Annotated in this window: 50 protein-coding genes and 3 pseudogenes (1 of these 53 only partly in view); 28 read left to right on the top strand and 25 right to left on the bottom strand. The window is 71.8% G+C overall.

Features of this window, described 5'->3' with window-relative positions; genetic code table 11:
* The 12 genes and pseudogenes from IA22_RS36425 to IA22_RS0111230 form a co-directional block, all read left to right on the top strand.
* A pseudogene (locus IA22_RS36425) lies at positions 1 to 106 on the top strand (ectoine hydroxylase); the annotation flags it as partial.
* 291 nt (positions 107 to 397) lie between these two features.
* Positions 398 to 1,138, top strand: coding sequence for a DUF1684 domain-containing protein (locus IA22_RS0111280; protein ID WP_030123531.1), 741 nt, complete (start codon positions 398 to 400; stop codon positions 1,136 to 1,138).
* A gap of 38 nt (positions 1,139 to 1,176) precedes the next feature.
* Positions 1,177 to 2,694 carry an ABC transporter substrate-binding protein gene (locus IA22_RS0111275; protein ID WP_030123530.1) on the top strand — a complete coding sequence of 506 codons (1,518 nt, stop codon included), beginning with the start codon at positions 1,177 to 1,179 and terminating at the stop codon, positions 2,692 to 2,694.
* Positions 2,694 to 3,659: an ABC transporter permease gene (locus tag IA22_RS0111270; protein WP_015576141.1), complete on the top strand. Its 966-nt coding sequence runs from the start codon at positions 2,694 to 2,696 to the stop codon at positions 3,657 to 3,659. The genes IA22_RS0111275 and IA22_RS0111270 overlap by 1 nt, the downstream gene beginning before the upstream one ends.
* Entirely contained in the window at positions 3,656 to 4,510 is an 855-nt protein-coding gene (locus IA22_RS0111265; protein ID WP_015576140.1) for an ABC transporter permease, read from the top strand. Before IA22_RS0111270 ends, IA22_RS0111265 begins: the two co-directional genes overlap by 4 nt.
* Positions 4,507 to 5,307, top strand: coding sequence for an ATP-binding cassette domain-containing protein (locus tag IA22_RS0111260; protein WP_015576139.1), 801 nt, complete (start codon positions 4,507 to 4,509; stop codon positions 5,305 to 5,307). The genes IA22_RS0111265 and IA22_RS0111260 overlap by 4 nt, the downstream gene beginning before the upstream one ends.
* The gene (locus IA22_RS0111255; RefSeq protein WP_014157674.1) at positions 5,304 to 6,068 is read left to right on the top strand and encodes an ABC transporter ATP-binding protein; all 765 of its coding nucleotides are present in this window, start codon (positions 5,304 to 5,306) and stop codon (positions 6,066 to 6,068) included. The genes IA22_RS0111260 and IA22_RS0111255 overlap by 4 nt, the downstream gene beginning before the upstream one ends.
* 432 nt (positions 6,069 to 6,500) lie before the next feature.
* Complete coding sequence (locus tag IA22_RS0111250) at positions 6,501 to 7,034, top strand: transglycosylase SLT domain-containing protein (RefSeq protein WP_030123529.1); 534 nt, start codon at positions 6,501 to 6,503, stop codon at positions 7,032 to 7,034.
* Between the two features lie 209 nt (positions 7,035 to 7,243).
* The gene (gene dgoD, locus IA22_RS0111245; protein ID WP_030123528.1) at positions 7,244 to 8,389 is read left to right on the top strand and encodes a galactonate dehydratase; all 1,146 of its coding nucleotides are present in this window, start codon (positions 7,244 to 7,246) and stop codon (positions 8,387 to 8,389) included.
* A 68-nt stretch (positions 8,390 to 8,457) separates the two neighbouring features.
* Complete coding sequence (locus IA22_RS0111240; protein WP_014157675.1) at positions 8,458 to 9,123, top strand: bifunctional 4-hydroxy-2-oxoglutarate aldolase/2-dehydro-3-deoxy-phosphogluconate aldolase; 666 nt, start codon at positions 8,458 to 8,460, stop codon at positions 9,121 to 9,123.
* A complete protein-coding gene (locus tag IA22_RS0111235; RefSeq protein ID WP_030123526.1) occupies positions 9,120 to 10,109 on the top strand; it encodes a sugar kinase in 990 nt (329 codons plus the stop codon). Before IA22_RS0111240 ends, IA22_RS0111235 begins: the two co-directional genes overlap by 4 nt.
* Before the next feature lie 207 nt (positions 10,110 to 10,316).
* Positions 10,317 to 11,048: a FadR/GntR family transcriptional regulator gene (locus IA22_RS0111230; protein WP_030123525.1), complete on the top strand. Its 732-nt coding sequence runs from the start codon at positions 10,317 to 10,319 to the stop codon at positions 11,046 to 11,048.
* Positions 11,049 to 11,204: 156 nt separating this feature from the next.
* On the opposite strand, the gene IA22_RS0111225 is transcribed toward IA22_RS0111230, so the two are convergent.
* Positions 11,205 to 11,696 carry an ATP-binding protein gene (locus IA22_RS0111225; protein ID WP_030123524.1) on the bottom strand — a complete coding sequence of 164 codons (492 nt, stop codon included), beginning with the start codon at positions 11,694 to 11,696 and terminating at the stop codon, positions 11,205 to 11,207.
* Between the two features lie 325 nt (positions 11,697 to 12,021).
* On the opposite strand from IA22_RS0111225, the gene IA22_RS0111220 reads away from it, so the two are divergent.
* Positions 12,022 to 12,540, top strand: a complete 519-nt coding sequence (locus IA22_RS0111220) for a hypothetical protein (protein WP_014157679.1) — start codon at positions 12,022 to 12,024, stop codon at positions 12,538 to 12,540.
* Positions 12,541 to 12,630: 90 nt separating this feature from the next.
* On the opposite strand, the gene IA22_RS0111215 is transcribed toward IA22_RS0111220, so the two are convergent.
* Together IA22_RS0111215 and malX are read right to left on the bottom strand one after the other, a co-directional pair.
* Positions 12,631 to 13,815, bottom strand: coding sequence for a MalY/PatB family protein (locus IA22_RS0111215; RefSeq protein ID WP_015576133.1), 1,185 nt, complete (start codon positions 13,813 to 13,815; stop codon positions 12,631 to 12,633).
* Positions 13,816 to 13,817: 2 nt separating this feature from the next.
* Positions 13,818 to 15,425, bottom strand: coding sequence for a maltose/glucose-specific PTS transporter subunit IIBC (gene malX / locus IA22_RS0111210; protein ID WP_030123523.1), 1,608 nt, complete (start codon positions 15,423 to 15,425; stop codon positions 13,818 to 13,820).
* A gap of 403 nt (positions 15,426 to 15,828) precedes the next feature.
* On the opposite strand from malX, the gene IA22_RS38235 reads away from it, so the two are divergent.
* Positions 15,829 to 15,906, top strand: a complete 78-nt coding sequence (locus IA22_RS38235; RefSeq protein WP_370443954.1) for a 50S ribosomal protein bL37 — start codon at positions 15,829 to 15,831, stop codon at positions 15,904 to 15,906.
* 158 nt (positions 15,907 to 16,064) lie between these two features.
* On the opposite strand, the gene IA22_RS0111205 is transcribed toward IA22_RS38235, so the two are convergent.
* The 5 genes from IA22_RS0111205 to rpmG all read right to left on the bottom strand — a co-directional run bounded on the left by IA22_RS0111205 (position 16,065) and on the right by rpmG (position 18,886).
* Positions 16,065 to 16,772, bottom strand: a complete 708-nt coding sequence (locus IA22_RS0111205; protein WP_030123522.1) for a DUF2470 domain-containing protein — start codon at positions 16,770 to 16,772, stop codon at positions 16,065 to 16,067.
* 231 nt (positions 16,773 to 17,003) lie between these two features.
* The gene (gene rpsR, locus IA22_RS0111200; RefSeq protein ID WP_030123521.1) at positions 17,004 to 17,237 is read right to left on the bottom strand and encodes a 30S ribosomal protein S18; all 234 of its coding nucleotides are present in this window, start codon (positions 17,235 to 17,237) and stop codon (positions 17,004 to 17,006) included.
* Between the two features lie 32 nt (positions 17,238 to 17,269).
* Positions 17,270 to 18,424, bottom strand: a complete 1,155-nt coding sequence (locus tag IA22_RS0111195) for a CobW family GTP-binding protein (RefSeq protein ID WP_015576128.1) — start codon at positions 18,422 to 18,424, stop codon at positions 17,270 to 17,272.
* Positions 18,424 to 18,678 carry a type B 50S ribosomal protein L31 gene (locus tag IA22_RS0111190; protein ID WP_030123520.1) on the bottom strand — a complete coding sequence of 85 codons (255 nt, stop codon included), beginning with the start codon at positions 18,676 to 18,678 and terminating at the stop codon, positions 18,424 to 18,426. The genes IA22_RS0111195 and IA22_RS0111190 overlap by 1 nt, the downstream gene beginning before the upstream one ends.
* Positions 18,679 to 18,721: 43 nt before the next feature.
* The gene (gene rpmG, locus IA22_RS0111185; RefSeq protein ID WP_015576127.1) at positions 18,722 to 18,886 is read right to left on the bottom strand and encodes a 50S ribosomal protein L33; all 165 of its coding nucleotides are present in this window, start codon (positions 18,884 to 18,886) and stop codon (positions 18,722 to 18,724) included.
* A gap of 71 nt (positions 18,887 to 18,957) precedes the next feature.
* Between rpmG and rpmB the strand changes: the two genes are divergently transcribed.
* Positions 18,958 to 19,194 carry a 50S ribosomal protein L28 gene (gene rpmB / locus IA22_RS0111180; RefSeq protein ID WP_014157687.1) on the top strand — a complete coding sequence of 79 codons (237 nt, stop codon included), beginning with the start codon at positions 18,958 to 18,960 and terminating at the stop codon, positions 19,192 to 19,194.
* A complete protein-coding gene (gene rpsN, locus IA22_RS0111175) occupies positions 19,194 to 19,499 on the top strand; it encodes a 30S ribosomal protein S14 (RefSeq protein ID WP_030123519.1) in 306 nt (101 codons plus the stop codon). The genes rpmB and rpsN overlap by 1 nt, the downstream gene beginning before the upstream one ends.
* 164 nt (positions 19,500 to 19,663) lie before the next feature.
* Here the strand turns inward: rpsN and IA22_RS0111170 are convergent, their stop codons facing one another.
* Positions 19,664 to 20,596 (bottom strand): hypothetical protein, encoded by a 933-nt coding sequence (locus IA22_RS0111170; protein ID WP_051694787.1) that lies wholly within the window; start codon positions 20,594 to 20,596, stop codon positions 19,664 to 19,666.
* Here IA22_RS0111170 and IA22_RS0111165 point away from each other — a divergent pair.
* The gene (locus tag IA22_RS0111165) at positions 20,583 to 21,134 is read left to right on the top strand and encodes a TetR/AcrR family transcriptional regulator (protein WP_030123517.1); all 552 of its coding nucleotides are present in this window, start codon (positions 20,583 to 20,585) and stop codon (positions 21,132 to 21,134) included. The genes IA22_RS0111170 and IA22_RS0111165 overlap by 14 nt on opposite strands.
* Positions 21,135 to 21,201: 67 nt before the next feature.
* Positions 21,202 to 21,420: pseudogene (locus tag IA22_RS0111160) on the top strand (hypothetical protein); the annotation flags it as partial.
* 102 nt (positions 21,421 to 21,522) lie between these two features.
* On the opposite strand, the gene IA22_RS0111155 reads toward IA22_RS0111160, so the two are convergent.
* The 5 genes from IA22_RS0111155 to IA22_RS0111135 all read right to left on the bottom strand — a co-directional run bounded on the left by IA22_RS0111155 (position 21,523) and on the right by IA22_RS0111135 (position 28,621).
* Positions 21,523 to 22,284: a DeoR/GlpR family DNA-binding transcription regulator gene (locus tag IA22_RS0111155; RefSeq protein ID WP_030123516.1), complete on the bottom strand. Its 762-nt coding sequence runs from the start codon at positions 22,282 to 22,284 to the stop codon at positions 21,523 to 21,525.
* 409 nt (positions 22,285 to 22,693) lie between these two features.
* The gene (locus IA22_RS0111150) at positions 22,694 to 24,511 is read right to left on the bottom strand and encodes a SpoIIE family protein phosphatase (protein ID WP_030123515.1); all 1,818 of its coding nucleotides are present in this window, start codon (positions 24,509 to 24,511) and stop codon (positions 22,694 to 22,696) included.
* 417 nt (positions 24,512 to 24,928) lie between these two features.
* Positions 24,929 to 26,074, bottom strand: coding sequence for an FAD-dependent oxidoreductase (locus IA22_RS0111145; protein ID WP_030123514.1), 1,146 nt, complete (start codon positions 26,072 to 26,074; stop codon positions 24,929 to 24,931).
* A gap of 64 nt (positions 26,075 to 26,138) precedes the next feature.
* The gene (locus tag IA22_RS0111140; protein WP_030123513.1) at positions 26,139 to 26,831 is read right to left on the bottom strand and encodes a TetR/AcrR family transcriptional regulator; all 693 of its coding nucleotides are present in this window, start codon (positions 26,829 to 26,831) and stop codon (positions 26,139 to 26,141) included.
* An 83-nt stretch (positions 26,832 to 26,914) separates the two neighbouring features.
* Positions 26,915 to 28,621 (bottom strand): serine/threonine-protein kinase, encoded by a 1,707-nt coding sequence (locus tag IA22_RS0111135; protein ID WP_030123512.1) that lies wholly within the window; start codon positions 28,619 to 28,621, stop codon positions 26,915 to 26,917.
* A 330-nt stretch (positions 28,622 to 28,951) separates the two neighbouring features.
* Between IA22_RS0111135 and tkt the strand changes: the two genes are divergently transcribed.
* On the top strand, positions 28,952 to 31,132 hold the full coding sequence (gene tkt / locus IA22_RS0111130) for a transketolase (protein ID WP_030123511.1): 2,181 nt from the start codon (positions 28,952 to 28,954) through the stop codon (positions 31,130 to 31,132).
* 37 nt (positions 31,133 to 31,169) lie between these two features.
* On the opposite strand, the gene IA22_RS0111125 is transcribed toward tkt, so the two are convergent.
* The 4 genes from IA22_RS0111125 to IA22_RS0111110 all read right to left on the bottom strand — a co-directional run bounded on the left by IA22_RS0111125 (position 31,170) and on the right by IA22_RS0111110 (position 37,416).
* Positions 31,170 to 34,028 carry an NHLP bacteriocin export ABC transporter permease/ATPase subunit gene (locus IA22_RS0111125; protein WP_030123510.1) on the bottom strand — a complete coding sequence of 953 codons (2,859 nt, stop codon included), beginning with the start codon at positions 34,026 to 34,028 and terminating at the stop codon, positions 31,170 to 31,172.
* A 1-nt stretch (position 34,029) separates the two neighbouring features.
* A complete protein-coding gene (locus IA22_RS0111120; protein ID WP_030123509.1) occupies positions 34,030 to 36,303 on the bottom strand; it encodes an NHLP family bacteriocin export ABC transporter peptidase/permease/ATPase subunit in 2,274 nt (757 codons plus the stop codon).
* On the bottom strand, positions 36,300 to 37,106 hold the full coding sequence (locus tag IA22_RS0111115) for an HlyD family efflux transporter periplasmic adaptor subunit (protein ID WP_015576113.1): 807 nt from the start codon (positions 37,104 to 37,106) through the stop codon (positions 36,300 to 36,302). The genes IA22_RS0111120 and IA22_RS0111115 overlap by 4 nt, the downstream gene beginning before the upstream one ends.
* An 82-nt stretch (positions 37,107 to 37,188) precedes the next feature.
* Positions 37,189 to 37,416 (bottom strand): hypothetical protein, encoded by a 228-nt coding sequence (locus tag IA22_RS0111110; protein ID WP_014157700.1) that lies wholly within the window; start codon positions 37,414 to 37,416, stop codon positions 37,189 to 37,191.
* A 777-nt stretch (positions 37,417 to 38,193) separates the two neighbouring features.
* Here IA22_RS0111110 and IA22_RS0111105 point away from each other — a divergent pair.
* The 3 genes from IA22_RS0111105 (at position 38,194) to IA22_RS38110 (ending at position 43,156) form a co-directional block, all read left to right on the top strand.
* The gene (locus IA22_RS0111105) at positions 38,194 to 40,893 is read left to right on the top strand and encodes a cellulose binding domain-containing protein (protein ID WP_363102848.1); all 2,700 of its coding nucleotides are present in this window, start codon (positions 38,194 to 38,196) and stop codon (positions 40,891 to 40,893) included.
* 119 nt (positions 40,894 to 41,012) lie between these two features.
* Positions 41,013 to 42,650 (top strand): FAD-dependent monooxygenase, encoded by a 1,638-nt coding sequence (locus tag IA22_RS0111100; RefSeq protein WP_030123507.1) that lies wholly within the window; start codon positions 41,013 to 41,015, stop codon positions 42,648 to 42,650.
* 293 nt (positions 42,651 to 42,943) lie between these two features.
* Positions 42,944 to 43,156, top strand: coding sequence for a hypothetical protein (locus IA22_RS38110; protein ID WP_014157703.1), 213 nt, complete (start codon positions 42,944 to 42,946; stop codon positions 43,154 to 43,156).
* Between the two features lie 218 nt (positions 43,157 to 43,374).
* Here IA22_RS38110 and IA22_RS34045 read toward each other — a convergent pair.
* Together IA22_RS34045 and IA22_RS38230 are read right to left on the bottom strand one after the other, a co-directional pair.
* Positions 43,375 to 45,371, bottom strand: a pseudogene (locus IA22_RS34045) (discoidin domain-containing protein).
* 242 nt (positions 45,372 to 45,613) lie between these two features.
* Positions 45,614 to 45,949, bottom strand: coding sequence for an SUMF1/EgtB/PvdO family nonheme iron enzyme (locus IA22_RS38230; RefSeq protein ID WP_030123506.1), 336 nt, complete (start codon positions 45,947 to 45,949; stop codon positions 45,614 to 45,616).
* Positions 45,950 to 46,382: 433 nt separating this feature from the next.
* Here IA22_RS38230 and IA22_RS0111080 point away from each other — a divergent pair, with 433 nt between their 5' ends.
* Both IA22_RS0111080 and IA22_RS0111075 read left to right on the top strand, forming a co-directional pair.
* Positions 46,383 to 46,982 (top strand): hypothetical protein, encoded by a 600-nt coding sequence (locus IA22_RS0111080; RefSeq protein ID WP_030123505.1) that lies wholly within the window; start codon positions 46,383 to 46,385, stop codon positions 46,980 to 46,982.
* Between the two features lie 144 nt (positions 46,983 to 47,126).
* Positions 47,127 to 47,816, top strand: a complete 690-nt coding sequence (locus IA22_RS0111075) for a class F sortase (RefSeq protein WP_014157706.1) — start codon at positions 47,127 to 47,129, stop codon at positions 47,814 to 47,816.
* 133 nt (positions 47,817 to 47,949) lie between these two features.
* Here IA22_RS0111075 and IA22_RS0111070 read toward each other — a convergent pair whose 3' ends face one another.
* Positions 47,950 to 48,564, bottom strand: coding sequence for a DNA polymerase ligase N-terminal domain-containing protein (locus IA22_RS0111070; protein ID WP_081889792.1), 615 nt, complete (start codon positions 48,562 to 48,564; stop codon positions 47,950 to 47,952).
* A gap of 405 nt (positions 48,565 to 48,969) precedes the next feature.
* Here IA22_RS0111070 and IA22_RS0111060 point away from each other — a divergent pair, with 405 nt between their 5' ends.
* Together IA22_RS0111060 and IA22_RS0111055 are read left to right on the top strand one after the other, a co-directional pair.
* The gene (locus IA22_RS0111060) at positions 48,970 to 49,890 is read left to right on the top strand and encodes a glycoside hydrolase family 16 protein (RefSeq protein ID WP_030123503.1); all 921 of its coding nucleotides are present in this window, start codon (positions 48,970 to 48,972) and stop codon (positions 49,888 to 49,890) included.
* A 54-nt stretch (positions 49,891 to 49,944) separates the two neighbouring features.
* The gene (locus IA22_RS0111055) at positions 49,945 to 50,937 is read left to right on the top strand and encodes an aldo/keto reductase (protein ID WP_014157709.1); all 993 of its coding nucleotides are present in this window, start codon (positions 49,945 to 49,947) and stop codon (positions 50,935 to 50,937) included.
* A gap of 8 nt (positions 50,938 to 50,945) precedes the next feature.
* Here the strand turns inward: IA22_RS0111055 and IA22_RS0111050 are convergent, their stop codons facing one another.
* From IA22_RS0111050 to IA22_RS0111035, 4 genes are all read right to left on the bottom strand, one after another.
* Positions 50,946 to 52,181 carry a serine/threonine-protein kinase gene (locus IA22_RS0111050; RefSeq protein ID WP_267882382.1) on the bottom strand — a complete coding sequence of 412 codons (1,236 nt, stop codon included), beginning with the start codon at positions 52,179 to 52,181 and terminating at the stop codon, positions 50,946 to 50,948.
* Positions 52,182 to 52,371: 190 nt separating this feature from the next.
* Positions 52,372 to 53,061 (bottom strand): HAD family hydrolase, encoded by a 690-nt coding sequence (locus IA22_RS0111045; protein ID WP_030123502.1) that lies wholly within the window; start codon positions 53,059 to 53,061, stop codon positions 52,372 to 52,374.
* Positions 53,062 to 53,084: 23 nt separating this feature from the next.
* Positions 53,085 to 53,564: an Lrp/AsnC family transcriptional regulator gene (locus IA22_RS0111040; protein ID WP_015576099.1), complete on the bottom strand. Its 480-nt coding sequence runs from the start codon at positions 53,562 to 53,564 to the stop codon at positions 53,085 to 53,087.
* A gap of 151 nt (positions 53,565 to 53,715) precedes the next feature.
* Positions 53,716 to 54,483 carry an SDR family NAD(P)-dependent oxidoreductase gene (locus tag IA22_RS0111035; protein WP_030123501.1) on the bottom strand — a complete coding sequence of 256 codons (768 nt, stop codon included), beginning with the start codon at positions 54,481 to 54,483 and terminating at the stop codon, positions 53,716 to 53,718.
* Positions 54,484 to 54,615: 132 nt separating this feature from the next.
* Between IA22_RS0111035 and IA22_RS0111030 the strand changes: the two genes are divergently transcribed.
* Both IA22_RS0111030 and IA22_RS0111025 read left to right on the top strand, forming a co-directional pair.
* Entirely contained in the window at positions 54,616 to 55,293 is a 678-nt protein-coding gene (locus IA22_RS0111030) for a TetR/AcrR family transcriptional regulator (RefSeq protein WP_106973248.1), read from the top strand.
* Between the two features lie 43 nt (positions 55,294 to 55,336).
* Positions 55,337 to 55,589 carry the 5' portion of a hypothetical protein gene (locus IA22_RS0111025; protein WP_234318549.1) on the top strand. It continues 239 nt past the right edge of the window, so 253 of the gene's 492 nt are visible here — the first part of the coding sequence; the start codon lies at positions 55,337 to 55,339; the stop codon falls past the right edge of the window.

Below are 55,589 nucleotides of genomic sequence, written 5' to 3'. Positions count from 1 at the left end.
CTTCATCGTCTTCAACAGCGTCGACAACACCGCCCAGGAGCCCTTCGCGGCCCCCGTCCGCAGGCCCGACTTCATCGGCGCCCGCGACTTCACCCCGGTCAGGTAGGCCCACCGGCGACGACGCCCGGGCGCCCGACAGGGATGGCACCCCTCCGAGGGAGCACCCGCTCCTCGCACCCGCGAGGAGCGGGTGCTCCCTTCCGTCCGCCCCGGTGCCGCGATGTCCGGCCCGAGTCGCTCCAGGCCCGGGCGGCACCGCGTCCTTCCGAGAAGTGCGTCTCACCATGTGATACGTACGTTTGACATTAGATGTGCTTATGGTCAATAAAGGTGATGCTTTGGCCACTTATTCACGCCCTGCGTACGCGGGCTGTGAAGGCCGCCCTCGCCGAGACGAATGAGTACTGCCGTGTCCCACACGTCCCCCGACCGCGCACCCGTAGACCCGGCGGAGGAGTGGGACGCCTGGCGTGCCGAGCGTCACCGCGCGCTCACGTCACCGACCGGCAACCTCGCCCTGGTCGAGACCCGCTGGGCGCCGGCGGGTGAGGAGCCGGACGTGGAGGAAGCGCGCGCCGGCCGACCCGGCACCGTGACGGTGACCACGCTCCGGCGCACCGACCTGGTCACCGGCGAGCCCGAGCACGGCCTGCGCCTCTGGGACGCCGACGCGCCCGCCATCCGCCATTTCGACCGGGTGGACGCCTTCCCGTACGACCCCGCCTGGGTCCTGGAAGCCTCCTACACCCCCGTTCCCGGCGCCCGGCGTATCGCCTTCGAGCACATCCGGGACAACGGCGGCAGCCGCGACCTGGTCGTCCCGGGCGACATCACGCTCACCGTCGACGGCCGCGCGTACACGCTCAGCGCCTTCGACGACGACGGCACCCTGCTGCTCGTCTTCGGGGACCCCACCAACGGTGACACCACGTACGGGGCCGGCCGCTTCCTCTTCGTGCGGCGCACGGACGACGAGAGCCGGGTCGTCCTCGACTTCAACCGGGCCTTCGTGCCGCCCTGCGGATTCTCCGATCAGTACAACTGTCCGATGCCGCCGCGGCAGAACCGTTTCCACCTGCCCGTCGAGGCAGGCGAGAAGCTCCCCGTCTTCCGCGACGGCTTCGACGCCCAGCACTGATCACCCCGCAGCTCCCCGCACCGAAAGAGCCCTGATCCATGAGCACCAAGAAGAACGTCCTGTTCGGCACCGCCACCGTCGCCGCTCTCGCCGTGGCCCTGACCGCCTGCGGCGGCTCCGGCGGCACCAGCGCCTCGGGCGGCACCTGGGACAAGGACGCGGTCGTCAACATCGGCTCCCTCTACGAGCCGCAGAACCTCGACAACACCGCGGGTGGCGGGCAGGGCGTCACCGAGGCCCTCAACGGCAACGTCTACGAAGGCCTGTTCAGACTCACCGACGACGGTGAGGTCGAGAAGCTCCTCGCCCAGGACTACGAGACCGGCGCCGACGGCCTGACCTACACCTTCACCCTGCGCGACGGCGTGAAGTTCCACAGCGGCAAGGAACTCACCAGCGAGGACGTCAAGTACAGCCTGGAGAAGGTCCTCGCCGACGACTCCCAGTCCGCCCGCAAGGGCAACCTCGAAGTCGTCAAGGACATCGCCACCCCCGACAAGCGGACCGTGAAGATCACGCTGTCCAAGAAGTCGATCTCCTTCGTCTACAACCTCTCCTACGTCTGGATCATCAACTCCCAGGCCAAGGACCTGAAGACGACCGAGGACGGCACCGGCCCGTACACCCTGAACAAGTGGACCCGCGGTTCCGCCCTGAGCCTGAACCGTTTCGCGGACTACTGGGGGGACGCCGCCGCCAACAAGCAGGTCGTCTTCCACTACTACAAGGACGCGTCGGCGCTCAACAACGCCCTGCTCACCAACGCCGTGGACGTCGTCACCAGCGAGCAGTCGCCCGACGCGCTGGAGCAGTTCAAGAGCAACGGCGCGTACAAGGTCAACGACGGCAACTCCACGACCAAGCTGCTGCTGGCGTTCAACGACAAGGCCAAGCCCTTCACCGACGTCAAGGTGCGCCAGGCCGTGTCCGCCGCCATCGACGACAAGAAGCTCCTGGAGTCCGTCTGGGGCGGCTACGGCAAGCAGATCGGCTCGATGGTCCCGCCCACCGACCCCTGGTACGAGGACCTGACCGACGTCAACGCCTACGACGTGACGAAGGCCAAGAAGCTGCTGTCCGAGGCCGGTTACGCCAAGGGCTTCAGCTTCACGCTCGACACCCCCAACTACGACCCGCACCCGACGGCCGCGACCTTCATCAAGTCCCAGCTCGCCAAGGTCGGGATCACCGTCAAGATCAACACCATCACCCCTGACGAGTGGTACACGAAGGTCTACAAGAACCACGACTTCTCGGCCACGCTCCAGGAGCACGTCAACGACCGCGACCTGGTCTGGTACGGCAACCCCGACTTCTACTGGGGCTACGACAACCCGCAGGTCACCCGGTGGGTCGAGCAGGCGGAGGAAGCCTCCAGCACCGCCGGCCAGACGGAGCTGCTGAAGAAGGTCAACCGGCAGACCGCCGAGGACGCGGCGAGTGACTGGCTGTACCTCTACCCGCAGATCGTCGTCGCGAACGACAAGCTCTCCGGCTACCCCCTCAACGGGCTGAACTCGCAGTTCTTCGCCTACGACATCAAGAAGAAGGGCTGATGGCGCGCTACCTGGTGCGCCGCCTGGCCTTCCTCGCCGTGTCGCTGGCGCTGGCGAGCGTGGTGCTGTTCGTGCTGCTGCGCATGCTGCCGGGCGACCCGGCCAACGCGCTCACCTCGGTCGGTGCCAGTCCCGAGCAGATAGCCGCGGCCCGGCACGCCATCGGCTCCGACCGCCCGCTGCCCGAACAGTTCACCCACTGGATCGGGCAGCTGGCGAGCGGCGACCTCGGAACCTCGTTCGTCAGCTCGCTGCCGGTGGGCCCCGAGGTCGCCGCCCGGCTGGACGTCACCGTGCCGCTCACCCTGGCCGCCTTCGTGCTGGCCGTCCTGATCGCGGTCCCCGCCGGGTTCACAGCCGCCCACAAGCGGCACACCTGGTACGGCACGCTGCTCAGTGGGGTGTCCCAACTGGGCATCGCGATACCCGTGTTCTGGCTCGGCATGATCCTCATCGCGGTGTTCGCGCTGAACGCCGGCTGGCTGCCCTCCGGCGGCTTCCCGCAGGACGGCTGGGACGACCCGGCCGAGGCGGTCCGGTCCCTCGTCCTGCCGGTCGTGACCATCGCCCTCGTGATGAGCGCGTCCCTGATCCGTTACGTCCGCTCCGCCACGCTCGACGTCCTCGGCAGCGACTACCTGCGGACCGCGCGCGCCCTCGGCTCGTCCTTCGGCGGCGCCATGCGGCGGCACGGGCTGCGCAACGCCTCCGTGCCGGTGATCTCCGTCCTCGGCATCGAACTCGCCTCCACACTGCTCGGTGCCGTCGTCGTGGAGTCGGTCTACGCGCTGCCGGGCCTCGGCTCGATGCTCGCCACCGGCATCGCGCAGCACGACTACCCGGTCATCCAGGGGGTGCTGTTCGTGTCCACCCTCGCGGTGCTGGTGATCGGCTTCGTCGCCGACCTGGTCCAGCGGATCATCGACCCGCGGCTGCGCGGCCGGCTCTCGGGAGGTTCCCGATGACCGGGACGGACCTGTTCACCCCGACGAAGCGACGCTCGCGACGCTCCGTCACCCTCGTCGTCGGCTGCGTCCTCGCCGGGCTCATCGCGCTGCTGGCCGCGGTGTCGCTCTTCTGGCTGCCCTACGACGCCGACGACACCTCCGGCGGACGGCTCGCCGGGCCCGGCGACGGCCACCTCCTCGGCACCGACAAGCTCGGACGCGACCTGTTCACCCAGGTGATGACGGGCTCCCGCATCGCCGTCGAGGCGGGGCTCGGGTCGGTACTCATCGCCGCCGCCGTCGGGATCACCCTGGGCGTTCTCGCCGCTTACGCCCAGGGCTGGATCGACGACACGCTCTCGGCGTTCCTCGACATCCTGATCGCCTTCCCGACCCTGCTGCTCGCCATGCTCATCGTCGCCGCACGCTCGGCGACCCTCGGCTCTGCGGTCCTGGCCATCGGCCTGGCGCAGAGCGCGGTCGTGGCCCGCCTGGTGCGCATCCTGGTCAAGCGGGTCCTGGCGCAGGACTACATCACGGCCGCCCGTACCTCCGGCACCTCCTGGCCGCGCACGGTCCTCTCCCACGTCCTGCCCAACATCTGGCCCACGCTGGTGGTCAACCTCGCGCTGCAGTTCGGCCTCGCCGTGCTCGCCGAGGCCGGGCTGTCCTACCTCGGCCTCGGCGCACCGCCGCCCAACGCCTCCTGGGGCCGCATGCTCCAGGAGGCCCAGGCGACCTTCACCACGGCGCCGGCCGGTGCGCTCGCGCCCGGCATCCTGCTCGTACTGCTCGTCATCGGCGTGAACCTCATCGCCGACGGCCTGCGTGACACCCTCGACCCGGCCACCCGGCGGAGGCGCGCGTGACTCTCCTCGACGTACGCGGACTGACCGTAAGGACCGACGACGGGCGGATCCTGGTCGACGACCTGTCCTTCACGGTCGCCGGCGGTGAACGGCTCGGCCTCATCGGCGAGTCCGGCTCCGGCAAGTCCCTGACGACCCTCGCGGTCCTCGGGCTGCTGCCCGACGGCATGACCTCGTCCGGCAGCGTCGAACTCGCCGGTACCCAGATGGTGGGAGCCGCCGAGAGGAGCCTGACCGGCGTCCGCGGACGGGACGCGGCGGTCGTCTTCCAGGAGCCGCTGACCGCGCTGGACCCGCTGATGCGGCTCGGCCGGCAGATCGCCGAGCCCCTCGCCCGCCGCACGGGCCTCACGGGCAAGCACCTTCGCGGGGCCGTCCACCAGGCCCTCGAACAGGTACGGCTGCCCGAGCCCGACCGCATCGCCCGGGCCTTCGCCCACGAGGTCTCCGGCGGACAGCGCCAGCGGGTCGCGCTCGCGATGGCGCTGGCCTGCGAGCCGAAGCTGCTCATCGCCGACGAGCCCACCACCGCACTCGACGTGTCGGTGCAGGCCGAGATGCTGGAGCTGATCGACGGCCTGGTCAGGGAGCGGGAGATGGCCGTGCTGTTCGTCAGCCACGACCTTGCCGTCGTGTCCCGGGTCACCGACCGGGTGCTGGTCATGAAGGACGGCCGGGCCGTGGAGCAGGGCGTGGTCCACGACATCGTGCGCGCCCCACGTGAGACGTACACCCGGGCCCTGGTCGCCAGCGCCCGGAAACTGGAGTCCGCCCTGGACCTGAGGAGCGCGCCATGACGCCCGTGCTGGAGCTGAAGGACGCCGCCGTGCGTTACCGGGGGACCGCGGCCGACGTGGTCGCGGACGTGTCGCTGGCCGTCGAGGCGGGGGAGAGCCTCGCACTGGTCGGTGAGTCCGGCGCGGGCAAGACGACGCTGCTGCGGCTGCTGCTGGGCCTGGCCCGCCCCACCGCCGGCGCCGTCCGCTTCGACGGGGCCGGCCTCAACCCGCGCGACCGTGAACAGATGCGCCGCTTCCGGCGCAGCGTGCAGTGCGTCTTCCAGGACCCGTACTCCTCGCTCGACCCCAGCCGCCGGGTCGGCGCGATCGTCGCGGAACCCCTGCGCTCCCTCGGTCTCGACAGCCGCTCCACGGCCGCGCCCAAGGTGGCCGCCGCGCTGGAACGCGTCGGTCTCCAGGCCGACGCCGTCGACCGCTACCCGCACGAGTTCTCCGGAGGGCAGCGCCAGCGCATCGCCATCGCCCGCGCGACGGTCTGCGACCCCCGCGTCCTCCTGGCCGACGAACCGGTCAGCGCACTCGACGTCACCACCCGGGTGAAGGTCGTCGACCTGCTGGCCGAGCTGAAGCAGGAGCGTGGTCTGACGCTGGTCATGGTCTCCCACGACCTGTCGGTCGTGGCCTCGCTGTGCGAGCGGACCGCCGTGCTCGAACGCGGCAGGATCGTCGAGCAGGGAGCCACCTCCCAGGTGCTCGGCGAACCCGGGCACCCCTACACGCGCCGTCTGATCGAGAGCGTGCCGCGGCTGCCGGTCTGACCTTCCGGCGTCCGGTCCGTCGACGGCAGCGCGCCGGAGAAGCCCCGGCGGCCCGCCGGTGGGGCCCGGCCGAGGTCCCGGGCGGCCCCGCGTCCATCCTCCGTCCGCCCGGAACCGGCCGGTGCCTGTGAGCCCACCCATAGGGCGCAGGTCACACGCGAGGTGCGGTAGTAGGGCGCCGGGCCGTGCCTGACCGCCCCGACGAATCCGTACGGCCCGGTCTACGGGGAGGTGTAGTAAGGCCGGCCGTTGCCCTTGCCGCGGCGTGCCGCTAACCATGGATCGAGTCCACGGGAGCAGCCGTTCCGGGGCGGCCGGCGCGCCGCACGATCCGTACGCACGGATCTCGCCGCGCACGTCCGGTCCCCGCAGCTCCGTGGCGTCCCTGACCCCTTCGCAAGGAGTGCTTCCATCCGTACGTCCGCCCAGTACCTGACGCCCGCCGCCCGCACCGCCCGGATCCGCAGGTTCTCCGTATCCGGACTGTGTGCCGCCGGAGCCGCAGCAGCGGCCCTGACCCTCGCCCCGTCCCCCGCGCACGCCGCCGAGCCGGCCTCGCACGGTGCGGCCGCGTCCGCGGCCGGGCTCTCCGCGCAGGCGCACACCATGGCGGAGAAGGCGCACAAGGCGGGCAGCAGCACCGACTCGGGCGACCTGGACCGCTGGATCCGGAAGTCCCTCAAGATCATGAAGGCCGAGGGGATCCCCGGCACCTATGAGGGGCTGCACCGCAACATCATGCGTGAGTCCGGCGGCGACCCCCACGCGTCCAACGGCTGGGACGTCAACGCCCAGAAGGGCACACCCTCCAAGGGGCTGCTCCAGGTGATCCAGCCGACCTTCGACGCGTACCACGTGGACGGTACCGCCAAGAGCCTCACCGACCCGGTCGCCAACATCACCGCGGCGGCCAACTACGCCGCCGACAAGTACGGCTCCATCGACAACGTCGACTCCGCCTACTGAGCACCGGCAGCACACGGCGCGGTTCCACCCCTGCCAGGGGTGGAACCGCGCCTTTTCGCGTGCGGCCGCGGTCCGGCGTTCCGCGGGGCGGGACCCGGACCCCTTGGCGCACGGTAATAATTCATATTTAATAACGTGGGTGAGTGCCCCAGGGTGCCCGCCGGCCGTCGTCCGGCCGCCCTCCTTCGTCACCGTCGCCGGAGAGTCACATGAAGATCAGCCGCATCGAGACCTTCGCGGTGCCGCCCCGCTGGCTGTTGTGCCGCGTCGAGACGGACGACGGTGTCGTCGGCTGGGGTGAGCCGGTGGTCGAGGGACGCGCCGCCACGGTCCGTACCGCCGTGCACGAACTCTCCGAACTCCTCGTCGGGCAGGATCCGCTGCGGATCGAGGACCACTGGCAGACCATGACCAAAGGCTCGTTCTACCGCGGCGGTCCGGTCCTCTCCAGCGCGGTGTCCGGACTCGACCAGGCGCTCTGGGACATCGCGGGCAAGGTGTACGGAGCCCCCGTGCACCAGTTGCTCGGCGGACCGGTGCGCGACCGGGTGCGGGCCTACACCTGGGTCGGCGGCGACGAGCCCACCCAGATCGCCGAGGCGGTGCGGGAGCAGGTCGAGGCCGGATTCACCGCGGTGAAGATGAACGCCTCCGGGCGGATGAACCGGCTGGCCACCACCCGCGACATCGCTGAGGTCGTCTCCCGTGCCGCCGCCGCGCGGGAGGCGCTCGGCGACGACCGGGACTTCGCCGTCGACTTCCACGGCCGGTTCACGGCGCCCAACGCCGCCAAGATCCTGCCGCATCTCGCCCCGTACAACCCGCTGTTCGTCGAGGAACCCGTGCTGCCCGAGTACACCCACCGGCTGCGCGACCTGGTCGCGGGATCGCCCGTGCCGCTGGCCACGGGGGAGCGGCTCTTCTCGCGCACCGACGTGCTGCCCGCGCTCACGGCCGGAGTGGCGGTCATCCAGCCCGACCTGTCCCACGCGGGAGGGATCTCCGAGGTCCGCCGGATCGCCTCGCTCGCCGAGACCTTCGACGTGCTCCTCGCGCCGCACTGCCCGCTGGGGCCGGTCTCGCTCGCGGCCAGCCTCCAGGTCGCCTTCAGCACCCCGAACTTCCTGATCCAGGAACAGAGCATCGGCATCCACTACAACGTCGGTGCCGGACCGCTGGACTACCTGGCCGACCCGACGCCGCTGGACTTCCACGAAGGGCACTTCCTGCGGAGCACGGCGCCCGGCCTCGGAATCGACGTGGACGAACGCGCGGTCCGCGCCGCCGACGACACCGTCGAGGACTGGCACAACCCGATCTGGCGTCACGCCGACGGATCCTTCGCCGAATGGTGAACCCGGCCCGGCCACCGCACGGTGACCCGGCCCGACCCGCAGAGCAACTCCCATGGGACGTGAATCACATGCACCCTCTGTCCCCTCCGGACAGCGACACCTTCGCCGACGTGCTCCGGCGCACCCGTCTGGCCGCCATCGTGCGTGGCCAGGACCCCGATGCCGCGCTGCGCACCGTCCTGACCCTCGCCGAGGAGGGCGTGGCCCTCGTGGAGGTCTCCCTCAACACCACCGACGCCCTCGGGGTCATACGGCGCGCCGCCGCCGAGGTGGGCCCCGGAACCCTCATCGGCGCCGGCACCGTACTGACCGAGGAGGACGTCGCACGCGCCCACGAAGCCGGGGCCGGCTGGATGGTCACCCCCGCGCTCACCGAGTCCGTGACCGCCTCGGTCCGGGCGGGGCTGCCCGTGCTGGCCGGCGCGCTCACCCCGACGGAGGCCGTCGCCGCCCGCCGCGCCGGCGCCGACGCCGTCAAGCTGTTCCCCGCCTCGCTCGGCGGGCCCGCCTACCTCAAGGCCCTGCGCGACCCCTTCCCCGACATGCCGATCGTCCCCGTGGGCGGAGTCGACCTCGCCGGGGCCGAGCGGTACCTCGCCCACGGGGCCGTCGCGGTGGGTGTCGGATCGCCGCTCGTCGGAGACGCCGCGCACGGCGGGGACCTCGCCGCCCTCCGCCAACGCGCCCGCGGCTTCGTCGCCCTGTGCTCGGCAGGCACCCGGGAGGACGTGTGAGCACCGCCCCCGGGCGGACGCCCGTCCCCGTCGACGTGCTGACGTTCGGCGAGACCATGCTCGCCGCCCAGCTGCCCGGCTCCCTGGCGGTCGGCGCACAGGCCCGCACCACCGTCGCCGGCGCCGAGTCGAACGTCGCCATCGGCCTCGCCCGGCTGGGGCACCGCGCCGCCTGGGCCGGTCTCGTCGGGGACGACGAACCCGGCCGCCTCGTCCTGCGCACCCTCCGCGCGGAAGGCGTCGACATCACCCGGGCCGCCGTCCGGGCCACCGCCCCCACCGGAGCGATGCTCCGTGAACAGCGCGTCGCGGACCTCGTACGGGTGCACTACTGGCGCGACGGGTCGGCGGCCTCGCTGCTCACCCCCGCCGACATCGAGCCCGCCCTGGGCGACGGTGCCCGGGTGCTCCACCTGACCGGCATCACCGGTGCGCTCGGCCCCGGCCCGCTGGAGGCGGTGGGCGCGGCAGCCGCCCACGCCCACGCGCACGGATGGACCGTCGCGCTCGACGTCAACCACCGGCAGCGGCTCTGGACGGCCGACGAGGCGGGCAGCGCGCTTCGGCCGCTGCTGCCGTACGTCACCGTCCTGATCGCTTCGGGCGACGAACTCCCGGTGGTCGGCGACGCGTTCACCGAGTCCGCCGACGCCGAGGAACGCGCCGTGGACGCGCTCCTGGAGGCCGGGGTGCGCGAGGTGGTCGTCAAACGAGGGGGAGAGGGCGCCGCGTTCCGCGACCGCCGGGGCGCCCGGCACGCCGTAGCCGCCCTGCGCGTCCCCGTACGCGACACGGTGGGAGCGGGGGACGCCTTCTGCGCCGGATATCTGTCCGGCCTGCTCGACGGGCTCCCGCCCGCGGAACGGCTCGCCCGCGCGAACACGCTCGGCGCGTTCGCCGTCGCCTCGGACGGCGACTGGGAGGGACTGCCGCGCCGTGACGAACTCGGTCTGCTGGCAGCCGCGCCCGGCACCGCGATCCGCTGAGCCGGGAGCCGGCCCGGGCAACCGGAACGACCGTGCGGACACCGGTCGTCCCCTGTCCTGGTGCTTGAATGGTGTGGCTTCGCACCGCGCTCCCCGGCGCCCGGGGAGCCGGACACCCGGGTCCGCTTCCCGGCAGGGCGTGGTGGGTCCCCATGACGCCGCCGTGTGCAACGCCCGCACGGCTTCACCAGGACGAGGAGGCGGGCCATGGCGGCCTACGCCGGCAGGGGCATCCACGGTCAGGTCGTGGAGGCGCTGGGCTACCGGATCGTCTCGGGGCGGATCGCGCAGGGTGACACCATCGACGTGCGGTCCGTCGCCGAGGAGATGGACATCAGCCTCACCGTGATGCGGGAGTCCCTGAAGGTCCTCGCCGGCAAAGGGCTCATCGACTCCCGCCAGAAGCGCGGCACCTTCGTCCAGTCCGAGCGCGAGTGGAACTTCCTCGACGCCGACGTGATCCGCTGGCGGGTGGCGGGCGGCCACGGTGCGAAGCTGCTCGGTGACCTCGCCGAGGTGCGCGCCATCATCGAGCCGGCCGTGGCCAGGCACGCCGCCGCGCGCAGGAGCGAGCGGGACCTCGTCGCCCTGGAGGAGGCCCTGGAGGCCATGGGCCGTACCGAGGGGGACGCCGGAGCGGCGGCCGGGGCGGACACGGCCTTCCACCGCGCGCTCTTCAGGGCGACGGGGAACGATCTGCTGGCCCGGTTCGACCTCCTGCTGGAGCCCGGGCTCCGCGAGCGGGACCTTCTCGTGCACACACACCGGCAGGACGACGATCCCGTGCCCAGCCACCGGGCGGTCCTGGACGCCGTCCGGGACGCCGACCCGGACCGGGCGCACGCCGCCATGACGGAGCTCCTCGACAAGGCCGGCGCCGACGCGGAGACCGTGACGGGCCGGGCGGCCACCGGCATGAGGACCGTGACCGGAGGCTGAGCACCCCCGTGGCAGCAGCGTGTCGGCGGTTGTTCCTCTCGGAAGACCGGTCGGGGGGATTTCGGGCGACTTCACACGTTCCACGGTTCCCCGCCCGGGCGCCCGGTTCTGAGGTGCCACCCGCCGAACGGACGGGAGGAGAGGAGCCCCCGGACGTCACCAGGGCGTAGGGCCGGCCGGTCCGGCGTCCCGTCCTTCGAGCAGCGAGATCTGCACGCGGACGCGCTTGCCCACGGGCTCGCGGCGGACCTGGAAGCTCTGGCACACCGCGAGGACGATCTCCAGGCCGTGCTGGCCCGCACGGCTGGGGTCGGCCCCCAGCGCGGAGGGGAGCACGGCGCCCGAGTCCCACATCGTGATGCCCAGCAGACCGCCGTCCACCTCGAGATCCAGCAGGCACGGTCCCGGCGCGTACTTGCAGACGTTCGTGGCCAGCTCGCTCACCACCAGCTGCGCGATGTCCATGGACCGCGCCGGTACGTCCACACCGTGCCGCGCACGCGCGTCGGACAGGAATCCCCTGACGAAGTCACGGGCACAGGAGATCTGCTCCGAGTCCATGTCGTACGCGGCGCTGTCCGCCACGACAGCCGTGCCGGAACCCGGCCTGTCCTGTTCGGTCCCGTGCGTTGTCGTCAGCAGTCCCATGACACATCCCCCGTCACATCAGCCGCACCACGCAGCTCGTCCATCGGCCCGTCTACCCGCCTTCACCCCTTTCAGACCGGCCGACGACGGACGGAAATTCAGCGCCTCGCTCCGGTGTCCAGGCGCACCGCCGTCCGGCCGGCCGTGCCCCGGGCGACAGGCCCCGCCGACCGCGGCGACGCGGTCCGCGCGCAGGGGTTCCGGAATTTCGGGGGGCCGCAAGGCATGCTGGTGGCCGTGTCCTCGGTGCTCGCTGCGTGGGCCTGCCGCGGTGCCGGACGGAACGCGGGACGTCCGCCGTCCCGTGACGAGCGAGGGAGACCGGATGGCCGACGACCGGGTGACGGGGCCGCCGCCCGAGCGGGCCGAGGGCGCGCTGGTGGACCGGCTCAAGGAGCGCATCTACGCGACCATCACGATGATCGCCGTCGTGGTCGGCCTGTCCCTGGGCGAGGTGGGAACCACGGGCGCCCTGGCCACGGTCCTGACGACCGCTCTGGGGCTGTGGCTCGCCGCGTTCGTCGCCGATCAGCAGGCGCACCGCACGGTCCACCGCCACTTCGCCACCGGCCACGACCTCCGCCGCATGCTCTACGTCAGCAGCCCACTGCTCTCCTGCGCGGCGGGCCCGGCTGTGATGATCACCCTGGCCGCCCTGGACGTCCTCTCCCTGTCCGCCGCGCTGACGACGGCGGCCGGTGTGGGCATCGCCTCGCTCTTCGCGTGGGGCTGCGCGGGAGGGCTGCGCATGGGAGGTGGCGTGCTCCTGGCGGTGCTCGCCGGTCTGGCCGACGCGGTGATCGGCGTCGCCGTCGCGTTGGTGAAGGCGGCCGCCGGACACTGACGGGGAACCGGCGATCGGACCGGGCCGGGAGCCGGCTGCCGGGCACGGCCGGCCGAGGCGGGCACCTGCCCCGGCCGGGGCCGCCGTCTTTCAGCGGAGTCGGGACAGCGCACGCACCAGCGCGTCGACCCCCCGCTCCGCCTTGGACCGTGGGCACCCGACATTGAGCCGGACCCGACCGGGCGAGCCGTAGGCAGATCCCGGCATGACGGCCACCTTCTCCACCTCGACGAGCTCGCGCTGCAACGCGTCGTCCTCGACGCCGAGCGGCCGCAGATCGATCCAGGCGAGGTACCCCGCCTGGGGAGGTTCCCAGCCGAGCTGCGGGAACGCCCGCTCCAGGCGGTCGGCGACGGCCTGGAGGTTGCCGGCGAGGTACGCGCGCAAGGCGTCCAGCCAGGGCGCCCCCTCCCGGTACGCGGCGATGTGCCCGACCAGGGACAGCACGGCGGGGGAGGAGAGCCCGTCCGCCTCCTTGAGCTGCCTCAGATAGGCGTCGCGTGATGCCGGATCGCCGATGATTCCGTAACTACCGGTCAGTGCGGGGATGTTGAACGACTTGGACGCCGACGTGATGACTGCCCACCGGCCTCCGTCCCCGTGCAGGGCCCAGGGGCGATGGACGTGCGGGGCGTGCGCCAGATCCGCGTGGATCTCGTCGCTGATGACGGCGACGTCGTACCGTGCGCACAGCCGCGCCATCCGGTCCAGCTCGTCCGCGGACCAGACCCTGCCCGTCGGATTGTGGGGAGAACACAGCAGCAGTACCGCCGTGTCGGGAAGCGCCAGCAGCCGCTCCAGCTCCGCCCAGTCGTCGAGCGGGCACGACCGGAGCCGGCGTCCGTGGGCCGCCACGGTCGTGGGGAACGCGTCGTACATGGGGGTGTGGGCCACCACACCGTCGCCGGGCTCCGACCACAGCCGGAGCAGCTGCGACAGCTGGTAGACGACGGAGGGCGCGTAGACGACCGACCCGGGGTCTACGGCCGTCGCGTGCCGTGTCGCGTACCAGTGGACGATCGCCGAGAGGAAGTCGTCCTGGCGCCACCGCGAGTAGCCCAGCACGCCGTGGTCCAGGCGGCCCCGGAGCGCGGCCATGACCTCCGGGGCGGTCTCGAAGTCCATGTCGGAGATGGTGAACGGCAGCAGGTCCGGTACTCCGAAGCGGTCCTCGACGTAGTCCCACTGCGTGCACCAGGTGCCGCGACGGTCCACGGGGACACCGAAGCCGTAGGGGTCGGCCGGAGCGGTACCGGCGGGAAGGGGGGAGGACATGGTCAGCCCACCGGGATCATGGTGGCGATGGCGTCCTTCACCGACTGGACCTGAGGTCCGATGACGACCTGCACGGTGTGGCCGTCGAGCTTGATCACGCCCACCGCTCCCAGCTTCTTCAGCCGTGCCCCGTCCACCAGTTCCGCGTCCTCGACGGTCATGCGCAGACGCGTGATGCAGTTGTCCAGGGACCTGATGTTGGCGGCGCCCCCGATCGCGTCGAGGATGGCCACGGCGTCGTACTTCCCGGCGACCAGCTCGCGGGCAGGTGCCTTCTCCGCGTCCGGGGCGGGGCCCTCCTCGTCCCCGGTGTCCTGCTCGGGCTCCTGGTCACGGCCGGGAGTTCTGAGGTCGAATCGCCTGATCGCCCAGCGGAAAAGGAAGTAGTACACGGCGAACCACACGGCGGCGATCACCGGCACCAGGTACCACTTGGTCGACGAACCCTGGAGAACGCCGAAGACCAGCCAGTCGATCACGTTGCCGTCGGTGTTCCCGATGAAGACGCCGAGCACGGCCGCCGTGAGGAAGCCGAGCCCCACCAGCACCGCGTGGACGGCGTACAGCCACGGCGCGACGAACAGGAACAGGAACTCCAGCGGTTCCGTGATGCCGCCGACCACGCAGGCCACCACACCCGAGACGAGCAGAGCCTTGATCTCCGGGCGCATCCTCCTGTTCGCGCAGTGGTACATCGCGAGCGCCGCCCCGGGGAGGCCGCCCAGGTAGGCCGCCATCTTGCCCTGGGAGAGGAAGTGCGTCGCGTCGGTCACGGCGGCGTTCGGCGCGCCCGCGCAGTCGAGGTGCGCGTAGAACATGTTCAGGGCGCCGGAGACGTCGTCCCCGCAGACGGCACCCGAACCACCGACGTCGGTGAAGCGGAACATGGCCACGAGGATGTGGTGCAGCCCGATCGGCCGCAGCAGCACCTCCCCCATGCCGAAGAAGAACGGCCCGAAGACCCCGGTGTGCCCGATGCCCCGGCCCACGGCCGTGATCCAGCCGTTGAAGGCCGGCCACACCAGCGGAATGAGCAGACCGAGCACGCTGAGGACGAGGGCGGAGATGATCGGGACGAAGCGCAGCCCCCCGAAGAAGGCCAGGGCGTCAGGCATGCGCTGCGTACGAAAGCGCTGGTGGAGAAGGCTGACAACGATGCCAACGGCCACGGCTCCGAGGAGTCCCGTATCGATGGACTGGACACCGAGCACGTCGGCTATGCCGTAGTGCTCGATCGCTTTCTCGTCCTCGAGGTCGACACCCCGGGCGGTGAGGTAGAAGTTCACCGCGAGGTTCATGGCGGCGAAGCCGACGAAACCCGAGAACGCGGCCACCCCCTTGTCCTCCCGGGCGAGGCCGAGCGGAATCGCCATCGCGAAGAGGACGGGCAGGAACGTGAAGGCGACCAGTCCCGTGTTGGCCATCCAGGTGAATACGAGGTGGAAGCCCTCGGCCTTCAGGAAGGGCAGGCCGTCGGTGACGGCCTCGCTGGAGAGCGAGGAGCCGATGCCCAGCATGATGCCGCAGAACGCGAGCAGGGCCACCGGGAGCATGAACGTCTTGCCGAGTCCCTGGAGGAATTCCCAGAGCGCGGCTTTGGTCTTCTGCATGTGTTCCGAACTTTCGAGCATGGGGGGACGGACCCGGGCGCTCGCCGTGGCGACGCGTGGACCCACGGGTGATCGAAGTGGCGGGGGCAGGACGAGGAGGTGGGTCGCCCTCCCGCGGCGCACCTGGGGATTGCCCGATGAGCGGCGCCGGACAGGGCTGCTCCGCCGCAGGGATCACATCACAGCAGGTCGGCGGCTGTCCATGGGTACCGGAGCGCGAACCGGACCCGGTGCGGAGGCGCTGACGCACGCGGTGAAGGGGCCGTCGCCTGCCGTGACGTACGCCACCCGGCTGTATGCATGCCGGGTGTTTGCCGCCGCGCCGGTGGGTAAGGGGCCCAGTGATCGCCGGACTCGACAATCCGGTGCATAGTCTGCAGAAACTGCCGAATCAGGAGGTTCGATGTCCTCGAAGCGACGTCGTAAGAAGAAGGCCCGCCGCAAGAACGGCGCGAACCACGGCAGCCGTCCTCAGAGCTGAGAACGTGCCGGTGTGTCCCGGGGGGTGGCGTGAGCCGCCCCCCGGACGCGTTCGGAGGCCGGTGACAAGGGGCTGGATCGTGGAGCGAGACGGCGCCGCTCCGGAACCGGGACTACGAACACTGCGCATCCCTCGCATCCCGCCCGATGCCGCCCTGGTCAGGCCAGCAGCTGATTGCGGTGGGACGCGCGGCGGGCGGCCGCGAGCAGGGCGTGGATCTGCGGTCCCGCCTGGTCGAGACGGGCCACGCGCTTCGCGAACGGCAGCCGCACATCGCGGTGCGTGCCGGGGTACTCCAGCCGCAGGGTCACGCCGTAACGGTCCATCGCCAGCGGGAGGACGCGCGTCACGCCCTTGTCCGGCTGAGGTTGCGCCAGGCGCAGCAGCAGGGGGACGAGTTCGCCGTGTGCGTCCACGAGATGGGTCAGCATCGCCGCCTCGCTGGTGGCGATCGGGTCGGGCGCCGTCTCCTGGAGCGTCTCCAGCGTGACGAAAGCGCGACCCCTGTGGTCCTCGAAGACCGCCTGGCCGAACTCCATGCACGTGCTCTCCGTGGCTTCCGTGCTGTACGGGGCCGACAGCAGGCCCGTGACCGTGACGCGGGCGCGCGTGCGCTCGCGCACGGGGGTCGGCGCGATGTCCGTGAACTCCAGCCGGACGGGGATGCGTTCGGCCGACGGGGCGGCGCCGGGCTCGGACGGTTCGTGCAGATGGATGTGGCCGATCGCGGCCGTCCCGTCGAGCCGGTGTACCTCGACGGGTTTGAGCCCGTCGCTCACCACCGTCATCGAGTGGGCCGCGGTCAGGATCGCCAGCACGCGTTCGGCGGGGGTGGGCTGGGTGACGCGGGAGTGGGAAAGGCGCATCCAATTTCTCCAGAGGAGCGGGCGGGGAGACCTCATTACCGTTACTTAGGTATGCCTAACCTAACCCATTGGGAGGATTCGGGGTAGTGCGGCACCCCGCCCGACGGATGTTCGAGGTGTCCCTCCGTCAGTTCCCGCAGTCGCCCGGCCGTGCCCTTCGCTCGGGCCGGGGAGTGCCGTCGGTCCGCGGACCCCCGGACGGGACGGCGGCGCGACCCCGTCCGGGGCCGGTCACGTGCGGGCGGAGTACGGCAGCAGCGCCATCTCCCGGGCGTTCTTGACGGCGGTGGCGACCTGGCGCTGCTGCCGCGCGGTGATCCGTGTGACCCTGCGGCTGCGGATCTTCCCGCGGTCCGAGACGAACTTCCGCAGCAGATCGGTGTCCTTGTAGTCGAGGTAGATGATTCCGGCGGTGTCCAGAGGGTTGGGGCGGGCCTTGAGCGGGCTCTCCTGGCGGCGTGGCATCGGTGCTCTCCTCGGAGGAGGTGGGTCGGTGGTCAGTGGATCGGGTCGAGCAGGGGGCCGAAGGCGGTCGGCAGCCTCTTCCACGCCTCGCTTCCGGCCCGGTACTCGGCGTCGGTGAGCAGGCAGGAATCGAGCAGTGCGGTGAGGCCTCGCCGGTCGAGGGCGGGGGAGACGAACACCAGGTGCTGGCAGCGGTCCCCGACCTCGGGGTGCCAGTCGAGTGCGGCGGCGGCGCGGCGGAACGGCGGGACCATGTCCCAGGCGGCGTCCGGCAGTGACGCGAGCCAGGGGCCGGTGCTCTCGACGCAGAGTGCCCCGCCCGCGGCATCCCAGGACAACAGGGTGTCAGGCCGGTCGGCGAGCCAGAAGCGGCCGCGGCTGCGGGCGGCGGCGCAGCTCAGGTCCTCCAGCGCGTCGAAGAGGCGCCCGGGGTGGAAGGGGCGGTGAGCCCGCCATACCAGGGTGCTGACACCGGCCTCCTCCGCCTCCTGGGGAAGGAGGGCGCAGGAGGGGTGCTGGGCGGCGCCGGCCGCCTCCACGTCGAAGCCGGCCAGGGCGAGTTCGGCGAGGGCCTCCGTACCGGCCGGGACCCGGGGCGCGGTCGGGTGCAACTGCCGTACGAGCGCCCGGTCCTGGTCGTCGGCGTCCGGGCTGTCGACGAGGGCGACGACGGAGGCGTACTCCAGCTGGCGGGCCCAGGTGTCGCCGACCGTGCGCTGATCGGTCGGCGCCGCCGCCAGCCCCGCCTCCGCCAGGTCGTCGCCGTTGCTCAGGCAGGGCAGGACGAGTGCGGGGTCGACGGCGGCGATCACGCCGGTCACCTCCGCCCACCCGTGGCCGTGAGCGGCGATGACCTCGGCCATCGACCTCGGCTCGACGGAGTCCCAGAGTTCGACGACGGCGAGCCCGGTGAGGCCTCCGGCCGCGAGCCGCTCGAGTTCGGGGAGCAGATCCTCCCTCAGGGCGCAGCACGCGCAGTCGTTCACGAGGGGTGTCTCGCCCCGCGCCAGTTCGCCGGAGGCGTCGCGGACCGTCCGCAGGACGATGCCGCCGCCCGCGGTGCTCAGGTCGTGGTGCAGCGCGACGCTTCGGGGCACCTGGCGGAGCAGCCCTTCGACCACCTCGCGGCGGGCGTCGGAGTGAAGCCCGCCGACGAGGACCACGGGCAGCGTGCGGGTGTGCTCCATCACCGTTCCTCGCGACGGCCGTAGCGGCGTTCGAACCGTTCCACGCGTCCTGCCGTGTCCAGGACGCGTGCGGTGCCGGTGTAGAAGGGGTGGCTCGCGGATGAGATCTCGACGTCCACCACCGGGTAGGTGCGGGCGTCCTCCCACTCGACGGTGCGCTCACCGCGGAGCGTGGAGCGCGTGAGGAAGGCATGGCCGGCGGCCTTGTCGCGGAACACGACGGGTCCGTACGCGGGGTGGATTCCTGGCTTCATGGTGCGTTCCTCCTGGATCGGGGCGGTGTGGACGGAGCGGGGGTCAGCGCTCCTCGCGGAAGTCGACGTGGCGACGTACGAGCGGATCGAACTTGCGCAGTACCAGGCGGTCGGGATCGTTCCGCCGGTTCTTGCGGGTGACGTAGGTGTAGCCCGTTCCCGCGGTGGAGCGGAGCTTGATGATCGGGCGTACTTCGTTGCGGGCCATGCCGCTACTATATGGCAATGGTTTCCATTTTCAATACGGGGGCCAGATGTCGACGAGAGGCAGGTACTTCCATGTCCGCCCATTGCCAACTGACCGGCTCCCGGCCGGGATTCGGCAACAAGATCTCCCACTCCCACCGGCGCACCCCGCGCCGGTTCGACCCGAACGTGCAGCGCAAGCGCTACTGGCTGCCCGGTGAGGGCAGGTATGTGCGGCTGACACTCAGCGCCAGGGCCGTCAGGACGATCGACGCCATCGGCATCGAGGCGGCGGTGGCGCGTATCAGGGCGCGAGGGGTGAAGGTCTGATGGCGAAGAAGAGCAAGATCGCGCAGAACGAGAAGCGCAGGGTGACGGTCGCGCGGTACGCGGCGCGGCGCGCGGAGCTGAAGGAGATCATGCGCAACCCGCGCACGAGTGAGCGGGAACGGCGGTCGGCCGCCGAGGAGTTGCGGCGCCAGCCGCGCGACGCCAGTGCCACGCGCGTCCGCAACAGGGATGCCGTGGACGGGCGGCCCCGAGGGCATCTGCGGAAGTTCGGGCTCTCCCGGGTCCGGATGCGCGAGCAGGCGCACGCCGGTCTTCTGCCGGGCGTGACCAAGTCGTCCTGGTGACCGCCCGGTTCCGGGCGGAGGGGCGCGCGGCCTCCGGCTGACGCACCCTCGGTGCGCGGATGTCAGGTGTGCGGTGGCGGCGGGATCCCGGGGCTCGGGTGCTCCCGGGGTCCCGTGCCGCTCGCTGCCCCGTCCCCCGGTGGGGACGGGGTAGCGGTGTCCCGTTATTTGAGGGCGGCGTACCGGCCGGCAAGCGCGTGGAATGCCTCCTTCGGTTCCCACGGCAGGTCCGGGTAGGCGCGCGCTGGCGAGGGGATGCCGTGCTTCTCGTCCAGGAGCTTGACGATGCTGTAGGAGGCCATGTCCAGATCCGGGCCGCCCTGTGTGCGATGGGGGCTGCGGCCGGCGATGAAGCTGAACCAGAAGACGGAGTCGACACCCTCCTGGTCGAAGACGGGCATGAGGTCGTCGATGTAGCGGACCTGCTCGCCCTCGTCGCGCACGAGGCCGGACTTGAGTGTGACGCCGTCCGGCTCCATGGCCACGTACCACCCTGCGCCGCCGTAGTCGCCAGCCCCGCGGAACGTGCAGCAGCCGACCTCCAGGATCGCCACGGGCTTGCCGTGGGCGAACTCCCTGCGCAGGTCCTCGCGGTAGGTGGCGGCGTTGCGCAGACCGCGGAAGGCGTCGAGGCCCACGATGTCGAACGGGCTCCAGTCCACGCCGTCCAGGGGGTTGGAGGCGTAGGTCACGAGGCCTCCGAAGACGGGTCGTACCGCATCGACGACCTCGCCGAGAAAGGCGTTCACCCGGTCGGGGACGCCTTGGAGGGCCGCCTCCCGGCCGGGGCCGGCGAGGACAGGGACGCGTTCCGCGAACGTGTCGCCCGGCAGGTATCCCCGGGCGAAGAGACTCAGCTCGCAGCCCGTGACGAGGACGACGTCCGCGCCGTCCTGGCGGAGTCGTTCGGCCCGCTCGGCGCAGTCCACGAAGAAGGGCAGCATCTGCCGGTTCGTCATCTCGCAGGGGAACGGTGAGTACCAGACCCGCAGTCCGGCTGCCGCCGCGCACCGCGCGGCCACGTCGATCCGGTCGGGATCGTCGCCGACGACACGGATCGCGTTGCAGTGCAGGTCCTCGGCGATGATCCGTATCACCCGGGGCTATGAAGAGCTGACCTATGAGGCGGTGGCCTCCCGCGCCGGCACCAGTCGCGCCGTGCTCTACCGCCGCTGGCCGACGAAGCGGGAACTCGCCCTGGCCGCTCTGCGGCGGAAGGCGCCCCCCGTGCCGGACGATCCGCCCGACACCGGGGAACTGCGCGGCGACGTGCTCGCCCTGCTGGGTTTCGTCGTCCGGCAGATGGCCGGCCTCGCGCCCGTTCGGCAGGTGCTCGCCGCCGAGCACGGACGGGACACGGACCTGTCGGCGTACCTGGCCTCCCGCAGCCGGGGCCCGGGTGGTGACTGGATGCGTACGGTCCTGGAGCGGGCCGCCGGTCGCGGCGAGATCGACCCGTCCGTCCGCCTCCCCGACCGGCTGGTCGGGCTCCCGGTCGTCCTGGTCCTGCACGACCTCCTCATGGTCCACCGCACGCCTTCCGAAGCGGATCTGGAGGAAGTGGTGGACCTGCTCTTCCTCCCTCTCGTCATGCGCGGCGCCGGAGGTGCGGCGGTCGGGCAAGGCCCGGCGTGACGGCCGTGTGACGAGGCCGGGTGTTCCACCGGGCGGACGGCGGACCGCGCCGGTGCGGCGCGGTCCGAAATCGGGAGGCGGCTCCGTGCCGGGGGCGCAGATATCGAACGTCCGCATCGCCGACTCCGTCAACGGGGCCGGGATCCCGGCCCACGGAGGAGCCCGGGGCGGCGCGACGCCGACCGACGTCACCATCACCGGTTCGGGCGACGGTGACGTCGTGGTCGAACCCGGATCGCAGTTCGTCGTCCACGGCGGCGCCGGCCGGGCGTCCGCCCGGAGGTAGGGAGGACCGGGCTCCTGGCCCGCACGCCCCGACGGCGTACGGGCCAGGAGTCGCGGTGAGTCCGTGAGGTCCGGCAGGGCGGACCCGCCGGCTCGTTCCACCTCATAGGAGATCGACGAGTCCCCGGTACGGATCGAGCCTCTCGTCCAGTGGGTCCAGGTCCGTCACCAGGATGTCGATCTCGTCCAGGGACAGGCACTTGGCCACGGCGCTGCGGCCCAGCTTCGAGGAGTCGACGGCCAGGACGGTCCGCCGGGAGACGGCCGTCAGCGCGCGTTTCACCGCTGCCTCGTCCGCGGTGAACTCGGTCGACCCGATGGAGTCGTCCAGACACGTCGCGGACAGGAAGCACGTGTGCAGGGCGAACTGCCGGAGCGTCACCTCCGCCAGCGGTCCCACCAGGCTTCCGGTGTGCAGGTCCGCAGTCCCGCCCGTGGCGTAGGCCCTGCAGCCAGGCGTTCCCGACAGCTCGTGGAAGGTCTCGAAGCCGGTCGTGACCGCCGTCAGGTCGTTCGCCGGGCGCTCCTTCAGCAGCCGGGCGAGGCTGTGCACGGTCGTCGAACCGTCGAAGCCGACGCCGCCCCTGTCCGGGAGGAGAGGCCGCAGTTTGGCGGCGATCACGTCCTTGGCCGCGGTGGACCGCCCGCGACGGTGGCCGAACGTCCAGGCGTCCACCGGAACGGCTCCGCCACGGACCCGGCGGATCTCGTTGCGCTGCTCCAGCACCCGCAGGTCACGCCGGATGGTCATCGTGCTGACGCCGCAGGCGCGCGCCAGGTCGTCGACGCGGCGCACCCCCTCCCGGAGCGCGGTGACGATCGACGCCCTCCGGTGGTCTCCCTCGGCAGGGTTCTCCTCTGACATCGTCCGTTTTTACCACAGTGAACATCGTGCTCCGCAGGCACTTTCACGCCCGTCCGGGCACGGTTTTCAGCGCCCTCGGGCCATGCGTCGCGCCCGGGCACCGTTCCGGACACGCCGCCCTTGATACGTTTCAGTCCTCTGCCGGATGTCCCATCGATGTTCGATATCGCACTGACGAAACATCATGGGGTGCGGCGGCCGGGCAGAGTGCCCCGGTCAGTGCTGCGGCGGGCAGGACTGCGGCGGCGAGCGCTTGCGGTGCATGGGACTTCCCCCTGAGTCGTGCCCCCGTCCCGCGGGGCGGTCGTTCGCTCACCGACGACCCTTCCAGGGACGGGTGCGGAATCAGTGCGGCCCGGCCCCGCATCACCGGTGTGCCCGGCCCTTGCCGAACGGACCGTCGTGTGCGTCAGGAAGGTTCGGAGGTGTCCCTGACGGGGGTGTCCTCGACACGGGAGCCCGGTGCCCCGCGGCCGGGTGCGGCCGGGTTGTGCGCGTGCTGCGGCGGTGCCTCGTCGTCACCGACGCCGGTCTGCGGGACGCGCAGCGCCAGAAGTGCGACGTCGTCACCGCTGGGGTCGATGCGGTCCAGGAGTTCGTCGAGGAAGTCCTCGATGTCGCGGTCGGCCAGGGCCGAGGCATGCCTGCGCAGGGAGTCCAGCCCCGCCTCGATGTCACGCGTGCGGCTCTCGACGAGTCCGTCGGTGTAGAGGAGCAGGGTCGACCGGGGCGGGAGGTCCGCCCGGGCGTCGGGCCATCCGAGTCCCAGGTGCAGGGCCGAGCTCAGACCGAGGAGCGGTCCGTGACCCGCCTCGAGAAAGCTTGTCCGTCCGTCGGCCGTGACCAGGAGGGGTGGAGGGTGACCGGCGTTGACCCATCGGAGCTGCCGGGGGCCGCCCTCCGGTCCCTCGATGCGGGCGAAGACGCAGGTGGCCATCGGGGCGTCGCTGGTATGGGTCATGGCCTCGTCCAGGCGGCGGATGATCAGACTGGGCGGTTCCGTCCGGTCCCAGGCCAGGGCGCGCAGCATGTTGCGGACCTCGGCCATGTGGGCCGCGGCCTTGAGGTCGTGGCCGACGACGTCACCGATGACCATCGTCAGCACACCGTCGCTGAGGAGGAAGGAGTCGTACCAGTCCCCGCCGATCTCGGCGGCGCTCTCGGCGGGCCGGTAGCGGGCCGCCATGGTGAGGTGGTCCACCTGGGGCAGCGGGGTGAGGAGCTGGCGCTGCATGGTCTCGGCCACGTGGCGCTGCTGCTCGAACAGCTCGGCGGCCTCCATGACGAGGCCCGCGCGGCGTGCGAGGTCGGAGAGTACGAAGACCTCGGCCTCCGTGTAGGAGGCCGCCGGGTCGACACGGGCCACGGTCAGGGCGCCGAAGACCTTCCGCCGGGTGTGCAGGGGCACCACGACGGCGCAGCTGCCGCCGAGCCGCTCGAACAGATCGCGGTGGGCGCGGGCCAGTGGACTGTCCGGCTGCTCCGCGAGGGCCTCCGCGTCCAGCACGACGGGCTCGGCGCTCCGCAGCGCCTGGATCGCCGCGGAGCGGGTGGACTCGGGCAGGGGCGGCAACAGCCCCGTGAGCGCGTCGGCCGCGCGCTGGTCGCCGGAGGTACGGACCACGACGCGTCGCATCTCGCCCGTCTGCTCCGACGTACGCAGATCGACCGCCGCCCAGTCACCCATGTCGGGGACGAGCAGCCCGGCCAGCCTGTGCAGCATCTGCGGTGTGTCCGATGCGGAGATGAGGACGGTCGAGACCTCCGCCACCATCGTCAGCCGGGCGGTGAGCCCCTCCAGGGCGGCGAGGTAGGCCGCGGTCTGCTCGGCGGCGTCCCGGTGCAGGCTGAAATCGTGGAAGACGACCACGGCGCCCTCGGAACGTCCTTCGTGCCGCAGCGGAGTCGCCGCCCAGATGACGGGTACCAGGCTGCCGTCCCCGCGCAGGAAGAGTTCGTCGGTCCCCTCGGCCGGGACGTCGCTGTCCAGTACGGCCATCAGTCCGCACTCGCTCCGCGGGACGGTGCCGCCGTCCCGTCGGCGGTGTATCAGATCGTGCAGGTCGTGGCCGAGCATCTGGTCACGCGGCCGCCCGAGCAACTGTGCGGCGCGCGGGTTGCACGCGGTGAGCCGGCCGGTGGTGTCGGTGACGAGCACCCCCGCACCCAGGCTGTCGAACACCGTGCGCATGAAGCCGATCTCCAGCAGGCCGTCCTCGGACCTCATCGGTCGGCCCTCGCCGTTCCCCGGTGCCGGCCGTCTCCGGCCGGACGCCCCGGCGCCGTGTCCCGGGAGGCGGCAGCGGGCGGCTCGAAGCGGACGGGCGGTACCCGTACCGCCGCGGGGACGGCGGTCCGGCAGGTCGTGCGCCCGCCGTGTCCGCCTCGTGATCGGAGCCTGGCCCCCCTTCGCACGGCGAAGGTGGCCGGACGGCTCCCGCGGCACCACAGCATCTGTTCATCATTCATCCGGCACGCCCGTTCCGCCGCTCGGGAGGGACCGGCCGCCGTGAGGTCGGCCGTGATGCCGGGCCGGGACACGGACACGAGGTCCGCGTGCGCGTGGGGCGAGACGCCGGGTGCCGGCCCGGGGCCGGCACCCGGCACGTGCGCCCGGCAGTGCCCTCCGGCAGGGTGGGCCCGCCTACGCCGCGAAGGAGGAGAACATGTCGACGAGTGTCTGCGGTGCCCGGTCGTGGAACAGGGTCTCCTGTCCCCGGGCGGTCTCCAGAGCGGTCCGCTCGCTCCGTGGGAACAGGGCCGCCTCGTACGCGGCCAGGGCGGCCTCGGTGTCTCCCGGATGGGCGGCGAGGGCCTGCCCCAGCTCGGCGCCGTCGATCATGGCGAGGTTGGCTCCCTCCCCGGCGAACGGGGACATCAGGTGCGCGGCGTCGCCGAGCAGGGTGACACCCGGGACGCGCCGCCAGCGATGGCTCACCGGCAGCGCGTGGATGAGCCGGGGGGTCAGCGGACCGTCGGCCTCGGTGATCAGCCTGCGCAGGGCCGGCGCCCAGGAGGCGAACCGCTCCAGCAGCGCGGCCCTGGAGCCCTCCGCATCGGTGAAGTCGACGGTGGACAGCCAGTCCTCCTCGGTGCGCAGCGCCGTGTAGACGTGCAGGCTCCCGTCCGTCTCGCGGTGGGCCAGGAAACCTTTGTGGTCGCCGAGGGCGAAGAACATGCCGCCACCGATCAGCTCGGCGCATTCGGGGTGACGGGCGTCGGCGTCGAGAAGGTCCAGCTCGACGAAGGAGATACCGGTGTAGGCGGGCCGTGCCTCCGAGAGGAGCGGCCGGATCCTCGACCAGGCGCCGTCCGCCCCGACGAGCAGTCCGGTGGTGAAGGTGCTGCCGTCCGCGAGCGTCACGCGATGGCGTCCGCCGCCGAGCGGTTCGGCACCCGTGACCTTGGAGCCCCAGCGGACGGTGCCCTCGGGCAGGGAGTCGAGCAGGAGGTCGCGCAGGTCGCCCCGGTCGATCTCGGGACGCCCGCTGTCGCCGTCGTCCTTCTGCTCCAGGAGTACGCGGGCCTGCTTGTCGAGTACACGGAGGGCCTCGCCACCGGGGTGGACCCGGGCCCGGAACCCGTCGTACAGCCCCGCGGCGCGCAGGGCCGCCTGCCCGGTCTCCTCGTGGATGTCGAGCATCCCGCCCTGGGTGCGTGCGTCGCGGCCGGCCTCCAGGTCGAGGACCGCTGCCTCGATTCCGTGGCGGTGGAGGACGCGGGCGAGGACCAGGCCTCCGAGGCCTGCGCCGACGACGGTCACGGGGTGGTGCTGCTTGGGGGTGGTCATGGTGCTGCCTTCGCTCTCTGCCGTTCCGGTGGTGTACGGGGTGCGGTCCCCTGTGCGCGCCGCCTCAGCCGGTGCTCCGGGGGGTGCCGGCCGTCCCGTTGACGACCGCACGGAAGATCCAGGCCAGACGCTGCTGCGGGGTGCCGGAGCTCAGGTCGGCGCCGAGCGCCGCGATGCGCGGGTAGGTCCGGGAGGGCGCCTGCCCCAGCGCCTCGACGAGCGCGTCGTGGTCCTTCTCCGCGTCGGGATCGCCCGAGCGCGCGGACTGCTCGGCGGCCGTGGCGGTGGCCACCTGAAGGAGGACGTCCACCCCCCAGGCCGCCTGCCCGTCGGGCACGCCGCCCTGGTGCAGGAGGGCCAGGATCGTCTCGACCAGGGCCAGGTAGTGCGGTCCGGAGGGCCGGGCGACGAGCGCGGAGTGCGCGAGGCCGGGATGGTCGAACAGGACGCGGGTGTACGACAGGAGCACCTGCGCCAGCCGGTCCCGCCAGTCGCCGTCGCCGGCCGCGGACGCGAGATCGACCTCCCCGAGCAGATCCTCGAGGATCGCGGCGTGCAGTTCGGCCGTTCCGGCGACGTACACGTACAGCGACGCGGGCCCGGTGTCGAGTTCCTGGGCCAGCCGGCGCATGGTGACGCGCTGCAGGCCCTCTGCGGCCATGAGCCGCACCGCGGCGGCGACGATGGCGTCGTGGGTGAGGGCCGGCTTCGCGGGGCGGTCGCGGCGGCTGCGGGGTGAGGGGGTTCGCGGGGTCACCCCTCGACCTTAACGAACATGTTCGTAACGAACAAGTTCGTCGGATGTCGAGCTCCGGAGCCGGCACCCTAGGACCGCCCCTCTCAGGCGTGGAAGCCGTTGCAGACGACGGGTGTGATCTCCTCGGGTCCGTCCCCCACGTGGTACAGCACCACGGTCCAGTCGCCCGGGTCGTCACCCACGGGCACGGCGTCGACGGTCCGGCCGTCGAGGTGGGCGCGGAAGTCGTCGGGGTACCGGAAGGTGAGGGTTCCGCCGGAGGACCACCGGGAGAAGATGTCGACGGGCCTGCCGGTGAAGCCGACGCCTCCGCCCGCGGACCTGGCGGGACGGCCCGTGGCGGGATCGATCCCGTGCGGCGGACGGACACCCACGGCCACGAGGTAGGGCGCGGGGCGCTTCCCCTTCCCCGAGTTCCCCGGGCGCAGTTCCACCCGTGCGGTGTCCGAGCCCGTGGTGTGCGAGACGGACGACTGCAGATCCACCGGAAGCGAGCCCGTGGCCAGATCGGAGAGGCCGCAGGAGCCGATGCCCTGGGCCGCCTGCGCGGGATCCTCGGCCAGGGTCCACCGCTCCCGCGCCTTCTCGTCGCTCACGATGTGGTCCGGCGGCCCCGCGGCAGGCGCGGTGGTGACGGGCCGGCCGGAGATCTCCCCGGCCTCCGTCGGCCTCGCCCCGGCCCCACCGTCCGGCGGCCGGTCCGAGAGCAGCCAAGCCGTCGCCGAGGAGGCCAGCACGGCCACGGCCACCGCGAGTCCGAGAGCCCCCCGGCGGCCCCGATGTGCCTTGCGTGCCGGGCGGTCGGGTTCGTCGTACGGGGTGGTACCGGACGGGCCCGCGGCCACGGCCGTCCCGTCGCCCGGGGTGCGTCCGCCCGGGCGCGTGGGGACGACCGCGTCGGCGGGCGACGGGGCGGTCTCCTCGTCGTCCTCCGCGGCTGTGACGCCGGGCCGGGACAGCGCACGGTAGAAGGAGTCCGTCGCGAGCGCGGAATCCACCGCGCACCGCGCGATCACGGCCGCGAGGGCCGGCCGGTCCGCCGGATCCTTGGCGGCGCACTCCCGGATCAGCGTGGCGAGCGAGGGGCGGACGCCGTCCAGGTCGATGTCCTCGTGCACGGCCCGGTAACTCACCGTCGCCGCGTCCCCGGAACCGAAGGGAGGTCTGCCCGTCACCGTGTACGCGAGCGTGGCTCCCAGTGCGAACACGTCGGCGGCGGGGCCCACCTCGTTGCGCAGGACCACCTCGGGGGCGGCGAACCCGGGAGTGCCCGGCGCCGTCCCGTCCCGTGTGAGCACCGTCCGCCCGACCCCCCGCGCGATGCCGAAGTCGATCAGCTGCGGCCCCTGCGGCGACAGGATCACGTTCTGCGGCTTCAGGTCCCGGTGGGTCACCCCGTGCGCGTGGACGGCCGCCAGGCCCTCGGCCAGCGCGGCGAGCAGCTTCAGGGCGCTGTCCGGCGGGAACGGGCCGCCCTCCCGGACCGCCTCGCGCAGGGTGGGACCCGCCACGTACTCGGTCGCCAGCCAGTAGGGCGGGGCGTCGAGCGACGCCTCGATCAGCTGGGCGGTCCAGGCGCTGCGCACGGCCTCCACGGTGGCGGCCTCCCGCCTGAACCGGGCCAGGGCCTCCGGGTGGTCGCTGATCTCGTCCCGGATCTCCTTCACCGCCACCAGCCGCCCACCGGGGGAGCGGGCGAGGAAGACCTGCCCCATCCCTCCGGCGCCGAGGCGGGCGAGCAGGTGATAGGTGCCTATGCGCGAGGGGTCCTGAGGCCGCAGCTCATCCACCTGCACGACTGTGCCACATCCGCCGCCCGGTGGGCCGGGCATCCCGGAATGTGAGGGGCTCCTGCCTCCCCGCCCACGACGGCTCGTCCGCACGGCCCACGACGGAGCGGCCTGCCCCGCCCGCGCCGGGGTAGGCGACCCGTCGGCAGGGCACACGCGTCGGCGTCCCCCGCGCACGACGGCCCCCGCCCCGCGGGCGTCGGCACCCACGGCACCGCCGGGCCCGCTCCGGGTGCGGAGGGCGGCGGGGGAACAGAGGATGCGAGGGGTGGCGAGCCGCACGCACCGGCTCCGTCGAACCGAGAAGCGACATCCGAGGGAGACAACACCATGGCGCCCGAGCGATCCTCTTCCGGCAGCACCGCGTCCCGCGACCCCGGGCTCGCGCTGCCCGTGGCCGTACGGGCGGGGTGGAGCGACCTGGACCTGCGCGCGGTGGACACCGTTCGGGTGCTCGCCGCCGACGCGGTCCAGAGGACCGGCAACGGACACCCCGGCACGGCGATGAGCCTGGCGCCGCTCGCCTACCTGCTGTTCCAGCAGGTCATGCGGCACGACCCCGCCGACGACCAGTGGCTGGGCAGGGACCGCTTCGTCCTCTCCTGCGGCCACAGCAGCCTCACCCTCTACATCCAGCTCTACCTGGCCGGCTACGGCCTGGAGATGGAGGACCTGAAGGCACTGCGCACCTGGGACTCCGCGACCCCGGGCCACCCGGAGTACCGGCACACCCGCGGGGTCGAGATCACCACCGGTCCGCTCGGCCAGGGGATGGGAGCCTCCGTCGGGATGGCGATGGCCGCCCGCCGGGAGAGGGGCCTGCTCGACCCGGACGCCGCGCCGGGCACCAGCCCCTTCGACCACCGCGTCTACGTGCTGACGTCCGACGGCGACATGATGGAGGGCGTCGCGTCCGAGGCGGCGTCCCTGGCCGGTCATCAGCAACTGGGTAACCTCGTGGTGTTCTACGACTCCAACCACATCTCCATCGAGGACGACACCGACATCTCCTTCAGCGAGGACGTCCCGGCCCGCTTCGCCGCGTACGGATGGCACGTGCAGACCGTGGACTGGACCCGTACCGGCGACTACGTCGAGGACGTCGACGCCCTGCTCGCCGCGATCGAGGCGGCGAAGGCGGAACAGTCCCGGCCCTCACTCATCATGCTGCGCACGATCATCGGCTGGCCCGCCCCCACGAAGAGGAACACCGGAAAGGCGCACGGGGCGGCCCTGGGGGACGAGGAGGTCGCGGGCACCAAGCGGCTCCTGGGCTTCGACCCCGATGCGTACTTCCCCGTGGAGGAGGAGGTCCTCACCCACACCCGGGCCGTCGGGGAACGGGGCAGGGACGCCCGGAACCGCTGGCAGCGGACCTACGAGGAGTGGCGCACCGCCAACCCGGACCGGGCGGCGCTGCTCGACCGGCTGCGGGAGCAGGAACTGCCCGAAGGATGGACCGAGGCCCTGCCGGACTTCCCCGCGGACACGAAGGGCATGGCCACCCGCAAGGCCTCCGGCCAGGTGCTCACCGCCCTCGCGCCGGTCCTGCCCGAACTGTGGGGCGGCTCCGCCGACCTCGCGGGCAGCAACAACACGACCATGGACGGCGAACCCTCCTTCGTCCCCGCGGACCGGCAGACGGCCGAGTTCGGGGGAGGCCCCTACGGCCGGACCCTGCACTTCGGTATCCGTGAGCACGCGATGGGCGCCGTGCTCAACGGCATCGCCCTGCAGAGCCTGACCCGCCCGTACGGCGGCACGTTCCTCACGTTCAGCGACTACATGCGCCCCGCCGTCCGCCTCGCCGCCCTGATGAAGCTCCCCGCCACCTACGTGTGGACCCACGACTCGATCGGACTGGGCGAGGACGGCCCCACCCACCAGCCCGTGGAACACCTCGCGGCGCTGCGCGCGATTCCCGGACTCGACGTCGTACGCCCCGGGGACGCCAACGAGACCACCACCTGCTGGCGGACGATCCTGGAGCACCGCGACCGCCCCGCCGGCCTCGTCCTGACCAGGCAGAACCTTCCGGTTTTGGACCGCGCCGACGGCGTCCACTCCTCTGCCGAAGGAGCGGCACGCGGCGCCTACGTCCTGGTCGAGGCCTCCGGAAACACTCCCGACGTCATCCTCGTGGCGACGGGGTCCGAGGTCCACATCGCCCTCGCCGCCCGGAAGACGCTGACCGACGAGGGGCTCTCCGTCCGGGTGGTGTCGATGCCCTGCCGCGAATGGTTCGCCGAGCAGCCGCCGGCCTACCAGGACGAGGTGCTGCCGCCGGACGTGCGCGCCCGCGTCAGTGTGGAGGCCGCGGTCGGCCAGGGCTGGCGGGAGGTCGTCGGCGACGCCGGCCGGATCGTCAGCCTGGAGCACTACGGCGCGTCCGCCGACTACGAGCGGCTGTACGAGGAGTTCGGCATCACCGCCGAAGCCGTCGCCGCGGCGGCACGCGCCAGCATCCGCGACGCCGTGGAACCCCCGAGGCCGGGCGGACGACGGTCGTAGGCCACCCACGCGGTCCGCACCGGAGCGAACCGGTTCCCTAACCCATCTGACGCCGCACCAGCGCGTGGAGCTGACCGCCCGTGTCCGCGAGGAGATCGGCGGGCGGCCCCTCCTGCACGACACGGCCGTCCGCCATGACGATCACCCGGTCGGCGTCCAGGACGGTGGACAGCCGGTGTGCGATCACGACCCGGGTGGCACGCAGGGACCGGGTGCTCTCGATCACCGTGCGCTGGGTCTCGTTGTCGAGCGCGCTGGTGGCCTCGTCGAAGAACAGGATGCGGGGACGCCGGACGAGCGCCTGGGCGATCATCAGCCGCTGGCGCTGGCCCCCGGAGATCGAGCCGCCCCCCGAGATCATGGTGTGCAGCCCCATCGGCATCCGCTTGATGTCTTCGGCCAGCCCCGCCATGGCGGCTGCCTCCCACGCCTCCTCCTGGGTGAAGACCTCGGCTCCGCAGATGCAGTCCAGGATCGATCCGGAGAGCGGCTGGGCGTTCTGCAGGACGACCCCGCACTGGCGGCGCACGGCCGCCTGGTCGAGGGCCGTCAGGTCCTGACCGTCGTACAGGACACTCCCGGAGACCGGTTCGTCGAAGCCGATGAGCAGCCTCAGCAGCGTCGACTTCCCGCATCCACTGGGCCCCACGATCGCGACGAACTCGCCCGGACGCACACTGAGTGACACCTCGTCGAGGACGACGGGCCCGTCGTCGGAGTACCGGAAGGACACTCCTCTGGCCTCGATCTCCCCGGACAGCGTCCCCGGCTGCGTGCTGGTGCCACGCACCTCGGGCGCCTCGTCGAGCACCGGCTTGATCTGCTCGAACATCGGCAGCACGGCGGCGGCGGACACGAACGCCCCGGTGAGCTGGGTGACCGCGGTCAGCAGCATCGTCACGGACGTGTTGAAGGTCAGGAACTCACCGGCGGTCAGGGAACCCCGCGCCGGGCCGGCCAGCAGGACGAAGACGATCAGCGAACAGAGCGGCAGATACACGGCGTTGAGGACCGTCGTCATGTTCTTGATCCGGCCCGCCCGCTTCTGCAGCTCACGGCTGCGGGCGAACTCCGACGCCCACGCCCCGTACGCGAAGCTCTCCGCCGCGGCGACCCGTAGCTTGGGCAGCCCCCGCAGGGTCTGGAACGCCTGGTTGTTCAGCTTGTTCCCGAGTTCGACCAGACGCCGCTGCCAGCGGAGCTCCCACATGCCCATGGTCAGGAACACCCCGGCTATGACCACCAGCATCGCGACGGCGGTCAGCGCCAGCGGAACGCTGAACCAGAGCAGCAGACCCAGGTTCATCACCCCGAGCGTGCCCGCCTGCACCACCACGGGACCGGTGCCGGACAGCACCCGGCGGATGGCACTCACCCCCATCGCCGCGCTCGCCAGCTCCCCGGTGGACCGCGAGGTGAAGAACTTCGTCGGCAGCCGCAGCAGCCGGTCCCACACCGCGGGCTGGAGCGTGCTCTCGATCCGCCCCTCCATGCGCAGGATCGTGAGGTTCTGCAGCAGCATGAACGCCGCCGAGACGACACCGGAGATGATGACGGCCAGTGACACCTGCACGATGAGCGCGTTCTGCGCCTGGGGCACGTACACGCCGAGCACCCTGCCGGTCGCGATCGGCACCAGCGATCCCAGCGCGACCGTCACGAGCCCGGCCAGCACCAGGTTCCGCAGGTCGCCCCTGGTGCCGAACAGGCCGAAGCGCAGCAGCTGCCTCCTGTTCAACGGCTTCTCCGGGAGCGGCCGGTAGAACATCACGGCGCGCTCGTCGAAGTCCTCGGCACAGGAGCCGTCGACACGGGCACGCCGACCCGTCAGCGGGTTGACCGCCTCGTAGCGGCCGCGGCGCCAGAGCAACGCGACCGGCGCTCCGGACGCGGCCCTACTGCCCACCAGCGGGCCGGAGTTCTCCCGCCACCAGCGTCCGTCCAGCCGCACCGCCCTGGTGCGGATCCGCGAGGCGACCGCGACGCGCTCCACCGGGTCGATCCGGTCGCTCACCGCGCCCCCCGCCGCCGGCTCGGCGAGGACGATCCCGGAGTCCCGCGCCACCAGGCGGCACGCCACGTACACCGCGTCGTCGTCCGACGCGCCCTTCGCGGGCGACGTGCCACGCCCGGACCGGCCGATCGAGGTCAGCAGCGCGTGGTCGGCCTCCCTGCGGACGGCCTCACCCGCCTTCAGCCCCGCGGCCGTCCGGTCCTCGTGGGCACGCTCCAGCTGTTCGATCCAGCGGTCCAACGCCGACAGCAGGCGGTACTGCTGGTTGACCATCCCCTGCCACATCGCGGGGTCCACGAGCAGGTCACCCGCGGCCTCGGCGCTGAACGCGGCACCGTACTGCACACTGCCGGGCGACACCGGCAGCCACAGCACGTCGTCGTCGCCCACCGAGCCGTCGACGGCGGTCCGCCCGTCCAGCGGCGCCTCGAACAGCACGCGCTGACTCCGGCCCATCCCGAGCGAGAAGGCGTGCTCCAGCAGGCTGAGCGTGGCGTCCCCGGTGTCGTAGTGGCTGCGGTACTGGTTCTCGTACGGCCCCTGGTCGTACTCCGGCCGGTACAGCTCGCGCAGCGGTATCCGGCGCAGCACGCACGCCTGGAGGGGCCGCCCGACCAGGGTGTGCTGCGGGCCCTCGACCGGGCCCAGGACGAGGGTCCCCGGCTCCAGACGGCCCAGGAAGTGCCAGTGCCCCTGCTCCGCGGCGTCCACCGCGAAGAGGTCCAGGGCGCCGCCCACGACGAGCCACAGGACCTGCGGCCCTTCCAGCGACAGACTCCGCAGCCCGGTGCAGTCGACCGGCTCGCCGAGGCTTCCCAGCGCTGCGACGACCGGGTCGTGCGCCGGGGCCTCCGCGCCCGCGAGCGGATGGACGGATGCCATGTCAGTGCTCCCTGACCAGATCGGCGTAGGGGCCGCCGGCGGCCACCAGTTGTTCGTGCCGGCCGCGTTCCACGACGGTCCCGTGGTCCAGCACCACGATCTCGTCGCTGTCACGCACCGTGCTCAGCCGGTGGGCGATCACCACGCAGGCACAGCCCCGCCGCCTGAGGTTGTCGATGATGACGCGCTCGGTCTCGGCGTCCAGCGCGCTGGTGACCTCGTCCAGGACCATGATGCTGGGGCGGCGCACGAGCGCCCTGGCGATCTCCAGGCGCTGGCGCTGCCCGCCCGAGAAGTTCCGGCCGTCCTGCTCCACCCGGCTGTGGATGCCGCGGGGGCGGCGGGCGACGACGTCGTACAGGGCGGCGTCCCGCAGCGCCTCGGTCACGGCCTCGTCCGGGACCGAGGGGTCCCACAGCGCCACGTTGTCCCGGACCGTCCCCTCGAAGAGGAAGACGTCCTGGTCGACGAAGGACACCGACGCCGCCAGAGCGCCCCGGGGGATGTCCTCCAGGCGCTGCCCGTCGATGCGGATCGTGCCCTCCCACGGGCCGTAGAGCCCCGAGATGAGCCGCGAGACCGTCGACTTGCCGCTGCCGGACCCTCCGACGAGAGCCACCTGCTGACCCGGCCCCACGGACAGCGAGAAGCCGCTGAGCAGAGGTTTGTCGAGCGGGCTGTAGCCGAAGGTGATGTCCTCCAGCGTCACATGGCCCTTGAGCCGCCGGGTGCTCGCGGCGGGCTCGCGACGGGAGTACAGCGGGTCGACCGGGAAGTTCTCGACGTCCTTGAGCCGGGCCACGTCGGCCGCGAAGTCCTGGACCCGTCCCGCCACCCCGTTGAGCCTGGTCACGGGCGCGGTGAAGCGGGTCACCAGGGCCTGGAAGGCGACGAGCAGACCGATCGAGAGGTGTCCCTCGACGGCCCGCAGCCCCCCGATCCACAGGATCAGCGCACTGTTCAGCGTCGCGAGGGCGGGAGCGACGACGCCCAGCCAGGCGCTCGGCACGCCGAGGCGCTGCTGCTCATCCAGCGTCGTGGCGTGCTGCCCGGCCCACCGCCGGAAGTACCCGTTCTCGCCGCCCGTGGCCTTCATCGTCTCGATCAGCTGGAGGCCGGTGTACGAGGTGTTGGTCAGCCGTGCGCTGTCGGCCCGCAGCTTCTGGGTGCCGGTGGCCCGCAGCCGCACGACGATGCGCATGGCGACCACGTTGAGCAGGGCGATCCCCACCCCGATGACGGTCAGCTGCGGATCGTAGGTCCACAGCAGGAACGCGTAGAGCAGGACGACGATGCCGTCCACGCCCGCGGCGGTGAGGTCCCGGGCCAGGGTCTCGGCCACGGCGTCGTTGGACTGGAGACGCTGGACGAGGTCGGCCGGGCTGCGCTGGGAGAAGAAGGTGACCGGCAGCCTGAGCAGGTGCCGGAAGAACCGCGCGCTGCCGAGCGTCGACGAGATGATGCGCCCGCGCAGCAGATTCGCCTGCTGCAGCCATGTCAGGACGGCGGTGAGGGCGACCGTGGCACCCATCGCCGCGAACAGCACGCCCAGCAGCGACGTCTGTTCACCAATCATGAACGTGTCGATGTAGGTGCGGCTCAGGGCCGGCAGTGTGGCCCCGACGGCGACCAGCAGCAGGCTGGCGAGCAGGGCGGCCAGCATCGTGCCGGTGGTGCCCCTGAGGCGGCCCGGCAGCGCGGCCATGACTCCGGGCTTCCGGCCGCCGCGCCGGAAGTCCTCACCCGGTTCGAGGACGAGGACGACTCCGGTGAAGCTGGTGTCGAAGTCCTCGGTGGGCACGAACCGGCGCCCCTTGTCGGGGTCGTTGATGTAGACGCCCCGCCGTCCCAGGCGGCGCCCCATGCCGTCGTAGACGACGTAGTGGTTGAACTCCCAGAACAGGATCGCCGGGGCGCGGACCTCCGCGAGGGCCGCCGGCTCCATCTGCATGCCCTTGGCCTGGAGGCCGTAGCCGCGCGCCGCCTTGAGCACGTTGCTGGCGCGTGACCCGTCGCGCGAGACCCCGCAGGCGATCCGCAGTTCCTCCAGCGGCACGTGGCGGCCGTGGTGGCCGAGCACCATGGCCAGCGAGGCGGCCCCGCACTCCAGGGCCTCCATCTGGAGCACCGTGGGGGTGCGCACCGTCCTGGTCCGCCCGGCCTTCGGCGGGGCGCCCGCCCGTCGCCGGCCGGGCCGGCCCCCTTCCGGCCGGTGCCTGCCGCGGCCCGGGGGCGGCAGCTGCTGGGCAGTGGGGGACGGGTGCGGTGCGGTCACGGGAGCAGCCAATCGATCGGGCGCTGGTCGGCGAGCCGGACGGAACCGGTGGCCAGGGTCATGGAGCCGATCGCGTACGGCGGGCCGTCGGCCGAGGACCACCGGTAGCCGGACTTCGTGGAGTCCGAGCGCTCCAGCTTCACCAGGACGGCCAGCGGCCTGCCGCCCCGGGAGAACTGCCGGCCGAGCTGCGCGTCGCCGAGGAAGCGGGTGATCTGCTGCTGCGTCTGCGTCGCCCCGCCGACCGCTGCCACCGTGCCGCGCAGCACGCCGTACTGCTGGGAGGGGACGGACTGGACGGTCAGGTCGACGGAGGCACCCACCGGGACCGAGGAGGCGCTGTTGCCGGACACGTACAACAGGACCACCAGCGGATCGTCGGCACCGTCGATCCGTTCGACGCTCGCCACGTCCGCGCCGGTGGTGACCACCGCGCCGATCGTCGCCGTCACGGAGGTGAGCCGGCCGGCGTCGATCGTGCGGACGACGCGCTCACCCCGGTCCGTACGGACCTTGAGCAGGGGGGAGTCGCGGGGCAGGGTCTCGCCCTCGTCGGCGAGCACCTCGGTGATCTGCCCGGCGACCGGGCTCTGCAGGAGGTAGCTGCCGCGCGCGTGGGTGAGGATGCCGGGCGCGTCGAGGGTGCTGGCGACGGAGCCCGTCACGGCCCAGAAGCAGGCCGCGGCCATCACGAGGACGGTGACGCAGAGGACGAGCAGGCCCTGCGGGCGGGCGAACCGGACCGGAAGATCGAGCTGTTCGGGCGACTGCAGCTTGGAAAGGGCCTGTTGGCGGAACTGCACGGAACTCTTCCCTCACTGTCGGCGATCGGCGCCGAGCCCCGGAACCGACGGGTTCCGGGGCTCGGACGGGTACTGCCGTGTCTCAGAGACCGGCGGTCAGGCCGGAGGCCAGGCCGGTGACCGCGCCGGTGTTCACGCCGGTGGCACCCTCGACGAGGCCGGTGACCGAGCCGACGACGCCGGAGACCGGGACGATGCCCTCGACGGTGCCCGTGACGTTGCCGACGAGGCCGCCCACGAGGCCGCCCGAGACGTTGTCGAGGTCGCTGTCGGAGATCTCGGCGGTCTCGACCTGGGGGGTGTAGTTCATGATGAGCGCTGCCCTTCGTATGGAAATTTCCTAAATACGGAAACCCGTACCGCGGCCTCCGTATGGGCCAGGATCAAAGCACGTCTTTGCCTCGGGCAGCCAATCGAACTGAGGTATATCCGCAGTCGGGTAACCGTCGGAACCGACGTACGTGGAGAAGTGGTCATTCCGTGGCGGCAGTTTCTTCACGAGCTTCACCGGAAGAATTCGGCGTCGTCGCGACCTCACGCCCCTCAAGTGGGGCACTCCAGCCCTAATCGGCCCCGCGCAGCCGGTGGACCTGCGGTTCTTCGTCCAGTGGGGTGATCGGTGTGCGCACGCCGTGTGCAGATTTCCCTGAGTCGTCCGCTCCCCGATTCCGGGACGGGGTGAACGGGGTCGTGAGACCGGGTCGGAAGGTATCGGTATTCACGCCACTGTAAAACATGAGCGGCTCTCTATTTTCTTCGGACTGTTCCGGTGAATAGGCGGCGCATTTATGGAGCCTGTTTCGGTTTCCCGTGCCCGGTGCGTCACCTGGCCTTCGGATATGTGGAGAGGGTGTGCTGCCCTGCCGTCGCGGGGGGCCCGGCCGGTGGGTGTGCGACGGCCGGCGGGAGGCAGGGCTCGCGGCCGTCGCGAAAGGCGGCCGGTGAGTCATCCGATGAAACGGGTGCACCACTCTTCACTCGGGCGGCACGCGGCGCTACCATCGGGATGCCTTATGGGAGCGCTCCCATCTCTGTGTCAGTCCTGTACCGCCGCTGCGCGGCGGACCAGCTCGGAGAGGACGTTTCCGTGCGCTTGAGTGCCAGACCGATCGCCGCCCTACTGGCGGCATTTGCTCTTACCGCCGGGTTGGCGGTCGCCGGAACCCCGGCCGTGGCCCGCTCGGACGACGGTGCCGCCACGGCCGAAGCATCCGATGTGTCCCTCGCGGCGGACACCTATACCTGGAAGAACGCCCGCATCGACGGTGGCGGCTTCGTCCCGGGCATCGTCTTCAACCGGTCCGAGAAGAACCTCGCCTACGCGCGCACCGACATCGGCGGCGCCTACCGCTGGGACCAGGCGGGCAAGCAGTGGAAGCCGTTGCTGGACTGGGTGGACTGGGACCGCTGGGGATGGTCCGGGGTGGTGGGGCTCGCCTCCGACACCGCCGACCCCGACAAGGTGTACGCCGCCGTCGGCACCTACACCAACAGCTGGGACCCGACGAACGGAGCGGTCCTGCGCTCCTCGGACCGGGGCGCCTCCTGGAAGGCGGCCACCCTTCCCTTCAAGCTCGGCGGCAACATGCCGGGCCGCGGGATGGGGGAGCGGCTCGCGGTCGACCCGAACAAGAACTCCGTGCTCTACCTCGGGGCCCCCAGCGGCAACGGGCTGTGGCGGTCCACCGACTCGGGGGTCACCTGGTCGAAGGTGACCGCCTTCCCGAACCCCGGCAACTACGCGCAGGACCCGACCGACACCAGCGGGTACGGCAACGACAACCAGGGCATCGTGTGGGTGACCTTCGACGAGCGCTCCGGCAGCCCCGGCAGCGCCACCAAGGACATCTACGTCGGTGTCGCCGACAAGCAGAACACCGTCTACCGCTCCACGGACGGCGGCGCCACCTGGTCCCGGATCGCCGGCCAGCCGACCGGTTACCTCGCCCACAAGGGCGTACTGGACTCCGGGACCGGCTACCTCTACCTGACGCTCAGTGACACGGGCGGCCCGTACGACGGCGCCAAGGGCCAGGTCTGGCGGTACGACACGCGCTCCGGCGCGTGGAGCGACGTCAGCCCCGTCGCGCAGGCCGACACTTACTACGGCTTCAGCGGCCTCTCCGTCGACCGGCAGAAACCCGGCACCCTGATGGCGACCGCCTACAGCTCCTGGTGGCCGGACACCCAGATCTTCCGCTCCACGGACAGCGGCGCCACCTGGACCAAGGCCTGGGACTTCACGAGCTATCCCAACCGTGCGAACCGGTACACCCTCGACGTCTCCTCCGTACCCTGGCTCAGCTGGGGCGCGAACCCCTCACCGCCGGAGACCGCGCCCAAACTGGGCTGGATGACGGAGTCCCTGGAGATCGACCCGTTCGACTCGAACCGGATGATGTACGGCACGGGCGCCACCGTCTACGGCACCGAGAACCTCACCGCCTGGGACTCCGGCGGCCAGTTCAAGGTCACGCCCATGGTGAAGGGCCTGGAGGAGACGGCCGTCAACGACCTGGCGAGCCCGCCCTCCGGAGCGCCGCTGCTGAGCGCCCTCGGGGACATCGGAGGCTTCCGGCACACGGACCTCGACGCGGTGCCCGCGATGATGTTCACCTCGCCGAACCTGGACTCGACCACCAGCCTGGACTTCGCGGAGGCATCCCCCGGCACGGTCGTACGGGTCGGCAACGCCGACGCCGCACCGCACATCGGCTTCTCCACCGACAACGGCGCCAACTGGTTCCAGGGCTCCGAACCCTCCGGGGTCACCGGCGGGGGCACGGTCGCCGCCGCCGCGGACGGCAGCGGTTTCGTCTGGAGCCCCGAAGGCGCCGCGGTCCACCGCACCACCGGCTACGGCAACTCCTGGACCGCCTCCACCGGAATCCCCGCGGGGGCGACGGTCGAGTCCGACCGGAAGAACCCGAAGAAGTTCTACGGATTCAAGTCCGGCACCTTCTACGTGTCGACCGACGGCGGAGCCACCTTCACCGCGAAGGCCACCGGCCTCCCGGCCGAAGGTAACGTCCGCTTCAAGGCGCTGCCCGGCTCGGAGGGTGACATCTGGCTCGCCGGCGGCGCCTCCACGGGCGCCTACGGCCTCTGGCGCTCCACCGACTCCGGTACGAGCTTCACCAAGTTCACCGGTGTCCAGCAGGCCGACAGCGTCGGGTTCGGCAAGGCGGCCGCCGGGGCCTCGTACCAGACGGTCTTCGTCAGCGCGAAGATCGCAGGGGTGCGCGGCATCTTCCGTTCCACGGACGCGGGCACCACCTGGACGCGGATCAACGACGACGCGCACCAGTGGGCCTGGACCGGCGCGGCGATCACCGGGGACCCACGGGTCTACGGCAGGGTCTACGTCTCCACGAACGGCCGGGGCATCCAGGTCGGCGAGTCCTCCGGCACCGGCGGCGGTGGCACGGACCCCGGCACCGACCCCGGACCGGAGGAGCCCGCCGCCGCCGACTGCAAGGTGACGTACAAGGTCACCAACCAGTGGTCCGGTGGATTCCAGGCGGAGGTGACGCTCACCAACACCGGCACCACGGCCTACGACGGATGGCAGCTGGGCTGGTCCTTCCCGGGGGACCAGAAGGTCACCCAGATGTGGAACGCCACCCACCAGCAGACCGGGGCGAAGGTGACCGCGACGAACGTCGGCTGGAACGGCAAGGTCGCGCCCGGGGCCTCCGCGGGCTTCGGATTCACCGGCACGTCGACGGGCGCCGCCACCGGACCCGGCGCCTTCACGCTGGGCGGTGAGGCCTGCACCGTCTCCTGACACCCGCCGGCCGGTGCCGGGAGCGGCTCTCCCGGCACCGGCCCAGGAGCGGAACGAAATGGACATACCGACCCCTGTGTGGTGCATTGGACGGAACGCGCCGCCCCAGGGAGGTACCCGTGGCCGATGTCGATGTGCTGATCGCGGGGGCGGGGCCCGTCGGGCTGACGGCCGCGTCCGAACTGTGCCGGCGCGGGGTGTCGTGCCGGGTCGTCGACCGTCTCCCGGAGCGGCTCCCCTACGCGCGGGCCGTGGGCGTCCAGCCCCGCACCCTGGAGATCTGGGACCGGATGGGGATGGTCCGTGAGGCGCTGGAGGCGGCCGTCCCGCTCAAGGGGCAAATCCTCTACGTCGACGGCGAGGAAGGCCCGCGTATCGACCTGGAACTCCCGCCCGAGGTGCCCTACGGCTTCGCCGCCCTCCCGCAGTACGAGACCGAGCGGCTGCTCGAGGACCTCCTGCGGAGCAGGGGAGGGCGCGTCGGACGCGGCACCGAACTCCTCTCCTTCGAGCAGGACTCCCACGAGGTCAGGGCCCTTCTCTCGCCGCCCGCTGGCGGGGCCGAGGAACTGACGGCCCGCTACCTCCTGGGCTGCGACGGCGCCCACAGCGTCGTACGCAAAGGCCTCGGCCTCTCCTTCGAAGGCGCGGCCCTGCCCCAGGAGTACATGCTGGGCGATGTCGAGGTCGACTGGGACCTGCCCGCCGGATACGGGATCCGTGCCTCGCGCTCAGTCGACGGGCACCCGGACGACATCCTGGTGTGCATCCCGCTGCCCGGCGACCGCCGCTACCGGATGTCGATGGCGACCCCGCCCGAACTGTCCCGTACCGCCGGGCAGGACGGGGACGGCATCGCGCACGGCCTCAGCGGCGAGCACGGCCCGGTACCCGGCATCGAGCACATCCAGGAGGTGCTCGACCGGCTCTCCCCCCGCCCCACGACCGCCTCCTCGCTGCGCTGGTCCTCGGTGTTCCGCATCAGCCACCGCATCGTCGACCGGTACGGCCGCGGACGGGTCTTCGTGGCCGGGGACGCCGCGCACATCCACCCGCCCACGGGTGCCCAGGGGATGAACACGGGCGTACAGGACGCGTTCAACCTCGCGTGGAAGCTGGCCGCCGCGGTGCGGGGCCGCGCGGGTACGCGTCTGCTGGAGAGCTACGACGCCGAGCGCCGCCCGATCGGTGAGGAGGTGGTGGCGCGCACCCTGCGCCATGTGCGCAGCGGCATCCGGGCCGACCCGGACGACCCCACGACGACGATGCTGCGGGAGGCGCAACTCCTCGTCGGCTACCGGGGCAGTCCGATCGTGGAACCGGACGGCTCCGCCCCCGACGGCCCCGCCCCCGGCGACCGTGCGCCCGACTGCGGCGGACTCGCCTATGCACTGGCCTCCTTCCCCGTCCGGCTGTTCACCCTGCTCCGGGAACGCGAGCACACCCTGCTCCTCTACGCCGGCCACGGGGAGCCGGTGAGGGCCTTCGGCGCGGTGGCGGCGTCCGCCGAGCGGGCCGCGCCCGGGCTGCTGAACGCCTGTGCGGTGCTCGCCCCCGGGCTGGAGGCACCCGCTCCCGGGCTGCCCGTCGTCCACGACACGCGCGACGAGTTCCGGCGCACCTACGGTGCACGGGATGGTGAGGCCTTCCTCGTACGGCCTGACGGCCACCTCGGACTGCGCACCGTCCCGGCCGACGGCCCGGCGCTGCCCGCCCACCTGGCACGGCTTTTCGGCGTCCGGCCGGCCGGCGGGTAAGGCCCGCCGGGGCGCGCCGACGGGTGTGAAGGGAGCGTGGTGATCGGAGTCGAACCGTGTGCGCGTGCAACCGTTCGACGGTCGCAACCGTCTGCCACAGCAGGAAGTGCCGCGCCGGAGACGGCCGTTCTTCATCTGCACGCCGTCATGAGGGAACTTCGATGACTCACGCCTTCACCCGTCGCCGTCCGCCACGCTGACGTTCGTGAACGAGGGCCCGGCCTGGGTCTACCGCGACCTGGGGCGGAGTGTCGCGACCGTCGACGTCAGGATCCCCCCCGGGGACCACGGTCGTGAAGGCGCACGACTTCTGCACCCCGGTCACACCGGCCCACTACAGCTGCGGGACCTCGCAGTCGTGGGTGTACGAGAAGCGCGGCGAGACCTACCCGTTCGTCCTGCGGATCGACAAGGCCGTCGAGTGCGCGACCGGGAAGATCTCCTTCGCGGGGGAGGGGCCCGGCCCTTCGACGGGAACGCGGCCAACGACACCGCCGCGATGGTGATCGACGCCGGGGGTGCGACCGGCGGCTCGTCGTCGGGTGGTTCCTCGACCGGGGGCACATCGGCGGGGGGATCCGCCTCCACGGGCGGCGGGATCTTCTACGCCGCGGCACGACCGCCCCCGCCGCGCCGGGGCATGACATGACGCGGGACCCGGCAGGAGTGTTCCTGCCGGGCCCCGCGCCGTCCGACGAGCCGGCTCCGCTCATCTCACCCCGGCTCAGGGAAAGGACACCACCTGGGACGGAATGGTCGACGTACCGGATGTGGGGGACCCGGTGTTGTTGATGACGTGGTCGTACTGGCCCTGGCCGCCCAGGGACACGACGAGCAGGTCGTGGAACTTCACCCCGGGCTTCACCGGGGCCTGGAAGCCGTGCTGCTGGCGGATGGTCGGGTCGACGTTGAAGTAGCAGTAGCTGCCCATGCCCCAGCCCTCGTGGGTCGTCACCGAGTCACCCACCTTGTAGGCGGCGTAGCCCTTGATGTCGCCGTTCTGGATGGCGGCCTGGTTCGGGGCGTCGTACGCCTTCTCGTTCTGGAAGAAGATCGTCTTCCCGTTCTCGCCGTACCACTGGACGTCGTACTTGTTGAAGTGCTCGACGAACAGCCCGGTGGCCAGTACGTCGTCACCGTTCACCCGGAGTCCGTAGTCGGACCGGTTGGTCTCCCAGCCGACGCCGTCCCCGTGGTCGGCGCGCCAGAGCCACGTGTGGTCGATGATGGTGTCGTCGCTGTTGACCACCATGCCGGTGGTCGCCTTGCCGGCCCCCGCGCCGCCGACCCGGACGAACACGTCCTGGAGGCTCGTCGGGTTGGCCGAGTGGTCGGCCGCCGCACCCTCGGGGCCCACCTGGACGAGCACCGAGGAGTTCTGCGTACCGGCGTCCACGAGGAGTCCGGCGAGCTTGACGCCGTCGACGTCGCCGACCTTGATCGCGGTCACGCCGTTGTCCGGGATGATCGTGGCGAGGCCGAGACCGAGGACCACGGTGTTCGCCCGGTTGATCTCGATGGGCTCGTTCACGTGATAGACGCCGGGGGTGAACAGCAGGTGCAGGCCCTGCCGGACCGCGGCGTTGATGGTCTGCGCGGTGGCGCCGGGCTTCACCACGTAGAACTGGCTCAGCGGGACGGACTCACCCTGGGGGGTGCCGTTCCACGAGACGCCCCGCGCGTTCAGCTGTCGCGGGTGTACCACTGCTGCTGGGAGTAGGGGCCGACCTGTCCGTCGATCTTGCTGTCGGCGATGTAGCCGCCGCTGGCCCATCCGTAGCCGTTCGGGGCGAGGTTGAGTCCGCCCTTGACGTGCATGCGGCGGAAGGGGGCGGCCTGCGAGACGGCCCAGCGGTTGGTGCCGTTGACGGGGTTGAGGGCGAGGTTCTCGGCCGAACGCCAGAAGTTCTGGGTGGCGTTGCCGTTGAACCAGCCGGCGTCGACGGTGACGTCGCCGTTGAAGGTCGTGTCGTCCGGCTTGAGGCCGAGCCCCGCGATCGAGGTGTAGAAGCCGATCTGGGCGTTGATGTTGTTGTAGGTGCCCGGCTTGAACATCAGGGCGTAGCGCCCCGTGCCGAACTGCGCGGACTCCTGCTGCTTGAAGATCGCGTCGACCTTGGCCTGGATGTTCGGCGTCGAGGGGTCGAAGACCAGCACGTTGGGGCCGAGGTCGCCACCGCCGGGGATCTGCGGATCACCGCCGCCCGTCGTGCCGAACACCTGGAACTCCCAGAGGGAGTGCCCGTATCCGGTGGCCCGCGCGGTGCCGGTCAGCCGGACGTAGCGGGCGGTCCCGGAGACGTCGAGGGTCTGTGTGCCCCCGGGGCCGGTGGTGGTGGAGTAGGCGGTGCTCCAGTTGGTGTCGTCCGAGGAGAACTCGATCCGGTACGCCGTGGAGTAGGCGGCCTCCCAGCGCAGCACGATCTGGCTCACCGAAGCGGCGGCTCCGAGGTCGACCTTGATCCACTGAGGATCGGAGAAGGCGCTCGACCAGCGTGTCCCGTTGTTCCCGTCGACCGCCGCGGAGGCGGGCGTGCCGTCGTTCTCCTGGCTGGACGACGTGACCGTCCTCCCCTGGGAGAGGAGAGCCGGCGCGGCGCTCGCGGGGGACTGGGGGATCAGGGCCAGGAGTGAGAGCACCAGGCCGGCGACGACGGCCAGCACGCCGGCACGTCTTCCGGCCGGCGGGAGGGGTCTGCGGAGGTTCGGGGGTGCGTACACGGGGTCTCCTCTGTCGTGGGGCGGGTACACGACGCGCACAGCCGGAGAGCGCTCTCTCCGGCTGTGCGAGATACTCCACCCTTGTTACGAACGCGTCAAGAGATGTGCAACAACGGCTGCCCCAGGGCCTGTTGCCGACAAGAACTGATGGCTGCGCAGGAGACCGGGTCCTCCCGGTCGTCCTCCTCGGTGACGGAACGTGAGGCCCGCCGGTGTGCGGTTCCAGGGGATGCCGGACGGGCTCACGGGGCGGCGTACGTCCGTACGTAGTCGAATTCCGCAGGCGAGCCGGACCGGTTGTGGGAGACCGGGCCGATCCTCAGCGCCCCGCGCACCGGGAGCGTCCAGGTGCCGCCCGGGGACTGGCGGACGCCGTCACGGCTGGTGGACGCGCGTACCTCGTGCTCGCCGTGCGCGGCGTCGAGGTGGTAGGTCGGCGAAGCCCGGTTGCTCACGGCGTGGGCGTCGATGTGGAAGGGGGAGACCCGTACCTCGCGGACCGGGCCCTCGCTGTCGGCCCGGAACCCCTCGGGGTCCTCGGTGCCCATCAGGAACACCCCGCCCGGCAGCAGCACCATGCCGTGCTCGACCGCCCCGACCGAAGCCGGCGGGGCGGGCCCCGGCCCTTCGCGCCTGATCCTTCCGCGGCGCGTCCACCGGCCGGCCCGCCGGCCGGGGCCCGGTGTGCCCGGACGGGGTGTCAGACCGCCCGCGCCCCGGTGAGCAGCAGCCTTCGGGTGCGATGTCGTTCGTGCGGTGATCCTACGAGCACCGTGGAGCACCGCCTACACCGATGATCATCTTCATTCAAACCTTCTCCCGGCGTGGCGTGCCGTCCAACGGGTGACAACTGGCTGCCTGTCACACGATGGGCCCACGCCGTCGCTCGAATGCGGACCTCCCGAGTGGTGCGGCCCTGGATTTCAGCTGACGGTGGATCACGTCGCACCCGTGATCCGATGAGCCGACAACCAGCCGGCCAGCGCGGGCGTGGCGAAAGGATTCGTACCCATGCGCTCTGCCCGCACCCTGTTCGCATCGGCCGCCGTCACGGCGGTCCTCGCGGTCTCCGTTCCCGCCGCATACGCCGTGACCTCGGCGGACGACTGGAACAAGGACAGCGGCTCCTCCGCCAGCAGCAACGACGACCGTGAGAAGCCCGACTCGTGGAAGCACGAGAAGCCCGAGGGCGGCGTCCACACCGGTGGCGGTGCGCTCGCCGGCGTGTCGGCCGACGACTGGCAGAAGGACAAGGACGAGGACAAGGAGTCCGGATCCGGCAGCAACGACGACCGTGAGAAGCCGGACTCGTGGAAGCACGAGAAGCCCGAGGGCGGCGTCCACGCCGGTGGCGGTGCGCTCGCCGGGGTGACGGCGGACGACTGGCAGAAGGACAAGGACGAGGACAAGGAGTCCGGCTCCGGCAGCGACTCGGAGGGCGAGAAGACCTGGAAGCACGAGAAGCCCGAGGGCGGTGTCCACACCGGTGGTGGCGCGATGGCGCTCTCCGGCAGCGGCCTGGCCGCCGGTTCGGTCCTGATGCTCGGCGGGCTGGGTGCCGCCGCGTACAAGCTGCGCCGTCGCAACGCCTCGGGTGCCACGGCCGCCTGACCGGCGTCCCGCACCGCTGAACGAATCGTGTCGTGGCCGCCGTCCTTCCCCGGGCGGTGGCCGCGCCGGTTTCCCGCACAGCACCCGCTCCGTGCGGCTCCGGCCCTCCGGCACCCGCCTCCGCACACGAAAGGCAGCATGAGCATGGCCGCCCCGCAGCCGTCCGAAACAGACTCCGCCTCCCCGGCCATCGGCCGTTCCCTGCTGTGGCCCGTCGTTGCGGTGGGGCTGGGCTTCCTCCTCGTCTACAACTCCTTCGACGCGTCGGCCGGCGTCCCGCCCGCCCCCTCCGTGGTGTCCCTCCCCGCGGCGTCCGCTCCTGCCGCGCCCACCCCGTCGGCCTCCGCGTCCGCCGCTCCGCCCGCACTGCCCCCGTCCTACCCGAAGCGGATCTCGATCAAGTCGATCGGGGTCGACGCTCCCTTCACGCCGCTGGCGATCGGTCCTTCCGGCCGGCTGGACGCGCCGCCGGCGGACGACGCGAACCTGGCCGGCTGGTTCAAGAACGGTGCCACGCCCGGAGAGCGCGGAACCTCGGTGGTGGCGGGCCACGTGGACACCAAGACGGGGCCCGCCGTGTTCCTGCTGCTCAGCACCCTCAAGGCGGGCAACACGGTGGACATCACCCGTGACGACGGCGTCGTCGCCACCTTCCAGGTCGACTCCGTCGAGACGTTCAGCAAGGCGGACTTCCCGGACGACCGCGTGTACGCCGACAAGGGCACCGCCCAGCTACGGCTGATCACCTGTGGCGGTCTCTACGACAAGAAGAAGAAGGACTACGAGGACAACGTGGTGGTGTTCGCCCATCTGGCCTCCGTCAAGGAGTCCTGAGGGCGGAGCCGTCGGGGCCCGCCCCTGACACCGGCCCGGAGGGGAGCGCCCCTCCGGGCCGCGCGGACGACGGGCGACCCGACGGCGATCCCGGCCGGCCACGCTCCACCGCGCGGTGGAGCGTGGCCGCACCTCAGCCCGCGCCCTCCCGCTCCGCCACGGCGACCTGGTGCAGCGTGCGGCCGGTGCGGGCCGAGCGGGCATGGTACGGATCGGGTGTTCCCGGGCGATCGTGGACGGCCTGGCGGTCGTTCGCCTTGATCAGGAGCCAGGCCTCCGGGCCGCGCGTCCCGTCCTCGTCGTCGATGTGGAAACGGGTGAGGGCGAATTCGCCGTGCAGTTTCGCCCCGTCGAGCCAGAACGTCGCGTGTCCTGTCTCCAGGGACTCGGCGAACGGGACGGGGGCGCCCGCGAGGTCGTGGCTGGTCGGGCGGTAGGTGCCCTGGTCCCACACGATCACGGTCCCGCTGCCCTGCTCGTTTCGCGGGATGACTCCCTCGAACTCGCGGTACTCCAGAGGATGGTCGTCCGTCGGCACGGCCAGCCGTTTGTCGCTGGGGTTGTCCGACGGGCCACGCGGTACCGCCCAGGACTTCAGGACACCGTCCACCTCGAGCCGGAAGTCGAAATGCATGCGCCGGGCGTCGTGGATCTGCACCACGAAACGCCGTGTGCTCTCGCTGTCCACGACTGGTCCTTCCGCCGGTGCGTACGGACGGCGCGTGCCCGCCGGACCGGGTCCGGGGATCCCCGCACAGTCCCTTTATCCACTGTGCCGCCGCAGGCGCCGGGCCGCATGGCGGCGTGCCCCGGGCCCGCCGCCGGGAAGCGGCTCAGCCGGTGGGGGAGGCCGCCGCGGCGTCCGCCAGGGCCTGGGCCGGCAGGAAGAAGAAGGGAGGAGACGCTTCGGGACGGATGGGCACGGGTTGTCCGTTCCCCGCCGCGAGGACTTCCACCCGCCGGCCGCCCGGTCCGGACCAGATCCTTGACGGGGCCTCTGACCGCTGCCTTAAATCAAGTATTGAAAGATTCGCCTGGGGTGAATGCGCCGAGCGTTCACCTCTCGGTCGTGTCTGTCATGCGCATGACCGTCGACTCCCCGGAGAGCCGACTACCCCCACAGAAGCGCCATCCCCCCACCCGAAATGATGTGATGACCGTGGTTTCCCCCCACCACGACGCGCGCCGTCCCTCGCGGATGCGCCGCAGGGCGCTCTACGGCGCCCTCTCGCTGCTCTGCTGCTCCCTGGCCATGACCGCACTCCCCGCCGGAGCCTCGGCCGCACCCGACCCCCACACGGCTGCGTCCTCCACGGCCTCCCGAGCGGCGCAGGCCGTGGCCTTCGCCGACGAGTTCGACGGGCCCGCCGGGTCCGCCGTCGACGGCGGCAAGTGGCTCACCGAGACCGGCGACAACGTCAACAACCACGAACGGCAGTACTACACGGCCGGCGACGACAACGCCGCCCTCGACGGCCAGGGCAACCTGGTCATCACCGCCCGCAAGGAGAATCCCGGCAACTACCAGTGCTGGTACGGAACATGCGAGTACACGTCGTCCCGTCTCAACACCTCGGGCAAGTTCACCGCGACCTACGGGCACGTCGAGAGCAGGATGAAGATCCCGCGCGGGCAGGGCATCTGGCCCGCGTTCTGGATGCTCGGCGCCGACATCGGCAGCGTCGGCTGGCCAAACAGCGGTGAGATCGACATCATGGAGAACGTCGGCTTCGAACCGGGCACCGTCCACGGCACCCTGCACGGCCCCGGCTACTCCGGCTCGGGCGGTATCGGCGCCGGCTACACCCTCCCCGGCGGGGCCGCCTTCGCCGACGACTTCCACACCTTCGCCGTGGACTGGGCCCCCGACTCCATCACCTGGTCCGTCGACGGAACGGTCTACCAGACGCGGACCCCGGCGGACCTCAACGGGAACGACTGGGTGTTCGACAAGCCGTTCTTCCTCATCCTCAACCTCGCCGTCGGCGGCTACTGGCCGGGCGACCCGGACGGCAGCACCGCGTTCCCGCAGCAACTCGTCGTGGACTACGTCCGCGTGACCACGAGCGACTGACTGCGGAGCGGACCGGCGGCGGACACCGCCGCCGGTCCGGCCCGCCGACGTAGCATGATCCGCATGGAGCAACGCACACTCGGCAGGACCGGCCGTGACGTATCGGTCGTAGGACAGGGCACCTGGCAGCTGGGCGGGGACTGGGGCGAGGTGCGGGAGGCCGACGCCTTCGGCGTCCTCGACGCGGCCGTCGAGTCGGGCGTCACCTTCTTCGACACCGCCGACGTGTACGGCGACGGCCGCAGCGAGCAGCTCATCGGCCGCTACCTGAAGGACAGGCCCGACGCGGACGTCTTCGTGGCGACGAAGATGGGCCGCCGGGCCGAACAGCTGCCGGAGAACTACGTCCTCGACAACTTCCGTACCTGGAACGACCGTTCGCGCGCCAATCTCGGCGTCGACACCCTCGACCTCGTCCAGCTGCACTGCCCGCCCACGGCCGTCTACTCCTCGGACGCCGTGTACGACGCCCTCGACACGCTCGTGGCGGAACAGCGCGTCGCCGCCTACGCCGTGAGCGTCGAGACCTGCGCCGAGGCACTCACCGCCATCGCCAGGCCCGGGGTGGCGAGCGTCCAGATCATCCTGAACCCGTTCCGCCTCAAGCCGCTCGAAGAGGTGCTCCCGGCCGCCCTCGAAGCGGGGGTCGGCATCGTCGCGCGGGTCCCGCTCGCCTCGGGGCTGCTGTCCGGCAGGTACACCGCGGACACGGTCTTCGCTCCCGAGGACCACCGCGCGTACAACCGCCACGGCGAGGCGTTCGACCAGGGTGAGACGTTCTCCGGTATCGACTACGCGACCGGCGTGGCCGCCGCCGCCGAGTTCGCCGGACTCGCCCCCGAAGGAGCCACCCCGGCGGCGACCGCGCTGCGCTGGATCATCCAGCAGCCGGGCGTCACCAGCGTCATCCCCGGTGCGCGTTCGGTGGAGCAGGCCCGCGCCAACGCGTCGGCCGCCGCGCTCCCGCCTCTTCCGCAGAGCACCCTCGACGCGGTGCGCGACCTCTACGACCGCCGGATCCGCGCGGAGGTCCATCCCCGCTGGTGAACCGGGGCTCAGTCATCCTCTTCGTCGCCGTCCCCGGCGGGAGCAACCGCCGGGTCGGCCGCGGGCGACTCGAGCCCGGCCGTGGGGGAGGAACCGGGATCCGGGGTGTCGGCGACTCCGGTGTCCGGTGCGAAGAGGATCGTTCCCAGATAGACGGCCGCCAGGAAGGCGACCGTGCCGGCCACGGCGCTCGCCACGCGAGGGCGGCGCCTGATCGCCTCACCCGTGCTGATCCGGCGCGTGGTGCCCGTCCGGGGCGCGGATCTGGACGCACGGGGCGCGGGAGCCGCCCGTCTGCGTCCGGTGGCCTGCGGCAGCCGGTACGTCGACGAGCCCCCGCCGGCCGGAGCGCCGGGAGCCGGGGCCGGCGTGCGCGCGGCCGGTGCGGCGGGCCGGGGGGCGGCGGCCGCGTGATGCGGAAGCGGCTCGGGCCGCCCGCGCCAGGCGTCCGTGCGGAACCAGTCGGAGACCTGCTGCGCGCTCGGCCGGTCCTCCGGCTTCTTGGCCAGCAGGCCGAGCAGATACGAGTCGAAGGCGGGGGAGATGTCCACCCCGCGCTGCCGGACGGGCACCGGAGGGGTGTCCACATGCTGGTAGAGCGTCGCGGTGGCCGTGTCCGAGCGGAACGGCGGCTGGCCGGCCAGCAGTTGGTAGATGACACAGCCGAGGGAGTACATGTCCGACGCGGAATCGGCCGTGCGGCCGAGAGCCCGCTCGGGGGCCAGGTACAGACTCGTGCCGACGATGTGCCCGGCCGTCGTCAGCGCCGTCGAGGGATCGTCGACGAACTGGGCGATGCCGAAGTCCCCGATCTTCACCGACCCGTCGGCGTCCAGCATCAGGTTGCCGGGCTTGATGTCGCGGTGGACGATGCCCTGCCGGTGCGCCGCGGCCAGACCGGCGGCGGCCTGGCCCGCGATGTGGGCGACCTGCTCGGGGTGGACCGACTCCTGGGCCTCCAGCAGGTCCCCGAGGCTCCTGCCCTCGACCAGTTCCATCACCAGGTAGAAGCGGTCCTCCCAGGAACCGAAGTCGAACACCGCCACCAGGTGGGGGTGGCTCAGACGCGCGGCCGTCTGCGCCTCCAGGCGGAAGCGCGCGGTCGACGAGGCGTCGGCCTGGTCGCCCAGCAGCAGCTTCACCGCCACGGCCCGCCCCAGGACTTCGTCCGTGGCGCGCCACACCTCACCCATACCGCCACGGCCGATGGGGGATATCAGCCGGTACCGCCCAGCAACCAGCACCTGTGCACACCAATCTCGAATTGTGGCCGTCTCCGACTGCCGCGGCGGCGGCCCCGTCGGGCTCATCGCCTCGGTGGGCAGCGTCAGGGTGCGCGGCATGATCAGGATATCCGTCCCCCGGAGCGCCGTTCGCCCGGCCGGAGCAAGGAGCGCCCGATCCGGCCAACGGCGGTGCCGGACCGGCCTGTTCTCACCCGGTGGAGAGCCAGTCGAACACCGCGGTGGCGGTGAATTCGGCCTGCCCGTCCGGGAACAGCAGCTCCGCCTTCCCGAACACCTCCGGGTCCGCGCCCGCTTCGGGCTCCGGAATCGCGACACAGCGCATGCCCGCCGCGTGGGCCGCCAGCACGCCCGGTACGGCGTCCTCCAGCACCACACATGTGTCCGGAGCCACACCGAGCCGGCGGGCCGCCTCCAGGAAGACGTCGGGTTCCGGCTTGCCGTGCGCCACCTCCTCCGCGGAGACGTACTGGGGCAGGTACGCGTCCAGCCCGGTGACCGCGAGCGTGGCCGCGATCGCGGCCCTGGACGACCCCGACGCCACCGCCATCGGCACCCCGCACCCGTGCAGCCGCTCGACGAGGGCGCGCATCTCCGGGAAGACGGCGGTCGAGGCCCCGGCGAGCTCCAGGTAGAGGGCGTTCTTGCCGGCCAGCAGCTCGTCCACCGGCGCCTCGATGCGGTACTCCTCCCGCAGGACGGTGAGGGTCTCCCGGGTGCCGATCCCGATGAACCGGGAGTGGTCCTCCCAGCTGAAGTCCCTCACGCCGTGACGGGCGAGGAGCCGGCGTCCCGCCTCGTAGTAGTTCGGCTCGCTGTCGACGAGGGTGCCGTCGAGATCGAAGAGGACGGGCGGTACCGGGAGGCGCGGGGTGTTCATGGCCCCAGCATGCCCGACGGCGCTCAGGGCGTTCCCGCCGTCCGTCCCACCGCCTCGACCAGCGGCAGGACCCGGTACGCGACACGCTCGCGCAGCGCCACCTCGGTCCGGGTCCGCACCACGCCGGGGAGCTGGATCAGCTGCTGGATCACATCCTCCAGGTGCCCGTTGTCACGGGCCACCACGCGGGTCAGGAGATCGCCGCCGCCGGTGGTCGAGAACGCCTCGATGATCTCCGGTACGGCCGCGAGCGCGTCGCCGACCTCGTCCAGGTGCCCCTGGGTGACCTCCAGGTGCACGAAGGCGAGCACCGGATGGCCGAGGGCCGCGGGGGAGAGGGCGGGCCCCGTCCCCGTGATCACCCCGTCCCGCTCCATGCGGTCCAGCCGGGCCTGGAGGGTGCCACGGGCCACGCCGAGGACGCGCGCGTACTCACGCACGCTGGTACGCGGCTGCTCGATGAGCAGCCGCAGGATGCGGGTGTCGAGGGCGTCCACCGCCATGTCCGGCTGTGCTCCTGACGGCTCGGTGATCGGTCGCCCGACTGTAACCGGGGCGACGGCGGCGTACGGCACCCGGTGCGGGTGCCGTACGCCGCCGGTCCGGGCGTGCCCCCTGCTCGTGGCCGGTCCGCACGGCGGCCGGCGAGGGCGCTCAGACGGCGGACCAGCCGTTGTCGACGGGAAGGATCGCCCCGTTGATGTTGCTCGCCGCGTCGGACGCGAGGAAGACGATGGCAGCGGCCTGCTCCTCGGCCTGTGCGGGCGAGCCGACATTGCCCAGGTAGGGGGCGAGGGCGGCCGGGCCGTGGGCTCCCCGGTCGGCGTCGACCCGGATGTTGGTGACGGTCCCGCCGGGTGCGACGGCGTTGGAGCGGATGCCCTTGTCCCGGTACATGACGGCCAGCGACTTGGTCAGCCCGGCGATGCCGTGCTTGGAGGCCGTGTACGCGGCACCGGCCGCGCTGCCCCTCAGCGAGGCCTCCGAAGCGGTGAAGACGACGGCGCCCTTCCCGGCCGCGAGCATGTGGGGCAGCACGGCCCGCGTCAGGCGGAACGGAGCCGTCAGGTTGATGCCGATGACGCGCTCCCACTCGTCGTCGCCGGTGTCGGCCGCCGCCGACATGCTGTCCATGACTCCGGCGTTGTTGACGAGGACGTCGATCCCGCCGAACTCCTCGGCCGCGGTCTCCGCGACGCGGTCGACCACCGCCTGGTCCCGGAGGTCGCCGATCACGGTCACCGCGGTCCCGCCGGCCCGCTCCACCTCCTCGGCGACGGACCGGGCGGCAGCGTCGGCGACGTCGGCGATCAGTACGCGCGCCCCCTCCCGGGCGAACAGCAGGGCGGTCGCCCGGCCTATGCCCGATCCCGCGCCGGTGACGATGACACTGCGGCCCGGGCCGCTGGCGTTGACGCTCACGTGATGCTCCTTCGTGTTCGGTGGCTGGGCAGGCACGCTACCTTTTATGGCGGGCTCTGCCAAAGAGGCGGTGAGTGACGTGAAAAGGTTGACTACGATGGGGCGCAGCCGGAAGGAAGGTGGCCGAAAGCCGTGGGAACCGTGCGGGCCGCAGGGGCGCGAGAACCTGCCTCGGCCAACGACGCGGGCGCGCCCGGTGACGGGCCCCGCCCCGGGCGTCCTCCGCTGACCGAACGCCGTAAGGCCGCCACCCGGCTGGAGATCGCCCGTGAGGCCGTGCGCCTGTTCGCCGACCGTGGGGTGGCCGCGACGACCGCCGACGACATCGCGGCGGCCGTGGGGATCTCGCAGCGGACCCTGTGGCGCTACACGTCGTCGAAGGAACTCTGCGTCCGCCCGCTGCTGAGCCACGCGCTCGACTTCGTCACCGCGTTGATGCGGTCGTGGCCGCGGGACCGGCCCTTGGCGGAGGCGGTCGCGGGGACGCCGTCGTCGCTCGCCGGCACCTCGGCGGACACCGACGCGGAGGCCTTGCGCGACCTGGTCCGGCTCACCCGTACCGAGCCCGGACTGCGCGCCGTGTGGCTCCAGGTACACCACGACGCGGAGCTGGTCTTCGCCGAGGTCATCGCCGAGCGGACCGGCCACGGGCCCGACGACCTCGAACCGCGGGTGCAGGCGACACTCCTCAACGGCGCGCTCCGCATCGCGGTCGAGCAATGGGCGTGGGGGGCCGGCCCGCATGACGGCACCTTGACCCGCACCATCCGCCGGGCACTCGACCTCGCCCGGTCGGGGCTGTCCGACTGAGCGGCGGCGTCCGCGCGACCGGGGGCCGCCGACGTGTCCGGTCGTGCCCCTCGTCGTTGACCAGGGCATGAACCTGCGGACCGCGTCCCTCGCGCTCGTCGCCCTGCTGAGTACGGCCGGCTGTGTCTCCGTCCAGTCCGAGGCGCAGAGACCCGCCCCCGTGGTGTCCGGGCGTCAGGGCAACGCCCCCGCCGCGCAGGCGTCCACGCCGCCCTCCGCACCCCCGGCCGTCCATGACGCCCTGGGGAAGGCGGAAGGGGAGCCGGAGCGCGCCGACGGGAAGAAGCCGAGGAAGG

Origin of the sequence: Kitasatospora papulosa, from assembly GCF_000717245.1 — a bacterium.
Classification (GTDB): domain Bacteria; phylum Actinomycetota; class Actinomycetes; order Streptomycetales; family Streptomycetaceae; genus Streptomyces; species Streptomyces papulosus.
Note: the sequence above shows the minus strand (reverse complement) of the source record. Positions and strands in the feature narration are given on the sequence as shown.

Coding starts and splice junctions, on each gene's coding strand:
- IA22_RS0111195 (WP_015576128.1), bottom strand. CDS start 18,424: ATGGAGCACACCCGCACGCTGCCCGTGGTCCTCGTCGGCGGGCTTCAC.
- IA22_RS0111215 (WP_015576133.1), bottom strand. CDS start 13,815: ATGTCCTCCCCCCTTCCCGCCGGTACCGCTCCGGCCGACCCCTACGGC.
- rpsR (WP_030123521.1), bottom strand. CDS start 17,237: ATGCCACGCCGCCAGGAGAGCCCGCTCAAGGCCCGCCCCAACCCTCTG.
- IA22_RS0111110 (WP_014157700.1), bottom strand. CDS start 37,416: ATGAACTACACCCCCCAGGTCGAGACCGCCGAGATCTCCGACAGCGAC.
- IA22_RS0111205 (WP_030123522.1), bottom strand. CDS start 16,772: ATGCGCCTTTCCCACTCCCGCGTCACCCAGCCCACCCCCGCCGAACGC.
- IA22_RS0111225 (WP_030123524.1), bottom strand. CDS start 11,696: ATGGGACTGCTGACGACAACGCACGGGACCGAACAGGACAGGCCGGGT.
- IA22_RS0111125 (WP_030123510.1), bottom strand. CDS start 34,028: ATGGCATCCGTCCATCCGCTCGCGGGCGCGGAGGCCCCGGCGCACGAC.
- IA22_RS38235 (WP_370443954.1), top strand. CDS start 15,829: ATGTCCTCGAAGCGACGTCGTAAGAAGAAGGCCCGCCGCAAGAACGGC.
- tkt (WP_030123511.1), top strand. CDS start 28,952: ATGGCGCCCGAGCGATCCTCTTCCGGCAGCACCGCGTCCCGCGACCCC.
- IA22_RS0111280 (WP_030123531.1), top strand. CDS start 398: ATGAGTACTGCCGTGTCCCACACGTCCCCCGACCGCGCACCCGTAGAC.
- IA22_RS0111270 (WP_015576141.1), top strand. CDS start 2,694: ATGGCGCGCTACCTGGTGCGCCGCCTGGCCTTCCTCGCCGTGTCGCTG.
- IA22_RS0111190 (WP_030123520.1), bottom strand. CDS start 18,678: ATGAAGCCAGGAATCCACCCCGCGTACGGACCCGTCGTGTTCCGCGAC.
- IA22_RS0111255 (WP_014157674.1), top strand. CDS start 5,304: ATGACGCCCGTGCTGGAGCTGAAGGACGCCGCCGTGCGTTACCGGGGG.
- IA22_RS0111045 (WP_030123502.1), bottom strand. CDS start 53,061: ATGAACACCCCGCGCCTCCCGGTACCGCCCGTCCTCTTCGATCTCGAC.
- IA22_RS0111040 (WP_015576099.1), bottom strand. CDS start 53,564: ATGGCGGTGGACGCCCTCGACACCCGCATCCTGCGGCTGCTCATCGAG.
- IA22_RS0111265 (WP_015576140.1), top strand. CDS start 3,656: ATGACCGGGACGGACCTGTTCACCCCGACGAAGCGACGCTCGCGACGC.
- IA22_RS0111155 (WP_030123516.1), bottom strand. CDS start 22,284: ATGTCAGAGGAGAACCCTGCCGAGGGAGACCACCGGAGGGCGTCGATC.
- IA22_RS0111230 (WP_030123525.1), top strand. CDS start 10,317: ATGGCGGCCTACGCCGGCAGGGGCATCCACGGTCAGGTCGTGGAGGCG.
- IA22_RS0111145 (WP_030123514.1), bottom strand. CDS start 26,074: ATGACCACCCCCAAGCAGCACCACCCCGTGACCGTCGTCGGCGCAGGC.
- IA22_RS0111055 (WP_014157709.1), top strand. CDS start 49,945: ATGATCCGCATGGAGCAACGCACACTCGGCAGGACCGGCCGTGACGTA.
- malX (WP_030123523.1), bottom strand. CDS start 15,425: ATGCAGAAGACCAAAGCCGCGCTCTGGGAATTCCTCCAGGGACTCGGC.
- IA22_RS0111080 (WP_030123505.1), top strand. CDS start 46,383: ATGCGCTCTGCCCGCACCCTGTTCGCATCGGCCGCCGTCACGGCGGTC.
- IA22_RS38230 (WP_030123506.1), bottom strand. CDS start 45,949: ATGGTGCTGCTGCCGGGCGGGGTGTTCCTGATGGGCACCGAGGACCCC.
- rpsN (WP_030123519.1), top strand. CDS start 19,194: ATGGCGAAGAAGAGCAAGATCGCGCAGAACGAGAAGCGCAGGGTGACG.
- IA22_RS0111075 (WP_014157706.1), top strand. CDS start 47,127: ATGGCCGCCCCGCAGCCGTCCGAAACAGACTCCGCCTCCCCGGCCATC.
- IA22_RS0111165 (WP_030123517.1), top strand. CDS start 20,583: ATGATCCGTATCACCCGGGGCTATGAAGAGCTGACCTATGAGGCGGTG.
- rpmG (WP_015576127.1), bottom strand. CDS start 18,886: ATGGCCCGCAACGAAGTACGCCCGATCATCAAGCTCCGCTCCACCGCG.
- rpmB (WP_014157687.1), top strand. CDS start 18,958: ATGTCCGCCCATTGCCAACTGACCGGCTCCCGGCCGGGATTCGGCAAC.
- IA22_RS0111150 (WP_030123515.1), bottom strand. CDS start 24,511: ATGAGGTCCGAGGACGGCCTGCTGGAGATCGGCTTCATGCGCACGGTG.
- IA22_RS0111060 (WP_030123503.1), top strand. CDS start 48,970: ATGACCGTGGTTTCCCCCCACCACGACGCGCGCCGTCCCTCGCGGATG.
- IA22_RS0111275 (WP_030123530.1), top strand. CDS start 1,177: ATGAGCACCAAGAAGAACGTCCTGTTCGGCACCGCCACCGTCGCCGCT.
- IA22_RS0111240 (WP_014157675.1), top strand. CDS start 8,458: ATGCACCCTCTGTCCCCTCCGGACAGCGACACCTTCGCCGACGTGCTC.
- dgoD (WP_030123528.1), top strand. CDS start 7,244: ATGAAGATCAGCCGCATCGAGACCTTCGCGGTGCCGCCCCGCTGGCTG.
- IA22_RS0111220 (WP_014157679.1), top strand. CDS start 12,022: ATGGCCGACGACCGGGTGACGGGGCCGCCGCCCGAGCGGGCCGAGGGC.